Raw genomic sequence first — 46,727 nt, forward strand, 5'->3', positions numbered from 1 at the left:
ACTTCATACCATGAAAACGAAAGAAGAAATTGTTCGGAACTGGCTACCGCGCTATACCGGAACACCCATCGAAGTGTTTGGCGAGTATATTCTGCTGACGAATTTTATCAACTACGTCGAGCTGTTTGCCCAAAAATACGGTACGGAAATTTACGGGATGGGCCGGGCCATGCAAACCGCGACGGCCGACAACATCACGATTATCAACTTCGGAATGGGCAGCGCGATGGCGGCCACCGTCATGGATCTGCTGACCGCCGTGAATCCCAAGGCGGTTTTGTTTCTGGGCAAATGCGGAGGGCTGAAAAAGACGCTCGTCGGGGATCTGGTTTTGCCGATTGCGGCCATTCGGGGCGACGGAACGAGCAACGATTACATGCGGCCCGAGATCCCGGCCCTGCCGTCGTTCCGATTACAGCGGGCGGTTTCGTCCATGATCAAAAAACACGAGCTGGATTACTGGACCGGCACGGTTTATACGACCAACCGGCGCATCTGGGAACACGACGAAACCTTCAAGGACTATCTGCGCGAAATCCGGGCGCTGGCCATCGATATGGAAACCGCCACCATTTTTATCGTCGGATTTGCCAACGCCATTCCGCACGGCGCGTTGTTGCTGGTGTCTGACAATCCGATGGTTCCGGAAGGTGTCAAAACGGAAGAAAGCGACAAACGCGTCACCGGCACTTTCGTCGAAAAACACCTCCAGATCGGCATCGACTCCCTCCGCGAACTCGCCACCTCCGGCGAATCCGTTAAACACTTACGGTTTGAATAAAAGAATGAATAATTAACAATGAACAATGAAAACGTGCGTCAGTCTCTTCATTGTTAATTGTTCATTTCATTAATTGTTCATTATTTTATCAATTACAATAATCACTAATCGCCTTATACGCAGGTGTGTAGCCTAGTTCACCGGATTTGCTGAGGTCGAGGCAGCCGCCGTTTTCGTCGCCCAGGCTGTGGCGGATGATGCCGCGCACGTAGTAAACTTCGGAATATTTCGGATTGAGCTGGAGGGCGCTGTTGCAGTCGAGGATGGCGCCTTTCTGATCGCCCTGCTGCGAGCGGATCAGACCCCGGGTGAAATACGCTTCGGAATACGTCGGATTCAATTCAATGGCTTTGTTCAAATCGAGTGTCGCACCTCTGATGTCCGTTATTTTGCTGCGGCTGACGGCCCGGTTAAAGTACGCTTCGGCGCGGTCGGTCGACAGGGCGTCGATGACATTTTTCTGTTGCACCGCATTCCGCAAACCGTCCAGCACCGCCCGGGAAATTTTGCCGGCGTAAACCAGTTTTGTTTCGACCACATTGTCATTGTTGGTTTCAATGGCCGTGTTAAAGTCCTGAATGGCTCCGCGCTGGTCACCTAATTTACCCCGGCTAAAACCCCGTCCGTAAAAAGCGCGGTAATTGGCGGCTTCAATGGCGATGGCGCGGTCGAAGTCACCCATCGACCCTTTGTAGTCTTCCAGCTTGCTTTTGGCAAAGCCCCGGTTGTAGAACGATTCGCCGTCTTCAGGAGCCAGTTCAACGGCTTTGTTCAGATCGTCGATGGCTTTTTGGTACTGACCCAGGTGGATCAGCGAAGCGCCCCGACCCGCATACGCCTGAGCCCGTTTGGGATTCAGCTCAATTACTTTGGAAAAATCGGCCAGACTGCCCGAAAAATCGTCCAGTTTCTGTTTGGTAATGCCCCGGGCGTAGAGCGAAGGGACATTATTCGGATCTAACTCAATGGTTTTGGAAAAATCCTGCAAAGCGCCCCGGTATTGCTCCAGACGGGTCCGGCTAACGCCCCGGTTGTAATACGCCTGCGGATCATCGGGGGCCAGTTCGATGGCCCGGCTAAAATCCATCAAGGCTGCCCTGTGGTCGTCCTGCTTGCTCTTGCTCACGCCACGGCTGAGGTAAGCGAGTGCATCTTTCCCGTTCAGTTCAATGGCGCGGTCGTAGTCCAGAATGGCTCCGCGGTGATCTTTCAAATTGGCTTTGGCGAGGCCCCGGTTGTAATAACTGGGGGCATTTTCGGGGTTGGCGCCGATGGCCATGCTGAATGCCTGCAAAGCGCCCATGTAATCGCCCGATTTACTCTTCGAAATTCCAGCGTCAAAAAAATTGGCCGCGACCTGCTGCGTCTGTGCCTGTGTGAGGGAGATATTCAGTAAAACGCAAAGGAAGAAGAACAGAGGACGGTAAAATTTGAACATAAGTAAAATTACGGTTGAGAGGAAGGTTCAGAGGCCTAAAAATAAGACTTGATTGTCGATGCATCAACATTCAGTTACATTAAATTTTCCCACCTACTTACTCCAAAAGGCAAGACTTACCTTTTCGTTTCCGTAAATTCTGTAATTGAAAAGAACGTAAAGCCTGTGTCGGCCTGCTAATACCGCTTGAGCAGCTCGGGTCTCGTCAGCTTTAAACGACAGAGAATTTGAAAATCATTCTGCCAATATTTCTGCTTATAAAGACAAAATGTCATAAAAACTGAGAAAAAAGAGAATTTTTATGACAAAATGGCGGTAAATTTAAGTTTTTTTCGATTGGTACACAAGTTGAATAAGAGGAGATGTAGTTAAGAAATTAAAAAATAACCAACATAAAAGTCATGAGAACCTTAGTGCATTACAACCAATTTCCTTCTTTCTTTAACAATTTGGTAACCAACGAATTTAGCCGTCATTTCAACACGCCGGGTGGCAAAACCGCTCATACGGTCGTTCCTGCCGTGAATGTGAAAGAAGATGAAACCGCTTATCACATTGAATTAGCCGCTCCCGGTTTGAAGAAAGAAGATTTCGCGATTAACCTGACTAACAATCAGTTGACTATCTCGGCTAAACTGGAACAATCGGAAGAAGACAAAACGGAAAACTATACCCGCAAGGAGTTCAGTTACAGTTCCTTCGAACGGAGTTTCCGGTTACCGAAAAACGTAAACAACGAACAAATCCAGGCCGCTTATACGGATGGTATTTTGAAAATTGATCTGCCGAAAGTTGAAAAACCGGTGATCGAACCCAAACAAATTGCAATCGCGTAAGTTGAGTCGACGCATAGAAAGAAACCCCGATCAAATTGGTCGGGGTTTTTATTTTTAAAGACTATGGATGTTGGCGAAAAACCGCTCCAGTTTTTCGGGATCCAGCTTTCCGTTCGTCCGAACACCGTTGCAGATATCGAGTCCGAACGGTTGCACGGTGTCGATGGCCTGTCGGACATTCTCCGGATTGAGGCCGCCCGCCAGAAAAACCGGCACCCGGCTTTGTTCCACAATCCGGCGACTCAGCGTCCAGTCGTGTCGGCGGCCCGTTCCGCCGAGTTCTTTCACCGCCAGTTTTGGATTCCCCGAATCGAGCAGTAACGCATCCGCTTCTTCGGCCGACGCCAGCGCTTCGTCGATGCTGAGTTCGTCGAGCACGTGGATCACCTGCACCAGTTTGATACCCGGTAAAGCCGCCCGTAAAAGCCGGTAACTTCCTGAAGGTAAGCCGTCAACAAGCTGAATCGTATTGGTGAAAACCCGCCGGTGGTGGTCGATAACCGCTTCGGCACCTGGCTCACTCGTCAGGAGGAAAGTAGCAATGGGGGGCGGTACGGTTTGCGCAATGGTTCGGATCAGCTCATCGCCGATGACACCCGGTCCGCTGGGCATTTTCCCCACCAAACCCACCGCCGACGCACCGGCACCTACCGCCATCCGGGCTTCTTCCACGCTGCTGATGCAGCAGATTTTAACGTGCATGTCGAAGGTAATTTTCGGGTTGAACGATAAAAATTGCAAAATAATGAACAAAGAATTTATAGTTTGCCTTACTAATCAAGAGAGTTCTGGTTCAACAGTTATTTTTGCGGTATGAATACAACGAATGATCCATACGCGGCCCTTCGTTACCCTGAGTTTCGCTTTTTTGCCGCCAATAGTTTCCTGATTACGGCCACGCTTTTGATTCAGGAAGTTATTCTGGGGTATGAATTATACAAAATGACGCACGATCCGCTGGCGCTGGGTCTGGTTGGGCTGGCCGAAGCGCTGCCGTTCATCTCCTTATCGCTTTTTGGTGGTCACGTGGCCGACCGGCGTGAAAAACGGTCAATTCTGCAAATCAGTTTATCGGTCATCATCTTCGGTTCCATCATTCTGTACCTCGTATTTCAGCCGTCGGTGGTGGCGCATCTGTCGAAAACCGCGCAACTGGTTGTGATTTACGGCGTTTTTGTGCTGATCGGAACGGCGAAGGGATTTTATTCGCCCACCAGTTCGTCGCTGAAACCGTTTCTGGTGCCGCGCGAGTTATACGCCAATTCCTCGACCTGGAGCGGTTCGTTCTGGCAGGCTGGTGCCATTGCCGGGCCGGGCATTGCCGGTTTTCTCTACGTCTGGCTGGGCCTGGACAATTCGCTGCTGGTGGTGATCGGACTGTTACTCATCTGTCTGGTATTGCTGTCGTTCATCAAGAAAAAACCGGTTCCGGTTATGGAAGGCCCGCAGGACAGTCTGTGGAACAGTCTGCGCGAAGGCATCCGGTTTGTGTTCAAAACCAAGATCATTCTCTATTCTATTTCGCTGGATTTGTTTTCGGTTTTGTTCGGTGGCGTGGTGGCTATGTTGCCCATCTTTGCTGAAGACATTCTGAAAGTCGGTGCGCAGGGCCTGGGCGTTCTGCGGGCTGCTCCGGCCATTGGTGCCATCGGGACGATGATCCTCCTGACCCGGTTTCCACCCACGCACAACGCCTGGCGCAACATGCTGATTGCGGTATTGGGCTTCGGCATTTTCACGCTGGTTTTCGCTTTCTCGACCAACTTTTTGCTGTCGGTTTTTGCCCTGTTTGTGACGGGTGCGTTCGACAGCGTCAGCGTAGTGATCCGGAACACGGTTTTACAAATTTTTCCGCCCGACCACATGCGGGGGCGGGTGGCGTCGGTCAACGGTATTTTTGTCAGTTCGTCGAACGAAATTGGCGCTTTTGAATCCGGCGTGGCCGCCCGGCTGCTGGGCGTGGTGCCATCGGTGGCGCTGGGCGGAGTTGTTACGCTGATTGTGGTGGCGTATGTGTATTACAATTCCAAGGAATTGTTCGCGGTTCGTTTGAGTTAAAACCTATTGCCTGTCAAACCGGTTAAGCCGTTGGAATAACGGCAGCGGTGTCGTTACTTACTACGTAAAACCGTAAATTCATCTGCTATCGAATCATGCGTCTACTAAACCTGCTTTTAGGCGGCAGTTTGCTGCTGTTCATCACTTTGTCGGCGTTTGAATCGCCCAAAAAAGAAAAGAAATTAGTAAAAGTCTGGGAAACCGATTCCACCTTGCGGACGCCCGAATCCGTGCTGTACGACCCGAAAGGGGATGTTTTATACGTTGCCAATATCTCCGGCAAATCCGATTCGCTGGATGGCGACGGTTTTATTTCGAAAGTATCGCTCGACGGCAAAATTGAAAGCATCAAGTGGACCACCGGCCTGAATGCGCCCAAAGGCATGGGAATCCACAAAAACCGCCTGTATGTAACGGATGTTTACCGGCTGGTAGCTATTAACCTGAGCAATGGGCAGGCCGAGCAAACCTGGGATGCGATTGATAAAAAGGCGTTTTTGAACGACGTAACGATCGACAAAGACGGGACGGTTTATGTGTCGGACAACCGCAACAACAAGATTTACCGCCTGAAAGACAGCAAGTGGGACGTTTGGGTCGATGGCGGGGAAATTAATAATCCGAACGGTTTACTGGCGGTTGGCACGAAAAAACTGATGGTGGGCAGCACCAAAATCGGCGCATTGCAGGCGATGGACGTCGAAACCAAAGCCCTGACGAAACTGGCCGACGGCATGGCCAACACCGACGGTATTGTGGCGGTTAAAAAAGATTTCATCGTCTCCGACTGGAATGGCCGCCTTTTCTACATCACGGCCGATGGCCAGCAGCAGTTGTTACTCGACACCCGGAAAGAAAAAGTAAATGCCGCCGATATCACCTACGTTCCCGGCAAAAAACTACTGGTCGTACCGACGTTTTTAAAGAATAAACTGGTAGCGTATCGGCTTGAATAAGCGATTATAAAAAGGAGGTTCTAATACGAAATAGAATTTTTAAAGTCCCAGCGGGACGTACTATTTGTAGAAAATCGGTGGCTTTTGACCTATCAGCGTGCCGGAAGTACGTTCGGTTACGTACCTCCGGCACGCTGGCAATTTTGGGCAGTTTTTTTGCTACAAAGATTTCATCCCTACGGGATTTTATTGACTGATAATCAGCAGCATAATCTTGCAGTTTACGCTGGTTTAATACAGAATTCCTTCTTCTTCCAATAATTTTTTGACATTCAGAACACAGCCTTCCAGAATTGGAACATCGTTGCTCCAGTCAGTAAAAATCCAGTCCTGATTGGGAACGGCGACAAACACCCGGCGCGGTTTGCTCAATACCCAAAACACTTTTTCAACGCCAAAATCAAATAACCGCTGCGTTTTCTCGGCGATGTATTCCATTTCAGCGCCGGGCCGTTCGCTTACGTCGGCTTTAATGTCCACTTCGATGACGACTTTGGGAGGAGTGTTGAAATATTGGGTCGTTAGTTGAAACGTGCCTTTCTCGTAAATAGCAATGTCGGCTGCCAGATTATCGTTATTTCCAATGTGAAGACCCGCTTCATTAGTGAAAGGAACATATCGTTCTTTATCCCGATTGTTGAGGATAAAACCATAAATGAACGATACCAAAAACGATTGAAGCGAACTACTTCCCATAATAGCATTTCGATCAATTTTACCCGCGAGTACATCGCGGTAGCCCCGATAATAAACCGGTTGACCATTCAGGACTTCGTAAATCAAATACGAAGGCACCTGTGGTGTTTCCGGTTTTGGTTGTACGGTTTCTTCAGTTACTACCATAATCGTTAAGCAGAATTGATAAACAATGTAAGCATTTTTTCAAAGAAATTAATGCGTTGCAGACAAGAGCTGCTTAATGGCAATCTCTACACTCTCCGCACCAAATCCCTGCATATTTAAATCCATATGCTTCACAATCTGATCGTTACCCAGATTCCCGATGCTGCCTTCGTGGGTGTGGTGTAATTCGCGGGAAGCTTGATAGGTTCCGGTTTCCACTTCAGTTTTCACCACCAGATAGGCTTCCCGGAACGGAACGCCCTGCAACACCAGTTCGTTGACGCGCTCGACGCTGAACATCAGGTCGTATTTCGGATCGTCCATCAGGTTGGGCTTCACCTGAATATTTTCCAGCATAAAATCCGTGATTTCCAGGCAGTCCAGGATTTCGTCAAAAGCGGGCATCAGAATTTCCTTCAAAATCTGCATATCGCGGTGGTAGCCCGACGGCAGGTTGCTCATGACCAGCGTCACCTCCATCGGCAGGGCTTTCAGGCGGTTGGTTTTGGCCCGGAGCAGTTCGGCCACATCGGGGTTTTTCTTGTGCGGCATGATGCTCGAACCGGTCGTCAGAGCGTCGGGTAGCGTCAGAAAACCGAAATTCTGGCTATTATACAGGCAGATGTCCATCGCCATCCGCGAGAGTGTGGCGGCCACGGCCGCCAATGCCGTCAGGGCGGTTTGTTCGGTTTTCCCGCGACTCATCTGCGCGTACACTACATTGACATGCATGCCTTCAAAACCCAGCAATTCGGTGGTCAGCGTCCGGTTGAGCGGAAACGATGAGCCATAACCTGCGCCCGAACCGAGCGGATTGCGATTGGCAAACCGGTAGGCAGTCTGGAGCAGCAGCATATCGTCGGCCAGGGCTTCGGCATACGCGCCAAACCACAACCCGAACGACGACGGCATGGCGATTTGCAGGTGCGTATAGCCCGGCAATAAATCGGCTTTGTGCTGTTCCGAACGGGCAATCAGCCGGTCAAAAACCCGCCGAACGGCTTCGGTTACTTTCCAGAGCCGGTCGCGGGTAAACAGTTTCAGATCAACCAGCACCTGATCGTTCCGCGACCGCCCGCTGTGAATTTTCTTGCCAATATCGCCCAGCTTTCGGGTGAGCATCAACTCTACCTGCGAATGAACGTCTTCCACGCCCTCCTCAATCACAAAATCGCCCGCTTCAATTTGCTGATAAATACGTTTTAATTCATCCTTCAACATTCCTAATTCATCATTCGAAATGAGGCCGATGGTTTCGAGCATCGTTGCGTGGGCGAGGTTGCCCAAAACGTCGAAAGGAGCGAGGTATAAATCCATTTCGCGGTCACGCCCAACCGTAAACCGTTCAATTTTAGCGGCCGCCGTGGACTCGGCCGCCGAGGATTCGCTGCCGGTATTTTCTTTTTGCCAGAGTTTCAAGATCAGAAGGAAATAAGTGGAAAGCCGCAAAATTAAGCGGTTTTTAGTAGATTTTTTAAAAACAGGCGCGTTATGGAAGCGGGCTTCACAAAACGCTGCCGACCAGGGCGGTTTTCTTTACCTGCCGGGCGATCCACCAGAACAGGCTGGCCGAAACCAGACAAAGACCCATGACCACTACCCAAAGCATCGGAAAACCGGCCCAGGCCACCACCTGCGAGCCAATGGCCGGGGCCGTAATCTGGGCAACGGCGTAGGCCATTGAATACAAGGCCAAATATTGCCCCCGGTTTTGTGCAGTAGCCCGTTCCACCGTGAACGACTGCATAAAAGGCATCGACAGCATCTCGCCGAAAGTGTTGATAAACACCGAGATAACCGCCAGAAACGGCCAGATTCCGGCATTCAGCAGCAGGTATGACAAGCCAACGAGCAGGGCACCAAAGCCAATAATGGTCCCTTTTTGGCGGGCATATCGTTTTTCGACGGCAAACACCAGCGCCATTTCGGTAAACACAATCATCAGGCCGTTCATGGTCATCAGCAACCCGATTTCGGTTTCTTTCAGGTGCAAAATCTGTTTGAAATACAGCGGAGCCATGCTGAATAATTGCCAGAATCCAATGGCAAACAAAACCGTAGCGCCCACAAAAATCAGGAACAACGAATCCCGGTACGCCGACGAGCTTCCTTCGGTGGGCAGCCCGGTTTCGGGAGTGGCCGCCACGGATCGGTCAGGAACCGGTAAATAGGCCCGCAAAACGCCCGCAGCCAGGATGCAAGTCAGGCCATCGACCCAGAACAAAAGCCGGTAGTCGATGCTCGCCAGGTAGCCGCCCAAACCGCCCCCGAGCGACCAGCCGAGGTTGATCGCCAGTCGATTGAGCGAATAAGCCCGGGTGCGGTTTTCGGGAACGCTGTAATACGCGATGGCCGACGAAACCGCCGGACGAAACGCGTCGCCCAGCAGCGTGTAGACGAACACCACCCCGCACATGGTGTAGAAATGGTGCGCGAACTGTAAGAAAATCAGGAAGAAACCAGAAATCAGCAGGCTAAAAAACTGAACCGGATAGAAACCGAACTGATCGGAAAGACGGCCACCGAGGAACGTACCGAACAGCGCCCCCGCGCCGTAAACTGTCATCACCAGACCGGCTTCCGTGACGCTGTAATGCAGATGCTGCGTCAGGTAGAGCGTCAGATACGGCAACACCATCGTGCCGGAGCGGTTGATGAGCATGACTCCGCCCAGCAACCACACCGGCACGGGTAATCCCCGGTACGCATCCCGATACAAACGTAGACTACGGCCAATCATGACCGCAAAGGTCAAGGGTTGGCGGGGAATAAAAAAGAAGGATTGCGTATCCGGCCGCGATAATTATTTCTTCGCCAGCTCCTGCAGGCGGATGTTGCGCCAGCGCACCTCCATCGGCCGCTGCACTTTGGTGCCGTGTACCTGGAGGGCAATAAAACCGCTCGTGGCCAGCGTGTCGGTGTAGTCGGTGGTCTGGACGCCGTTCAGGAAGATTTTGACTTTTTTACCCAACGCTTCGATCCGGTATTTGTTCCAGTCAAACTTTTTGAAGGCTTTTTGCCCCGTCGGATTGTTTTTCAGATCGACCAGCCAGCCGCGCCGGGCTTCGTCGTATAAACCGCCACTCCAGGCGCGGGCCGCCGGGTCGATCTCGGCCTGATACCCGTGAACGCGGCCGTTTTTGAAATCCGGGCGACTTTCACTCCGGAACTGAATCCCGGAATTCATCCCCGTGTCGACTTTTACTTCCAGTTCCAGAATGAAATCGTCGTAGTTTTTATCGGTACAGAGGAAGGTATTCTGAGATCCGGGTTTTGAAATGCCGACCACTTCGCCGTTCTCGACGCGGTAGTCGTTTTTGACCTGCTCCCCGCGAATCGTCCAGCCGGTGAAGTCTTTCCCGTTGAAGAGCCTGACCCATTTTTCTTTCTGAAAGGAGCAGAAAACGAGCGTAATCGAGAGCGCGACGAGGAGTTTTTTCATGAGTTTTAAAAAGGATTGTTTCTCCGCTAAACTCTGCGAAACAACTTTTTTACTCACTCCGGATTCACAAAAATCTTCGGATCGGAGATTAATGCGCGGTGTTCTTCCAGAAACTGCTTGAAAAGCCTGATCTCTTCGAGCTGTTTTTCAATGGGATGCGTCAGTGAATAGCTCTCGACGTACACCTCCTTAAAATCCGTGATTAAATATTCCATCAACCGGATACCGCGTTTTTTCAGCGCGTGGAGGTATAGGTTCTGGTGGTTAAACGCAAACCGGGGGTGTTGGTACGAAGCGGTGGTTTTGATATCGACGGCTTTGAATTTCCCGATCAGATCGACGTAGCCATAGAACAGCACGTCGTCGATCTCGTATTGGCAGTACACCTGGGTTTCAACGATGGGCCGGGGCAGGTGACGGCGGAATTTTTCGAGAATGTCCGGGCTAAACCGCTCCTCTTCCTCCCCTTTGATAACGGCATCTTCAAACCGCACCCCGCGTTCCTGCGCCACCGTGGCCGGTGCCGGAACCCGGTTGATGGTATCGAGCAATTGTTGCATCGTGAAGTTGCCCCCGGACAAGTAGCGGGAAAAAGTGTTCAGCAGGGTCGGATAAAAGCGGTATTTGATCATGGTAACCAGGGAACACGGTTTGCCACCGGAATTGTTCACGGGCGGCTAATTCTTCACCACCAGCACCACACCCAGAATGATCAGCAGAACGCCCATCAGTCGCCAGATGGTCAGGCCGTGTTCCTTAAAACCGAGCAAACCGTAATGATCAAGAATAACAGCCGCCAGCAACTGACCCGCGACGCTCAGGCTGAGGAGGTTACCCGCCCCGATGCGCGGTACGGTAATGATCACCGTCGTGACGTAAATCGCTCCCAGCAAACCGCCGGTCCATTTCCACCAGCTGATATCGCGCACGGCGTCGTAGGTGGGAACGGGCGCTCGGAGGGCCAGACTCATCACTGTCAGGACCACAAAACCGGAGCCGAATGAGATGAGTGCCGCCTGAATGGGATGGGCCAGCGCCTGCCGCAATTGGGAGTTAACGCCCGATTGTACGCTCGTCGCAATTCCAACCAGAAAGGCAAAAATGAAGTAAAGAATATTCATAAATGAAATGATGAATGATGAACGATGAATTATGAACGGGCTGGCGCAAGTAATCCATCATTCATAATCCATCATTCATAATTTTTAAGGCACATAAGATTCCAGGACCGTCATGTCGCCGTCGGGGAGGAGCGTGACTTGTTTGGCTGTGGCCGGGAGTAACGCACACTGGCCCATTTTCAGCGGAATCCGGTGGCCGTCACCGGTTTCGATCGTGAGTGAACCGCCTACGCAAACCAGGATGACAAACGAGTCCAGGTGGCTGTAATCGTGCAGCACTTCCTGATCGAAATTCAGGACGTTAGTGACAAAATAATCACTCGTGACGGCGTTGACGCTCGCATTCGGCTGCGGATCGTACTGCGTTTTGTAGTGATCGTAATGCTGGTAATTGATGGCGTCGACGGCCAGTTCGGTATGAAGTTCGCGTTTCTGTCCTTTGTCGTCGGTGCGGTCAAAGTCGTAAATCCGGTACGTAATGTCGGACGTTTGCTGGATTTCGGCCAGCAAAATGCCTTTGCCAATGTAGTGAACCCGTCCGGCGGGCAAAAAGAACACGTCTCCAGCGCTGACCGGTTCGATGTTCAGCAACTCCATTAAAGTATTATCGGCAACGGCTTTTACGTACTCGTTTTTCGTTACTTCCCGATTGAAGCCGGAGTTCAGCGTGGCACCTTCATCGGCTTCGATGATGTACCACATTTCGGTTTTGCCGAAACTATTGTGTCGCTTTTTCGCCAGCTCGTCGTTCGGATGCACCTGGATCGAGAGGTCGTCGTTGGCGTCGATGAATTTCACCAGGAGCGGAAATTCGTTGCCAAACCGCTCGTAAACGTGTTTGCCGACCAGCTCTTCTTTGTATTTTTCCAGCAGTTCCTGCAAGGATTGGCCTTTCAACGGGCCTTCGGCTACAACCGAAATATTGCCCGCAACGCCCGAAATCTCCCACGTTTCTCCGCAGTTGGGCAGGGGTGCAAAGTCTTTGCCCAGTACGGTTTTTATTTTCTGACCGCCCCAGATTTTATCTTTGAAAATGGTTTCAAACGTAAGTGGATAAAGCATGGTTTACAGGATTTGTTCCAACATTCGAATATATAACTCAATTCCCTGCTCAATTTCCCGCAAATAAATAAATTCATCGGCGGTGTGCGATCGTTCGGAGTGGCCGGGGCCGCATTTCAATGACGGGCAATCCAGCAGTGCCTGATCGGAAGTCGTCGGCGAACCGTACGTTTCGCGTTTCAGGGCAATTCCGGCCAGCACAATCGGATGGTCGAGCGGAATGCTGGACGGTTTCAGCCGAATCGAGCGCGGCTGCACCGTCGAGCGGATGTTTTTCCGAATCGTTTCGATGATTTCTTCCAGCGTATACTGCTCCGTTGCCCGTACATCGACCGTAAAGGTGCAGGTGTCGGGCACGACGTTGTGCTGCGAACCGGCGTTGATGATGGTGACCGACAGTTTGACCGGCCCGAGCGTCGGCGACACTTTCGGGAACGGATTGCTTGTCAGCCATTCAATGTCTTTGATGGCGTAGTAAATCGCGTTATCCCCTTCGTCGCGGGCGGCATGACCGGATTTGCCTTTGGCCGTACAGTCGAGTACCAGCAGCCCTTTCTCAGCTACGGCGAGGTGCATTTGGGTGGGTTCGCCCACGATGGCAAAGTCGATGGGCGGCAGTTCCGGCAGGATCAGTTCCAGCCCTTCGCGCCCGGATATTTCTTCTTCGGCCGTAGCCGCCATGACGATGTTATACGCTAGGTCTTTTTTGTCGTAAAAATGGCAAAACGTGCCGATCAGCGACACCAGACAGCCTCCGGCGTCATTGCTGCCCAAACCGTAGAGCTTTCCTTCACGCTCGATGGGCTGAAAGGGATCGAGCGTCCACGACGCATTGGGCTTGACGGTATCGTGGTGCGAGTTGAGGAGCAGAGTCGGTTTGGCGGGGTCAAAAAACCGGTTGTGGGTCCAGACGTTATTTTTCGTCCGTTTATAGGGAATGCTCCGCTGGCGGAAAAACTGCTCGATGATCTGGGCGGTACGGTCTTCTTCCCGGCTGAGCGAAGGCGTTGCGATCAGCCGCTTCAGCAGGTCGATGGCCGACTCGGTTTGGGTTTCCAGGGAGTACGCCGTCAGTTGTTTCGACTTGGCACCTCCCGACCTGGGGACGTTATTCTTCATAATATTTTATTCTCAAATCTCGCAGGAACTTCTTGATAATGTCAACGTGAACACACTGCCCAACGTTCAGAAAGGGGTAGTTCGATACGCGGGTCTGGCGGCCGTTGACAATTACGTTGTGGTCTTCGATGTCGAAACCGAGGTGCAGATGGCGGGTTGAGCTTTGCATGCCGTAAATGACGCCGTTGGTATCGAAAAGCGGTCCGCCACTTTGTCCCCGCAAACCGGGCGTACTCATCTCAACGCCAACAATTTCGCCGTTCTCGGCCCGCAGGCGCGTCACGATGCCATCGATGGGAAAGCGGGGCGTGTTGCTGCGTCCTTCGGTGGTCCACTCGATGTCGTCGGTTTCGGGGTTAAAGCGGTAATTGGTGAATTCCGGGAACGGATACCCTAACCGGCATAAACTACGGCCCTGCTTAATTTTGCTGCTGTCGCGCAGAAAAACCGCATACGAGTTGTACTTAACCTGGTTATATCCCTTGAACTGAATCACGGCCAGATCCTGCGTGGCGTGAAAATGGTACGTTATTTCCGTGAACTGATCGACCGAATTGACAAACTGGTTTTTAACCCGAATGATACTTTCCTGACGCAGATTGTACTTTTTTTCCAGCTCTTCCAATCGCCGGGTCTGGTTTTTATCACGAGGTATCGAACGGCGTTCCCCCTGAAACTTGACATAGTTTTGGTGGATGTTGTCAGAATTGATCAATTGTTCGGCAACGTGTTTGCAGGTGATGGCGCAAGCCAGTTCGTTCACGAAAAACATGGTTGAACAGGCCGGAATAACTTCGCTGCTACCATACCGCCGGACAATCGATACTATAGGACGCACAAAAGGGTCGACCCGCTCAATGGCTTCAACAAACATAATCTCGGTGGTAAAACAAGCACGCAAGATAACAAATCCAATGATTGATCGGACGGGCGATGCGAATTCCGGACCTCAGCAGCCCAACAATTGCGTGTTTTTACCGGAATCGCATGGCATGAACGCCGACGCACGCCGGGTCGATCGGTGGCGTTTATAACAGTTCCGATTTTTTGTCCAGTAACGTCAGAAAACCTTCAAATTTTTCCCGATAAGAGGCACCGAGCGGAATTTTTGTTGAGCCAACAAATATATTCCGATAATTGTAACTATTGATTTTTGATAAATTAATCAGGTAAGACTTATGAATTCGGAGGAATTTCTGGGCGGGTAACAGGTTTTCAAGGTGTGAAATGATTTCGTTGACCACAACGACTTTCTGGTTGATAAATACTTTGCAATACGTACCAAAGGCCTGTATATAATCAATGGCGTCGAAATCGAACCGTTGCATGGAATGGCCCACCTTCAGAAAAGCGAACTGTTCCGCGGTCAGACTGTTTTGGGCAACCTGAATGTCCAGGGCCCGGTTAATCGCCCGGGTTAACCGACTGAAAGAGTACGGTTTGAGCAAGTAATCCACCACGTTGAGATCGAAACTTTCAACCGCGTATTCCGAGTGCGCACTGGTGACGATAACTGCCAGCGGTTTGGGAAAGGAACGTAACAGATCGAGTCCGGTTTGGTCGGGGAGGTTAATATCCAGAAAGATAAGGTCGAAATGCTGCTGCTGCAAGGCGGTCATGGCCTCTCCGGCGGTGCCACAAATTTGGGGAGGCATAAAGAACGGCAGCCGGGAAAGGTACTCCACCAGAATGGATACGGCAGCATCGGAATCGTCTACAATCAGACATTGACGATATTTCATAAGGACGTAGTAAAGGTGAATCCGACAGAGAGAAAAATGTTACTCAGAACTGATACGATGGTAAATATAAATAAACATGTTGTTTGCTCAAAGAACATGCTAGTTATCGTAGCTTATTTTACTCTTAAACGTGTTTGTGGAACATTCATGCACTGCTGAGTCTGGTTCGGAATATAATTATTGATTTTCAGGCCACTTAATTTATTCGGCCCCTCTTCTTATTAGTTAATGAGTGAAAAAGCAGGTATTTATACTCTGTTTAATCCAGTTTATACCGTTATTCTAATCATTGATATGATTATCATATATCAACACGCTATCTGGCGGGAAAATTGTATTTAACAATCATGTAAAACTGGTAACATCGCAGTTTATTCCGGTCTGGCAAATCCGCTAAAAGCATCCAGCGTATAGCATGACCGTTGTCCGGCCAGGATTAGCCTGTTCTACCAGATCGACTTAACCAGAAATCACATTAGTTAAACCTTCTCTGCCTGATGAAACGTGTACTAAAAGATGAAGAATTGATCGGCTCTTACCTAAACTCTCGTCGCGGGGATTGTTTGGAGGCTTTATACAAGCGCTACGTGCATAAAGTGTACGGCAGTTGCCTGACGTTTACGCGCGACCCAATTAAGGCGGAAGACTACACGCATGACATTTTTCTACAGGTTTTTATCAAAATTGACCAGTTTCAGGGGCGATCCGCTTTTTCGACCTGGCTATTTTCCATTTCGCAGAACTATTGCCGTCAGAAAATTCGGGTCGCCAACCGGATGGATGTCATTGCGATGGATGAGGTGGATATCGACAACCTGCCCGATCAGGATGGCAGCGATACCGGGCATGTGATGCTGAACCAACTGGCGATGGTAATGGAAACTATTTCGCCGGATCGGGCGGCTTTGCTTCAACTCAAGTACGTGGAAAACATTGATGTAACGGATATTGCGCGGCAGTATAACATCAATAACAGCGCGGTGAAAATGCGTTTAAAACGGACGCGCGATCAGGTCGTTGACACCTACAAAAAGCAGTTTATGGCGGACTGATTTACTGTATTATTACTCATCAGTCTCGTTATTTTTACCAAAAATTAACCAAATATCTTCATAAATTTTTACGGAGGGTTCCTGACCGGGTCGAAAACCGGGGGTAGGAGCCCTCTGTGCCATTTATAGTGCCGGAATTGCCGGTTAGGGCAGTGCTTTTTCAAACCGCTCATACACCTGCCGGTAACGCCGGTGGCACTCGGCATCGGGTTCGAAGGTCCGGCCAAAACCAACGTGGCGCGTTGCTTCAACCAGCGACGAAACCTGCCCAGCCGCTTTCATAGCTAATAGAATGGCACCGATCGCTCCGCTTTCGTTGCTCTCGTTGAGCCGGACCGGAACACCAAAAATGTCGGCCATCATCTGCACCCAAAACTCGGATTGGGCAAAACCGCCGTTGGCGTGAATAACCTTCGTCGGGCCGGTATGCCGCGATAAAATGCGTTCGATGCGGAGTAAATTGAACAGGACGCCTTCCAGGGCGGCCCGGACAAAATGCGCCCGGCCGTGTTGCCAGTCAACGTTCAGGTACGACCCGCGAACGCTGGCATCCCAGAGGGGCGCCCGCTCGCCCTGCAAATACGGCAAAAACAGCAGATCGTCGGAACCGGGAGCGACGGTAGCGGCTTCGGCGAGCACGGCGGAAGTTTCGGATTGCGTTAGTTTTTCCGACACCCACTGCAGGACGTTGGCGCCGTTGTTGGTGGGTCCGCCCACGACGTAATAATTTTTATCGGTCGGATCACTTACGTTCAGAATGTAGCTGAATAAACGACCTTTTTCGTCCCGCAGAGGCCGTTGCGATGTTCGGCGAATGGCCCCGCTCGTTCCGATCGTGATCGTTGTAATGCCCGCTTCGATGGCTCCGGCGCCCAGATTGGCCAGACAACCATCCGACGCGCCAATGTAGAGTTTGGCATTCGCCAGCCCGTTGGTGATTGCATCGGGTAAATCCGGATTGCTTAACGTTCCGGCGTACGTAGTTGGAACCGGTTCCGACAATTGTTCGATCCGTACACCGGCAAATTCGAGCGCGGGCGCATACCATTTCTTTCCCGAACTGTCGAAAAGACCGGTGGCGGTGGCAATCGAATAATCGATCTGATACTTTCCGGTCAGCTTGTGCCAGATGTATTCTTTGATCGAAATCCAGCCGGTGGCCCGGCGCAGAAACCGCAGGTTCGTTTCCCGAAACCAGGCGAGTTTGCAGAGCGGAATCATCGGGTGCAGGGGCGTACCGGTTTTTTGGTAAATGTCCTTGCCCAGATCGGCCTGGTCGCTTCGCAGCGATGCCGCCTGTTGTTCGGCCCGGTTATCCGACCACAAAATGGCGTTGGTGAGCGGTTTCCCGGTCGTGTCGACCGCCAGAATGCTGTGCATGGCCGAGCTGATGCCAACGGCCTCAATCTGCCCGTTTTCCTGAGCAACTTCCCGGCAAACCTCTTCCAGGACATTGACTAAATGCATCCAGACATCGTCCGGGGCCTGTTCGGCGTATCCCGGTTGGGGATGAAGGGTTGTCAAGGGAGCCGACGCCTGAGCGACAATCTGCCCGGTTTCCGGTTGAAAGGCGAGAACTTTAACGTTGGTTGTGCCGATATCGACGCCGAGAATGCAATTCATGGGAATAAGGTACAGCTAGTGCCGTGCAAAGAAAGAGGAAAAAGTGATATTGCGTCTGTAAAAGCTCGAACGGACTGACCTCGATTTTTGAAAAACAGGCGGTTTTGTGATAAATTTGTTGTGCCTTTTATTATAATATGTCTTTTAATAGATCAATTTCAGCGGTCGTTTTTTTCTTTTTTGTCGGCTTTTTACTGGCCTGCCAGCAGAAGTCCGCAACCCCAACGGAACCGTCCGGCCTGAGCGGTCAGGAACTTGCCCAAACCTATTGCAAAACGTGCCACGCTTTTCCTGCACCGGATTTGTTGGAAAAACGCATCTGGAAACAGAAGGTTTTGCCGCAAATGGCGCTGCGAATGGGCTTTTCGGCCGATTCGCTCTCGCCTTTCCGGCAAATGAGCAATCCGGACGAAATTCAGCGGGTTTTGGCCTCCGGCACTTTTTTGAATACGCCGATGCTGCATCCCGATGACTGGGAAAAAATCTCGGATTATTACCTCAAAAATGCTCCGGATAAACCGTTGCCTCAAGCGCCCAAGCCGCCGGTTTCGTACGATTTACCGCTTTTTCGCGTCCGTAAACCGGCCCAGGCGGTCGATAATCTGGTGACTTTCCTGAAGTACGAGCCGGTGAGTCGGCGAATTGCGGCAGGCAGCCGGCGCGGTCAGTTGTTTTTTCTGAACAACGAACTGCAAAAAGTGGATTCGGTGGTGACCTTCAGTGCGCCTTCGAGTCTGCGAACCCGAAAAGACGGCAGCCTTGACGTGCTGACGATGGGGACGATGGATCCGAACGATCTGGCAAACGGCGAACTGCTGCATATTGACCGGAATCCGGCGACGAAAAAGATTGAACGCTCCGCCTTGCTGAAACGGCTGCAGCGTCCGGTCGAAGCGACGTATGCCGACCTGAATGGCGACGGAAAAGAGGATATTCTGGTGTGTCAGTTTGGGTTTTACGCCGGGCAGTTGACCTGGTTTGAAAACGCGGGCTCAACCTACATCGAACACATTCTGGAACCCGTGCCGGGGGCCATTCATACCGTGGTGACCGATATGAACGGCGATGGCCGGGTCGACATTGTGGTCTTATTGTCGCAAAGCGACGAGCAGGTGGCCATTTTCAACAACGAAGCCGGGGGGCGTTTCTGGAAAAAAACCGTCCTGCGGTTTCCACCGGTTTTCGGCTCCAGCTACCTGGATGTCGTTGATTTTGACAAAGATGGCGATATGGATCTGCTCTACACCAACGGCGACAATGCCGATTACTCCAACTCCCTGAAGAAGTACCACGGCATCCGGCTTTTCCGGAATGACGGTAATTTCAGGTTCCGGCAGCAGTGGTTTTATCCCATGCACGGCGCAACGAAAGCGCTGGCCCGCGACTTCGACGGCGACGGCGATCTGGACGTAGCGGGCATTGCCTTCTATCCGGATTTTTCCAGCAAACGGGCCGAGAATTTTGTGTATCTGGAAAACCGCGGCAACAATCGGTTCCGCCCTAAATCATTTCCGGAAGCAGATCTGGGGGCCTGGCTGACCATGGATGCCGCCGATGTGGATCAGGACGGGGACGAGGATATTCTGCTGGGTTCGTTCGTATTCCGGGTAACGCCCACGCCGAAGGAACTGATCGAGCGCTGGCGAAAGTCGAAAGCGGGCATCATTTTGCTGGAAAACCGGACGAAAACCGCTAAGCCCTGAGTCGGCCTTCTTCGCGACTAATCACCAACTAAAAAGGGATTTCACGCGCGTGAAATCCCTTCCGAAAACCGGTTCGTTATCTGCTTACCACGAAATTGCCTTGAGTCGTACGCCCTGCGGATTTTCCGCGTCCGATAATTTGACAGCGGTTTTTCCACTTTCCACCTGGTAGTTCATGGTTTCCTGCTTGAGTTCATCCTTGCGGGCATCGCGGTTGATGTTACTCTTGGGCGCACAGGAATAGAAACCGCGGTAATTTCCGCTGGTGGGCGTAATCACAAACGAATGGTTGGCTTCGTTTACCTTCACGGTTCCTTTGAAAAACGTGTAGGCTTCCGTCCGGCAATTGTAGCTGGTGGTCGAATTAATCACGTATTCTTCGTAGGTGCCGTTGGCGTGAAATTCGAAGACCAGCGCCTGTTCATAAGCATTGCCGGTGTATTTGCCGGTATAATCCCAGAAATTTGTTGGCGAAAAAATACCGTAGGACCACTTCCCGACTAATTCGGCCGGGATGGTAGCTCCGGGCTTCGGATTGGGAGCGGACCCGTCGCCCGATGAATTTTCCGTGAGATCGACGTTTTCCGTTCCCCCTTTTTTGCAGGCCGCCGAAAGCAGCGCCAGCCCCAGCAGCGCCATAAAAACCATTCTCATCTTGTTCAATCGTTTTTGTTGTTGTTATTCTGATGTTCAGAACGGATGCAAAGCAAGGCAAGGGCACGGCGACAGCCTAAAGCCGTTCGTACCAAAAGGCAAAACCGGTACCTGAATTGCTGAAAACCGGAACTGAGCTGTTGAGCGGCAGTAAGTAACTTTGGGGCGTTTGTTTCTTTGTTTAAACAGCTTTGAAAAAATAGGAGCTGTTTCGCAGAGTTGAGCGGAGCAAAAGGAGTTAAGCGAAGTTATTTTTTCTCTGCTTAACTCCTTTTGCTCCGCTCAACTCTGCGAAACAGAAATTTACAGACACATGCGATATCTCCTTCTCACACTCAACCTCGTTCTTTTCACTTCCGCCATTGCCCAGCAACAGGTTGATGTCTGCGTCTACGGCGGAACATCCGGTGGGGTTATTGCGGCTTATACGGCCCGGAAAGCGGGTAAAACCGTCCTTCTGATCGAACCCGGCAAACACCTGGGCGGCATGACTTCCGGCGGCCTGGGCCTGACCGACATTGGCAATAAATACGCGATTACGGGCATTTCCCGCGCTTATTACCGGCGAATTGGGCAGCATTACGGCAAGTTTGAACAGTGGATTTTTGAGCCGCACGTTGCTGAAAAGTTGTTCAGGGAGTACGTCCGGCGCGGCAAGGTCGACGTACTGTTTTCGCACCGGCTGGTCAGCGTGAAGAAAACCGGCGGCACGATTCAGGAAATCGGGCTGGAAGATGCCGAAAAACCGTCGTCCAAACGCACGGTCCGGGCGAAGATGTTCATTGATTGTTCGTACGAAGGCGATCTGATGGCAAAAGCCGGTGTGTCCTACACGGTTGGGCGGGAGGATAATTCGAAATACAACGAAACCATCAGCGGAGTGCAATTGATGACCGGCCACCAACTTCCTGACGGCATCGATCCGTATAAAACGCCCGGGAACCCCGAATCTGGCTTGCTCTGGGGCGTCAGCCCGGCAAAACTGGAACCCAACGGAACGGGTGATACCAAAGTACAGGCGTATAATTACCGCATTTGTCTGTCGTCCGACCCGGCCAATCAGGTGCCGATTACGCGCCCGGCGGGTTACGATTCCACCAACTACGAACTGCTCGTCCGGCTGATCAATGCGCAACCGCAGAAACGCACGCTCAACGACTATTTCATCTGGAGCGGCATGCCCAACAAAAAAACCGACATTAACAACCGGAACGGTTTTTCGACCGATATGATCGGCATGAATTACGAATATCCCGATGGAAGCTACGACAAGCGGGCGCAGATCATTCGCCAGCACGAGCTCTATACCAAGGGCTTACTCTATTTCTTCGGTCACGACGCACGGGTGCCGCAGGAGCTTCGCGACCAAATGCTGAAGTGGGGTTACCCCAAAGACGAGTACACGGATACCGGCAACTGGTCACCGCAACTCTACATTCGGGAAGCGCGCCGGATGGTTGGGGCGTATGTAATGACGCAGGCCAATTGCCAGGGCAGGGAAGTGGTGACAGACGGCGTCGGGATGGCGGCTTACACGATGGATTCGCATAATATTCAGCGGATTGTGATTGAAAAAGACGGAAAGAAAATGGCGAAAAACGAAGGCAATGTGGAGGTCGGCGGTTTTGGGCCATATCCGATTTCGTACCGCGCCCTGATTCCCAAAGAAACCGAATGTCAGAACCTGCTGGTGCCGGTTTGCCTGTCGGCTACCCACATCGCTTACGGTTCGATTCGGATGGAACCGGTTTTTATGGTGCTGGGCCAATCGACCGCCCTGGCGGCCGTGATGGCGATTGATGCCAAAACCAGTGTGCAAAAAATAGACGTGACCAGACTCCAGCGCGAACTCAAAACCAATCCGCTGGGCGACGGCAGTACGCCCGAAATTCTGGTCGATAACGACGACAAATTGCGGGTGACTACCACCGGTTCGTGGCGGCTGGAGGACAAAAGCAAAGGCGGTTACGGGCCGTCGTATCTGGTCAATGAAGGCCAGGGCGGAGAAGCCGCGTCGGTGCGGTTTACGCCCGACGTTGCCAAAGCCGGGAAATACCGGATTTACACGTATTTTCCGCGTCTAGCCAAAAGCGCTTCCGAACTGGGCATTACGGTTTCAAACGGAACTGCAAAAAAAGTAATTCCGATTAAACCCGCTGATATTGTGGTCGTTGGGCAAACGTCGGGCGAATGGGTTGCGCTGGGTGAATACGATTTGCCCAAAGGCAAAACCGCTTCCGTCGAGATCGCGGTCAGGCAAACCGACGGGCCGGTCGTAGCCGATGCGGTTTTGTTCGTTCCTGCATTTTAACCGTTTTGCCTAACGCCAGTTTCTACCGATTCAACTGGCTGGGCAGCACGCCGTATTTTTTCTTGAAAGCCGCCGTGAAATGGTGCGGATTCTGGTAGCCAATGGCATCAGCGACTTCACCCACGGCTTTTTTGCCCTCGCACAGCAACCGCCGGGCTTCCGCCATGCGCAGGTCGTGCCAGTAACCAAACAGCGTGGTACCGTACACTTCCTTGAAACCGCGTTTGAGTTTGTAATCGTTCAGACCTACTTGGTGGGCAATCGAAAGGAGGGAACCGGGGGCCTGCAAATCGCCTTCCAGCAGGGCTTTGGCGGCTTCCAGCCGTTCGTGATCGCCCGTTTTCAGGCAGGTATCCCGCTCCGTGGGAACGTCGGTATTGAACTGCTCGAGTTGGAGCATGAACAATTCCAGCACTTTGGCTTCCAGAAAAAGCCGCTTCATCAGCCCGGTTTTCCGGCAGTCCATGATGTCCCGAATCAGAGCGTTCATCGCGGGCGTAATTGGCCGGTTATGCCGACTCAGCAGCGCGATTTCCCGCCGGGCCATCTGTTCGGCCATTCCCCGCATTAATTTCTCGTTACCGGCAATGAAACGATTAACATACGATTCGGAGAAATTAACTTCAAATAGTTGATTTTCAGTAGAGTCGATCTCGAACCGTCCTTCAAAACCGGGCGTATAAATCAGGTTGTGCTGTTGGTGGTTGTAGGTATGACCGCCCACCGAAGAACCCGTCAGTTGGGATCGGAAACTCCCGTGAAGACTAAAATGCATTTCCAGAACCGGCGTATCCATTTCCACCCTGATCCGCACCGGCTGATTCAGCGCAACCATTCCGTACGATAAATGAATGCCATCAAACCAGATTTGCGTTCGGCTGAAATTACCAAGCCGGTGATCCAGCTGAACATGACTCTCGCCGATGCCATTTTCGGCCGCAAATTCGGGGGGTAAATGCAATTCCAAAAGCACTTCCTGCACGTCGTCATCAGTCAGCCGCATCTGCATAAAAAAATCCGTTTACCGTTGATTGTCCTCCGCCTATCGTTGACGCGTTCGGTCAATCAGGGCGGATATTTGTGTGAAGATATACTTTATTTATAATAGTTCTAAATATGTGTCGTCTCCCAGGTCGGTATGAGCCCCAGTGCTCCGACAATTGAACCGAACGGGTCACTGCTTAAATCTTCGTTTTTATGCCAAAAATACCCAAAATGGTAGCGGATGCGATGGAATCCGTTTTCAAAAGCCTGATTCATTCCGTTGAAGTTCAGGAAATTGACTATATCCATCCTAAATTCAAGAAAATCGTTTTTGCCGGTGATAATCTGAAGGGATTGAAATACCGGCCGGGCTGGGAGATCGAAATCCGGGTCAGCGACACTGACTTCCGGCATTACACACCGTCGTTTTTCGACTCCGCCGAAGGAATCTGTGCGGTTTTGATTTACCTCCATGGCCTCGGCCCCGGCAGTGATTGGGCCGACAGCCTGCAACCGGGAAACCGGGTGAAGATGATCGGTCCGGGCCGGAAAATCGAGCTGGACACTTCCCACCAGAACTACGTATTTCTGGGTGACGAAACCACGATCGGACTGTTTCTGGAACTACAGCGCGGGCTGGCCCCGCACCAGAAAATGAACGGCGTTATTGAGGTCGATGCCTGTCTGGGGGAACTCCCGCGCATGGCCGGTCTGCGGCTGGATGCGGCCCAGCGAACGAAAAAACCGGGGGAAGCCCTGCTGGAATGGCTTGATATTAAGATCGATAACCTGCGCCAGTCGTTTTTTTATGTGTCGGGGCACGCCCAGACCATTCAGCAAGTCCGCCGGTATTTGAAAGAGCAGGGCGTTTCGTCCCGGCAAATCATCACGCGTCCGTACTGGGCCGATGGCAAAAGGGGACTGTAATTTCAAAAAAAGCGCACGGCAAGGGCTGTGCGCTTTTTCGGCTATAAACACTACACGAACAATAAATCAGATTCCGTTGGGTTGCCCCGGTTTTCCGCTGCCCCGTTTCGTTATTCCGGCGTCAGGAAAAATTTGCCGCTGATGGAAACCTTGTGGCTGGGACAATCCTGTTCCGGATCGTCTTTCATGAGCGTACCGGAAAAAGTCCCCCGGGCTATTTTGCCCTTCACATATTCGTCAACCACCACCGAGCCGTCCATAATCTGAATGCCCCGGTCAAGATCGGCCACGCAGGCAAAGTGGGTTCGGTACGCGTAATTTCCCTGATTGTAGTAACCGGAACTGATGCCCGACTCGGTTTTCAGCGCGTTGCCGAAGGGGAATTTTCCGGCTGCATTCCCGAAAACCGCCAGGCTCAGGTAATCGTCTTCGCGATCTCCGGCTTCGATGTACCAGACCTGATTATTCGACGAAACGAGGTTCACCCGGCTGTAGACGCGGGTCGGATTGCCGTCAAAGTTGACTTCCACGTAATTATTTCCAACGTAAATCGGATGAACGAGAATGAGTTTCTTCGGACTTTTCCGGAATGTGATTTCGGCACTGATCGTCACCCGGATGCGGTCTTTACCGGTTTTTGGAGCGACGTAGAAAATGCCCTTGGCGGATTGCGATTTTTTGATTTCACCCGCCCCAGCCAGCGACCATTTGACGTCTTTAATGTCGCCGAATTTTTCGTCGGCCACCTTCTGAACGGCGTCATCAATAATCAGGTCTTCGTAAATTCCCAGGCTGATCGTTTCTCCGTATTGAACAAATTCGGTCTGCGTTCGCCCGCCGGAATAGACGACGAAGCTTTCCAGGTAGGCAATTTCGTAGGCGCTCCAGTCACTGAAATGAGCCATTGGCGCGCTGATTCGCTTCGTTTGGGTGTCTACGCTGACGCCCGCTACATTTTGCCAGACCTTGTTCTCGCCCTGAAACGCCACTTTAAGCATATCGACGTCGTTCGCCGTGACCATCTCATCGGTATAGGCAAAGGTCAGCGTGGCCGGTTTGGCGAACTGCAAACCGTCGGGCGAAAACCGGAAAGCGGGTCCGATGCCGTTGGGCGCCGTATTGGTAATGGGCTGAATCGTGATGTTCGTGGCTTTGCTGAGCGCTCCGGCGGGCAAAACGAGCTGCACTTTCCCGTCGGCCGTGGTGATGGTGCCGCCTTCGGGGCCGATGGTTTTGCTAACCAGACTACCCAGCGGCTGGCCAATTTCGGTCGTTGTTCCCGTACCGGTTTCCTGTTCCGGCAAACCCGGTTTTTCGGGCGTAACCTCCGGTTTGGGGTCGCAGGCCAGCAGCGAACTGATCACGGCGAGACCGGCTATGATATATTGTGTAAGTTTCATGGTTGTCACGCACCCACGGCCGGACGACCGTGAGTGCATTGGTTAGTTGAGCGATTGAAAGAATTGATAGAGCGAAGCGAGTTCCTTGTCGGTATACTGGGCCGTCATTTTCCAGGGCATGTTCTCGTTGTCGATCTGGCGACCGTCGGGCCGTTTGCCGGTGCGAAGCGTGGCAATGAACTGATCTTTCGTCCATTTTCCGGGATTTCCGGTGCGGGTCAGGTCGGGAACGGGCGGCAAACCGGGTGCGAGGGGTTCGCCCCCTTTGAAAGTCGGCCGGTGGCAGCCGCTGCACGAAATCGCGAGGTATTTGCCTTGCGCAATGCCTTCGGTCGAGTCGGCTCTGGCAACCATCGGGCGGTTGTGGTCAATTTTTTCGACCGACAGGAGCGGCATTTTATCAAAATACGTCATCAGTTTGACCACCGGCCCGAGGTCGCTGGCGGGCAGTTCGTGGTCGACTGCCGGAACCTGCTGACAATACGCAATGATGGCGGCCATGTCCTGCTCCGAGAGCAGCGTTGTTTCGTGCGAAGGCATGAAGAGCAGCGGTTTTCCCGCCCGATCGACCCCGTGACGCATGGCCATCAGCCAGTCGGCGGTCGTGTAATCGGTGGGCAAACCGCCTTTCCCTTTTGTCAGGTTGGCCGATACCAGCCGACCGAGCGCGGCATCTTCCATCATGATTTTTCCGGCCAGATTTTCGCCGTGGCAATCCGCGCAGCCTTTGATGGCCACCAGGTGCTGACCACGTTTCAAGGTTGTGCGGTCGGTCGGAATGGTCAGCTTTTCGGCTGCAAACCGGTACGGTTTTTCAACCCGGTTGCCGATGTTGGTCGAGATAAAAAGATAGCCCGTCAGGAGCAGGGTGATTAATGAACCCAGCCCGATGCCGGTTCCTTTCAAGATTTTGCGTAGCATGTTTCGTGTATTTGTTGTTGTTTATTGTCGGTAGCGGTTTTTCGTTACCGTTGTGCAAATGTCAGCAACTTCAGGAAGTTCGGGCCTACGCAGAACGGATGAAAAGCTACGCGAAACGGATTATAAAGTTTACCGGATGGTGACTGCCTGACAGTAGAGCAGGGCGTTTTTTTAACTTTACACCCCAGAAAGTTCTCATTACATTCATTCCATGATTCTTGATCTATTTTCCCTTCAGGGCAAAACGGCGCTTGTAACCGGTGCCAAACGCGGTATTGGTAAAGCAATGGCGATTGCGCTGGCCGAAGCCGGAGCCGATATCATTGGCGTTTCGGCGACGCTCGAACCGGGCAGCGAAGTGGAGGCCGCCGTTACGGCTTTGGGCCGCAAGTTTTATCCGTTTCCCGTTGATTTTACGGAACGGTCCGCCTTGTATACTTTTCTGGAAACCGTCCGCGACGAATGTCCGCCGATCGATATTCTGGTCAACAACGCGGGCAACATTCGCCGGAAACCGGCTGCCGAACACCCGGACGAATACTGGGACGAAATCATCGATATCAACCTCAACGCCCAGTTCATCATCAGCCGGGAAATCGGTCGGGATATGCTGACGCGGGAGGTGGACTACAACCGGAAAATCATTTTTACGGCCTCCCTGCTCACGTTTCAGGGCGGTTTGACGGTGCCGGGCTATGCCGCCAGCAAAGGCGCTATTGGCTCACTGACCAAGGCACTGGCGAATGAATGGGCGTCGAAAGGCATCAATGTAAACGCCATTGCGCCGGGCTACATTGCCACCGACAACACGGCCGCGCTCCGGGCCGATGCCGAGCGTAATCCGGCCATTCTGGCGCGGATTCCGGCCGGACGCTGGGGTGAAGCCGAGGACCTGCAGGGCGCCGTCGTTTACCTGGCTTCACAGGCGTCCAACTACGTCCAGGGCACGATTTTGACCGTCGACGGCGGCTGGATGGGTAGGTAGATAAAACATATCCGCCGTTTCGTAGTTTATGTAGGGAAACAACCCTCACCATCATGGACACGAACGAAGTAAACGATGTAGAAATCACGGACAATACGAATAATAAAGAAACATTTGACCCGCAGGCGCGGGATGATTCCTATTATTCCAAAGACCCCTACCAACACGGTACGTCGGACTACGGCAAACCGAGCGAAGGCGTAGGAACTGGCGAAATGGTAGTTTCGTCGGCTGAGCGGGGCGATGTTGCCTATGACATCAGCTCCGATCGGGAAGAAAACCGGGGTAGCCACCAGCAGGAAGTTCGGCCGGATAGCCACGGATCAACGCAGGAATGGGAGGTGAATCCCGAAGTGATCGCTGAAAACCGCCGGGATGCGGCCAATGCACCGGATAGCGTCGCCAGCGGTTTGCCGAGCAGCGTCGAAGGTTTGCCGGACAACCCGTCGGACGAAGCGTTGTTTGTCCGTCAGGGAGCTACGTATCTGGAGGAAGGCGATAAACCGTCGGAGAGCTACGACCCGCACCACATGGGTTACGGAAACGGCGACGATGAGAAAAAAGATAAGTCGTAATGTAAAGTTGAATCCTTGTAAAAACCGCCCGTTGGTCTTAACGAGCGGTTTTTTTTATGAAGTAGACATCCGGACAAAAGAGAAAAGAAGTGAGATGAAATGGCTAACCTTGAGGTAATTAGTCGTTTATCTATTTCTTCTTTTACTATAGTTCAGAGGGCAGGCGCTGCGTCAACTGGCGGGTGTCTTTCAGGAAGTGAGAAAAATCGGTATACCCGGCGTCTTCAAACGGATACCGGCTGCCGTGCCGCCTGTAAAGCTGAAGCGCGTTCTTAAACCGGATCAGCTTCTGGCAATATTTTGGTGAATACCCCAGCGCTTCGGTAAAATACCGGTGTAAAGAAGGGTAAGAAACGCCCAACTCACGGCAAATCCACGCCAGATTTGGCGGCCGGTTGATGTGCTGTTTTCCAAAATAATCGAATGTTTTCTGCACGATCTGAAACCGATAATCCAACTCTACGGCCTGCGTTCGCCGGAGCAACATCATCTCTACGAGCTTGACCCGGGCGTCGAACGAGGGAGCGGTTTGCAAACGGTCTTCCCAGTTGTCGGATCGGATAAAAGCCGCCAAATCCGCGTTCGCGTTTTCGAGCTCGACGTTTCGGAAACGCAGCAACTTTCCCAACGTGCCCGGTTTGAATTTGACGTAGAATTCGTGGACGCCCGCGGGGTAAATCGAGGTGTGCAGATTGGTCAGATTACCGAAAAACCGGGAGCCTTTTACTGCCTTCACCGCCCCGCTTTGCTGGTTGATGGTCAGCCAGGGCTGTGCCGTCAGACTGATGCAAATTAAGTTGGAAAGGTTCGGTAAACCGTTTAAATACAGCGGATTTGCTAACGTAGCCGGTTGATTTACTTCGAAATAATACTCGACAAAAGCCGCCAGCGCCGGTCTGGGATACGCCAGCCGGAAATGCGGTTCCGCTTCGTCTTCGTAAATCACCCGTCCTTTCGTCATGTCAGTAAGCGAAACAGCCACTCGATCCCCAGTCCGGTGATCAGAAACCGTTCCTTTTTATTTTGCAACAATTGCTGCGTCCAGTCGACAAAACCGCCATCGGCAATCTCGTGGTCCTGCCCGCGAAGCGTAATGATGGCCTTGAATTGCAGGCCTTTATAGTATTGATTTTCCCGGCTGGGATCGGTTTCCGGTATAATGGTCCAATCGTTCCGCAGCGACAGCAGGTGTTTTTTAACCTGCTCCAGCATGCGTCCGCTTTCGGTGCCACCCCGTTGAATCAATTTGAATCGCAAATTACTGATTTGCAAGGCATCTCGCAAAACCGCCGTCAAGACCGCCAGGTGCTCGGCCAGGCTTTCGCACTCGAACTGAAAACCGCCGGTATCGCGCCCGGACGACACCAGACAGCCGATTTTGAAGTGTTGCGTATGGCCCGCAACAGCCACCTGCGGGGTGCGAACGTGCCGGTGAATGGCACTGAACCGGAGCTGATCGGTGGGCAAAACCGCCTGCCACCGACCGGTTTTTTTGAGGTCGGCTGCGTGCAAGGCCAGCGCATTGGTGGCGTCGGCCAGCACTTCGGTACCGCGCAAAGCCGACAGTATTTTCTTCTGATCCGCCGTTGCCACTACCGAACACGATCCCAGCGGAGCAACCGGCGACAACTCGACGGCCCGAAACTGGAAGGTCTCGAAAATGCGCAGGAGCCTGATTTCCAGTTCGTGTAAATCCCTGACGTTCAGATCGGCGGGTCTTACAAACCGGTTTTTCTGGTACTGCTTCAGCAATTCGGCCGGCGAAATTCGATTTGTTTGCCGATCGAAAACGTCCAGTAACAGCGAATTCAGTTCCGAAGGCGTCAGTTCGTCCGACAAAATCCGGACCAGATCGGGCCGGTTGATGCGTTGCAGAATCTTCTCGACGATGCTCATGATGGCAGCCTGGCTAGTTTCGCTTCGTCGATCAGGCTGTAGCGGTATTCATCCACGATTTTCCCGTTCTTATAGACGGCGGCCCGCTGAATGATGTCCAGCACAAAACCGTTCTTTTCCAGCACGCGCATCGACGCTTTGTTATACGCAAAAATGCCCGCAAACAGCCGGATCAGCTCCGTGTTGGCAAAGGTGTACTGAATCAACTGCCGAATGGCTGCGGTAGCAATTCCCCGACCCCAATACGGTTCGCCCAGCCAGTAGCCGATTTCGCCCGAAAGCCGGTGGATGTCGGTTTGAAACACAACACCGGCCACACCTACGAATTTTCCATCTGCATAAATTCCGAAAACCAGCCCTGAATCGCCTTTCAGTGCGGTTTCGATAAATCCGACCGCGTCAGCCAGTGTATAGGGTTGCGGCATGCGGTCGCGCAGATTCAGCCAGAGCGCCCGGTTATTGGCTAACTGGGCGATAGCTTCGGCATCCGCGGTTTTCAGGGTTTCCAGGGTAATGCCGTGGCCGCAATTGAGTTCGATTCGCGTGTTCATAGCTCGTAAAGTTGCTGGTAAAATCAGTGGATTCAGGTGTAAAATTCTATCAATCTTGTAAAAAACGTATTTTGTGGAAGCTTTTTACAAAAAAAGTTGCCGCAACCGTCCCGGTTTTCTAATATTGTTCTGCTGTAATTATGCAGCACAAATTGAACTCAAATCTACTTCCTATGAAAATTTCGTTCAGCATACTGACCCGCGTGGTCTTGTTGGGTCTGATCATCAACGTTATGAATGTAATTGACAGTCAGGCAACTGGTCCCAAAAAAGGCAAGTGGGTCAAGCTCTTCGATGGCAAGACGTTGACCGGCTGGCACACCTACCTGAAACCGGGGCAGCCTGCTTCTGATAAATGGCAGGTGGAAGACGGAGCCATTACGCTGGCCAGCCGGGGTGGGGGCGACCTCGTGACCGACAAGGAATTTACCAACTACGAACTGGAGCTGGAGTGGAAAATTTCGGAAAAAGGCAACAGCGGCATTATCTACCGGGTTCACGAAGATCCGAAATACAAGGCTTCGTATCAAACCGGTCCGGAAATGCAGGTGCTTGACAATGAGCGCCATCCGGATGCCAAAGCGGGTAAAAACGGAAACCGTACGTCGGGCTCCCTTTATGATTTGCTGCCGCCGTCGGACTTCTCGGCCCAGAAAGTAGCCGGTGAGTGGAACAAAGTGAAACTGGTGGTCAACAACGGCACCGTGGAGCATTACCTGAACGGCAAAAAAGTGGTTGAATACAAAACCAGCGGCCCGGAATGGGACAAAATGGTGAGCGAAAGCAAGTTCAAAGGCTGGGAAGGTTTCAATAAATTCAACACCGGCCACATTGCCCTGCAAGACCACGGCGACAAAGTATGGTACAGGAATATCCGGATCAAAGAACTTTAATTGTGATTGAGTGAATGAGCGATTGAGTGAAGGATTAAAAATCACGCTTTTTCACTCAATCGCTCATTTACTCAATCACTCAATCAAACCTCCATGAAAACTCCTTCCCGCCGTTCAGCCATCAAAACCCTGGCCGGAACCGCTCTGACCTTTTCTGTTATCGACTCTTTAGCTGCTGACATGGAAGCTACAAAAACCGCCTTCCCGGCGTTGAAAGGCCGGATCAACCACTCGGCCTGCAAGTGGTGCTACAGCAAAATTCCACTGGAGGATTTCGCCAAAGCGGCCAAGGAAATTGGCCTGACCGGGATCGACCTGCTCGGCCCCGCCGAGTGGCCGGTTGTGCAGAAATACGGTCTGACCTGTTCCATGGCGCAGGGGGCCGGAAAAGGCATCAACGACGGTTTTAACGACCCGCGTCTGCACGACGAGCTGGTGGCCAGCTACGAAGCCATTTTCCCGAAACTAAAAGAAGCCGGTTTGAAGAATGTGATCTGCTTTTCGGGAAACCGGCACGGCATGGACGACCAGAAAGGGCTGGAAAACTGCGCCGTCGGTTTGAAGCGATTGATGAGCAGCGCCGAAAAACACGGCGTGGTGATGGTGATGGAACTGCTGAACAGCAAGGTCAATCACAAGGATTACATGTGCGACAAGTCGGCCTGGGGGGTTGAGTTGTGCAAACGCGTGGGTTCCGAAAATTTCAAGCTGCTGTATGATATTTACCACATGCAGATTATGGAAGGCGACATCATCCGGACGATCCAGCAAGATCACCAGTATTTTGCCCATTACCATACCGGCGGAAATCCGGGCCGCAACGAGATCGATAATTCGCAGGAACTCTATTATCCGGCGATTATGCAAGCCATCGTCGACACCGGTTTTAAGGGTTTTGTCGCGCAGGAGTTCATTCCGAAACGCGATCCGCTGACGTCATTGCGGGAAAGCATCGCGATCTGTGACGTGTAGTACCTGGGCTCAAGTCCGTGAGTTCGTAAAAGGCTTTTCCGTGACCGGGGAAGCCTTTTTCCGTCTATGTAAGATTAGGGAATTGAAAACCACCTCCCCAAATCCACGGACTTTATGAACACCGATACCCCCGACCAGTATAGCACGCTCCTGAGCGACATCAGCCGCCAGATTTTACAAAGCCGTTACCGGGCTGCCAAGCTCGTCAATCGCGAATTATTGCTGCTTTACTACGCAGTTGGAAAGCGATTGTCAGAGAAGATTGCCGCTGAGAAGTGGGGAGCTAAGGTTTTAGAGCAACTTGCAGATGACTTGCAGAAACAGTTGCCGGGACTGCGGGGATTTTCGCATAGAAACATGAAAAATATGCGTCAGTTTGCAGCAGAGTATGGGGAGCTAATTGGGCAGTTAACAACTGCCCAAATGGAAGATGTTAATAATCAGTTAGATAAAATTATGCAGTTGACATCTGCACAATTTGAAAGCTTCAACATCGACATTTTTTTTGGGGTAAGTTTTACACATCATATTTTATTACTGAACCGGTGTTCAAATTTAGATGAACGCTGGTTTTACATACAGAAATCCGTTGAAAACCAGTGGACGGTCGAAATGCTGGATTGGCAAATAAAAGCCAAAGCGTATGAAAAAAGGGATCAAAAACTGAGCAGCAATTTTGCGCAGACATTACCCGAAAATTTGCGGGATACGGCTTTGCAGGCCTTTAAAGATGAATACCTGCTCGATTTTATTAACGTTGAAACAGACGACGAGCGGGTCGTTGAAAAAGGTATTGTTCAGAATATCAAGGACTTTATTCTAAAAGCGGGGAAAGGTTTTGCGTTTATTGGAAACCAGCACCGGTTACTGGTCGATGACGAAGAATATTTTGTGGATCTGTTATTTTATAACCGCCCGTTGCGGTGTCTGGTCGCAGTGGAGCTAAAGAAAGGGAAGTTTAAGCCTGCCTACGCCGGTCAACTGAACTTTTATCTAAATGTCCTGAATGATCAGGAACGACTTCCCGACGAAAATCCGGCTGTTGGCATTGTGCTTTGCTCGGCAAAAACCGATAAAACCGTCGAGTACGCATTTCAGGCCCTGCACAATCCAATGGGCGTCTCAACCTACCAGCTCAGTTCCGATCTTCCCGAACACCTTCGGGCGGTATTGCCCGACCCGGAAGCGTTGAAAAAATTACTGGATTGATAAAACACAAAACCGTATAAAACAAAACCCGGCCTCCCCTTATGCGGGAAAGCCGGGGTTCTCATAGATAAGGCGCTGTTTACTGCGCGTAGGTAATAAACCGTTGTGCCTGAACCGCAGGCAGCGCACCGATCTCGACCTGACGGACAACGACCTGCTGCCCGTTGCTGATCTCAAAATAGTAGACCCCGGTTTGCATTCCTTCAAAATCGAATTTACGCCAGTGGCTGGCCGGGGTTTTGCTCAGGGCTTCCTGGTAAAGAACCGTGTTTTTGGCGTCTTTTAACCGGATGGTCACCTTCTTCGGCCGACGGACGGCCAGCATTAAATTGATTTTTTCCCGGGTTCCCAGAAACATGCTCACTTCAAAGGCGTTTTTGTCGGATGCGGGCTCACCGGCGGCAGTCACCTGGGCATGGGAAACCGGGACAATCAATCCGAAAAAAAGAATCATCAGTACTTGTTGTGCGATCGTTTTCATGATTTGCTGTTGTTGTCTGTGACAAAGGTGCGGCATTTTGAAATATTAGCAAAACGAATTATTTTTGTCAAAATCATGAATTTTATTCATCATGGAAATCCGGCACCTTCAGATGGTCAAAGAGGTCGCTTGCTGCGGTAATCTCACCAAAGCCGCCGACCGGCTTTACCTGACCCAATCGGCCCTGAGCCATCAGTTGAAAGAAATTGAAGGTTTTTTTAACACGCAGCTGTTCATTCGCGACAAAAAACAGATGCGATTGACGGATGCCGGAACCGTAGTGCTGGAAGCGGCCGAGAAGATATTGCAGGAAGTGGCCGAAACGAAAGCCAAAGTCAAGTGTCTGACGGACAAGGATTCTGGGGCTGTTCGCTTGTGTACGGAATGCTATACTTCCTACCACTGGCTGTCGGGATTTCTGCGGGCCTACCGGGATATCTATCCAAAAGTGGATGTGAAAATCGACATCGAAGCCACGCATTTTGCCGAACAACACCTGCTCGAAAACAAGATCGACGTCGCCATTCTGGAAGATTCTTCGAATCCGAAACTGGCATTCACTCCGCTTTTTCAGGATGAATTTATGGCCATTGTTGCGCCGGATCACGAATGGGCCTGTCGCGAGTGGGTCGAAATCGACGAATTTGCCGATCAGAATTACGTCATGTACAACATTCCGGAAGAGGAAAGCTCCAATTTCAAGATGCTTTATAAAAACAGCCGGCCTCAGCGACTCTATAAAATGACGCTGACGGAAGCCATTCTGGAAATGGTGAAAGCGGGCATGGGCGTGGCGGTTTTGCCCAACTGGATCGTCCGGCCGTACCTGAAATCCGGCGAGCTGGCTGCGGTTTCGCTCACCCGGCAACGGCTGCTTCGGACGTGGTATGCCGCTACCCTGAAGAATAAACAACACGCGCCTTACACCGACGCTTTCATCGAAAAACTGGCGTCGTATATGAAAGAACTGGATGGCTACGCCGTCCTGTGTTCCGCTTAAAACCGGGCTGTTTTTCCAATCCGGATTTATTTACCAGACAAGTGCTGTCTTAACTCAACCCAATTGTGTCTTCTTCTTCTGATTCTGCGCCCTTGCCCCGGCGACTGGGATTCTGGCAGGCTACGGCCCTGAATATGATCGATATGGTCGGCATCGGGCCGTTTGTGGTGTTGCCGCTGGTTATTCACATCATTGGAGGACCGCATTTTCTGTGGGCCTGGGTTCTGGGAGCGGTTATTTCGCTGATCGACGCGCTGGTCTGGTCGGAATTAGGAGCGGCTTACCCGCAGGCTGGCGGGAGCTATAATTTCCTCAAAATTGCCTACGGCGAAAAACGTTGGGGCAAGATGGTGTCGTTTCTCTATGTCTGGCAAACCATGATTCAGGCGCCGTTGGTGGTGGCATCGGGGGCCATCGGGTTTGCCCAATATGCCTCCTATCTGATCCCGCTCGAAGGCTGGGAACGGAAGGCAGTTTCCGGGGGTGTCGTCATCCTGATTACCCTGCTATTATACCGCAAAATTGAGTCCATTGGCCGAATCAGTATTCTGCTTTGGGTGTGTGTACTGGCTACGCTGGGCTGGATTATCTGGGGCGGTTTAACAAGCGGGACCCAGGCGGTTTCGCTGGCATTACCTGCGGGTGAATCGCTGTCCGGCCTGTTCGGTGCTGGTCTGGGAATTGCCTCCGTGAAAACCATTTATTGTTACCTGGGCTATTATAACGTTTGCCATTTGGGCGGAGAAATCCGCAACCCGTCGCGGAATATTCCGTTGAGTATGCTGATCTCCGTGCTCGGGATTGCCGCCTTGTATCTGGCGATGAACTGGAGCGTGGTTAGCGTAATTCCGTGGCAGGAAGCGCAGCACAGTGAGTTCATTATCAGTGCAGTGATCGAGCGGTTATACGGCCCCCGGGCGGGGGCTATTGCTACTTTTATGGTGCTGATTGTGGCGTTTTCGTCCCTGTTTGCGGTTTTACTCGGCTATTCGCGGGTTCCGTACGCGGCAGCCGCCGACGGGCAGTTTTTCCGCATCTTCGCCAAACTGCACCCCACGCGGCAATTTCCGTACGTTTCGCTGCTGTTTCTCGGCGGTTTGGGCTTCGGGTTCAGTTTGCTCTTCCGGTTATCAGACGTCATCACGGCCATTCTGGCGATGCGCATCGTTGTGCAATTTATCGGACAGGCGATTGGTCTCCTGCTGTTGCACCGGCGCAGGCAGGCGAGTGCGTTTCCGTTTAAAATGCCGCTCTATCCGTTGCCGGTTTTGCTGGCCATCGGCATCTGGACGTTCATTTTTATTTCGACCGGCTGGACGTTCATGCTGTCGGGCCTGACGGTCATCGTTCTGGGGATCGTCGTTTTCATCATCACCGCCCGCATTCGGGGGCAATGGCCGTTTGCGAATGTTGATCAACCCGTTACGCCCCTGGTGAACCCGAAGAAATTGTAAGCTGTTCGGCCAGTCGTCCCCGCCAGAATTCGCGGCTGTAGACCCGCTGGAACGGCCAGTTTTTCAATTGCAACGCAAACGGCGTGTAGGCGTGGGCGTCTTTCGGGCTGCTTTCGTAGTACAAATCATCGTCGGTGAGCAGTAAACCTTCGTAGCGGTCAGCGGTTTTTTGCGTCAGATCGGCGAAGGGCAATTCTTCAGCCAGGCCATTTTTGGGGTCTTTTAACGCATCTTTCAACAGACGTGCACCCGGAATGCGGTCGGTTTGGCGGGGTTGTGGAGCGTAGGCACCATCGGCGACCGACAAGGCGTATTCCAGGTATTGCTTCAGAATTTTAGGCCCGACGTTGGCGGTATTTTCAACGGAGAGCTGTTGCGGGTAGATGCTCGTGACTACGTAGACCCGTTCGCGGGCCCGGGTGACGGCCACATTCAGGCGGTTTTCACCTCCTTTGGCGTTCAGACTACCAAACTGCGCCGATAACCGTCCGCGCGGATCGGGGGCGTAACCGATGGAAAAAATGATCACATCGCGCTCGTCGCCCTGCACGTTTTCAATGTTTTTAACGAAAGTTGTTTCTGAAGGTACGGTTTCGGATGCGGTTTTTGGGGCCGCTTCCGTACCGGTTTCCGGTTTTTCGTCCAAAACCGCCAGCGCGTGTTCTTCCAGCAATTCCTGAATCAGTTGCTGCTGTTGAAAGTTGAACGTCACCACGCCGATAGAACGTCCCGGCAACTCGTCGGCCAACTGATCGATCAGCTCAACCACGGCACGGGCCTCGGTTTCGTTCGTGTTATGCTCCCAGGTTCCCTTGACGTTCAGATATCGGATCGCGGGTTCCCGACGGTTAAGTTGCTGAAAATCAGGGAGCAGGTGGAGGGAGTTTTTATAGAAAAGCCGGTTTGAAAAATCGATCAGATCAATCGAACGGCTACGGTAATGCCCACGCAACTGGGTTTGCGGAAAATAATGCGTCGCCAGATCGAGCAGCGATTCCACTTCCAGCTCAACCGGAATTTCTTCATTTGCCTCGGTTTCAAACCGGATGCGGTACAAATCGCTCGGCTGAAGTTGCTTGCTGTCGCCGGTAATCACCACCTGACTGGCGCGGTAAATCGCCGGAATGCCGTTTTCGGCAAAACACTGCGACGCTTCATCGAAAATCACCAGATCGAACAGCCCCGGTTTCATCGGAAAAATGGCCGACACCGATTCCGGCGACGCCATCCAGCAGGGAACCAGTTGAAACACCTCGTCCGCGTGTTGTTCCATCAGTTTCCGCACCGGCCAGATATTTCGTTTTTTGGTCACCTGATGATTCAATTCCCGGTACGTCACGAGGTTGTTCAGGCGATTGAACGCCAGATTCTGATAGGCTTGTTCGCGCAATTTGACCAGCAGAATCTGCCGGCTCAGGGCCTGTTTTTTGCGAACACTTTCCTGTAATGTATTTTCTAACTGATTGATTTTTAAAGATGAAACGCCACGAAGAATAGGGCTTTGCATTTCGAGATGTTCGATCCAGGCCAGATGCAGGCTATTCAAAAACCGCTCGACGGACAAAGGTTCGCCCAGCCGCTGAACAATCTCGCGTTCTGCCGAAGAAAAGTTTTCTTTCAACCGATCGGTTTCAATCAGCAAATCAACATCGCGTTCCAACGATCGAATGAGTGCCTCAGTTTGGGCGGGTTCTTGCCACAGCCGCTGGATTTGCGATTCGCTCAAAAAGGCCCGCCAGCGATCGAGTTGAGCCGCAACCTGCCGACCGGTTTCCAGCAATTGCCGGGCGGTTTTGGCAAAAGTCGGGACGGTTTCCAGCCGGGCTTCGGGCAAGCTGGCCAGCCACGAAACGGCGTTAAGGCGCACAACCGCTTCGAGCGCCTGGCGGGCCAGCCGGACGGTTGGAAGCGCGTTTTCGGGCGTAACATCCTGATTTACTTGCTGTCCGATTTGCTGACGAAGGAGTTCAAACCGAATGCGACGCTGAACTTTCTCCAGCAAAACCGGTAACGTTTCGTCGGAAAGCGCCAGGCCGTTGACGGCCGCGAGTTGCTGCAAACCGGTTTTATCCTTACTAAACAATCCCCAAACCGTTCGCCCGACAAACGACGAACGGCTTTCAATGGCTTCCTGCAACCGTTGCGCGGTGTTGGGCAAATCCGTTATGGACAGGCTTTTTTCAATACCATTTCCATCCAGACAGTCGTTCAATTCCTGTTCAAAGCGTTCTAGATCAACCGGTTCAAGGCTGAAAAGCGGATGATTAGGCTGCTGTTGCAAGCGCCGAATCCACTGCCAGCGTTGCGCCGACGGGTCGGCCTCCAGCAAGGTCAGCAAGGCCGTCGTTTCCCATTCATCTTCCTGCACCTTTTGCCAGTCATTCAGCGAAAACGGGCGATTGGTCAGGTTTTGGGTCTGTTCGGTTACGGTTTTTACAAAAACCGGTAAGTCGCTCAGCAACTTTTTGAGCGCCGGTAGTTGGCCGAATGAAAAAGCCGCGAAGGAAATCCGGTCGGCCCAGGGGTGATCGGGACCCAGCCGGTTCAGGTAAGCGCCGTATTCCCGCAGTTCCTCCACAAAGCCGGTGACGGAGTTGGGCCGAAACTGCGTGTATAAATCGTTGATCGGAATGGTTTCGGCGGTCGGATCGCAGCTCAGGTACAATTGTTTGACCGAAATACCGGCTTCGGTTTCGTCGAACAAAGCCTCTTTGAACGACTGCAACTCCGCCAGCGTCTGGTCGATCCGGCGGCTTTCCTGATCAAAATTGCGTTCCAGCAAAATGGCATCCAGACCGTAATTCTGTTTGCGGTATTCCTCGACGCGCTCAATCTGCCCGGCCAGCTGGTCATACAACGCCTTGCGGTCGTTCTTGAAGTCGTGGATCAGGGCCGAAAAGGGCTGCATGCCCACCTGCCGCAATCGTTCATAAACCACGTCCAGAGCTGCCCGTTTCTGGCAAACCAGCAAAACCCGTTTGCCCTGAGCCGCAAAATCGGCCATCAAGTTGCCGATCAACTGCGATTTACCGGTTCCCGGCGGCCCCTGCACCACCATCGACTCCCCGGCTTTGATCCGCCGAATCGCTTCCTCCTGCGACGCATCCAGGGCCAGGGGCGTGTGCAGTGTTTCCTCGCGGATAGGGGCAGGGGGCGTGGGGCTTGGGGCTTGGGGCAGAGGGCGAAGGGCGAGGGGTAAATTTTGTTCGGCGTTTTCATACAACTCATCTCCCTCAAACCCCAGACCCATAGCCCTCTGCCCTTCGCCCTCTGCCCCAAGCTCCATGCTCTCTGCCCCAAGCAAGGTCTCATAATCCGGGACCAGGTACGAACCGGCTTGCGGAAAAATGCCCAGCACCGCTTCGGGCTGGAGTTTCAGCTCGCCGTTTCGTTCCAGTTTATCGAGATCGGTTTTCTTGACCGCGTTGAACCACTGAAGCTGGTCGGTAAAAAGCTCCTGGTTGAAATTGATTTCCAACGGACTGTCTTTCAGCCATTCGTAGAGTTGCGTGCGAAAAACCGTCGCGTCTTTGTCGTACTCATCCAGCGTGTGTTCTAAAACCGCATCGGGCAGAATGTACTGATTATAATACGCGTAGGCCATCAGAAAACTGCGGTTGAGCGTGATGGATTCATCCGCCCGCCGGACCAGCATCCACTTGTTGCCCTGTTGCTGCAGGTGAACCGGGAAGAAAACCAGTGGCGCGTGGATCACCGTGCCGTCGGCCAGCTTTCCGCGTACGAACGGATAGCCCACGTACAAATCCTCCGAACCGCGTTCTTCTTCGATAAACCGGTCGGTACGGGCAATTTTCCGGAGTTTTTTACTGACCTCGTTGACCTTTTCCAACCGGCTGTCGAGCACGTCGCAGAGCGGAATGGCCGCTCGCCGGGCGATCAACTGGCGGATCAGTTCGAACGACGGTTTGTTATCCAGATAATCGATTTCGTGCAGATCCAGAAACTGCTCGACGGGCAGACTCGTCAGCAGCAGCGAACGGTTGCGGCTGCTGAGGTTGGTCAGGCGTTTCAGATAAGCTTTCAGAACGGGTTGGGGTAGTTGCATACGTACCCACGAACGATCAGTCCGTGTTTGGAAGAAATGAGCTGATACCGGATAGGTAACGAAAAGAAACCGGGAATGCATGCCCTGATCGCGCAAATGCCAAGCCCCTTTTCTCCATTACCTATGTACAAAACTACCCAAAAAGACGTAAAAAAATAGCTCAGGCAACAGACCGGAACGGAGCTGCAAAAAGTGGCTGTTTAGGGCTAAATCAGGCGTAAACCAGGCTGATAATGCCTTTTGTCCTGCCTTTAAGGTGGATTACAGTTGCCGGACCCGGTACAAATAACCTGTAATTGTCGGATGAGTGATTGTGGTAAAATCGTACATTGAATGGCTATAAATGTATATTAAAACAACAAAATATTATTATAATATTGCGATATAATTATATAAGTCGCAATTGTTATCATAGATACTGTACCTTTTAGCACGGCCGTAACTCCGTTTTTCATTCATGATCGCTCCCGGTAAATACCTACTTAGTGAAACGATCGAGGGTAGTCCAGCAATGGGTGAGGAGACTCATGGCTATTACCGGTCGGCATCACTTAAATTTTGCGAGTCGTTGATTAAGGATAAAGAAGCCGCCCAGCAGATCGTATGTGCGGTTTTCAACGATCTTAGCAATTCCCCATCAGGACTCCGGCTGACCGAGCCGAATTTCAAATCCCGCTTGTTTATCCTGCTACGTAACCAGGTTTTTAACTACCTGAAAACCGCTGCGAAAAGGGAATTGGTGAGCGTTCATTGATTCGCGTGTAGACGTCCGCACGCACATTGGAATATAAACGTCCAACGTCTGATAAGCGGTTTTGCCATACAGAAAAAGCGGGCCATGAGAGACAACCTCTTCATGGCCCGCTTTTTTATTTCGGAATCAGTGCCGTTAAACCTGCACTTCTTCGGGTTTCTTTTCTTTTTCCGGAATCAGCCAGGACGCCAGAATACTAACGGCCAGAATGCCCACAATGACATAGAGCGAATAAACCGTCTCGAAACCGTGTGCTTCCAGCCAGCTGTGGAAGATCATTTTCAGACCGATAAAGGTAAGCAAAGCCGCCAGACCGACTTTGAGAAAACGGAATTGGCTCATGATGCTCGACAGGAAGAAGAACATCGACCGCAGCCCCATGATGGCGAAAACGTTGGAGAAAAAGACGATGTACGGGTCTTTGGTGATCGAGAAAATGGCCGGAATCGAGTCGACGGCGAAGACCAAATCGGTGAATGCGACGACGATAACGACAATGAAAAGGGGCGTAACGAACAGTTTGCGGTCGGATTTCCGGCGGACAAAAAAGTGGTCGATCACGTTTCGGCGGTAGACGTTCAGGTATTTTGCCGTCAGTTTCACCACCGGGTGGTTTTTGGGTTCCATCTGCTGATCTTCCTCTTTTTCAAAGAACAGCTTCACACCGGTATACACCAGAAAGGCTCCGAAAATATAGATGATCCAGTCGAACCGTTGCAGCAGGGCCGACCCGACGAAAATGAAGATAAACCGCAGGATGATGGCGCCCAGAATCCCCCAGACCAGAATTTTTTTGTAAAACTTCGGACGCACGCCGAACGACGCAAAAATCATGATGAATACAAAGATGTTATCGGCGGATAAAGAGTATTCGACCAGATAACCGGTAATGTATTCCAGCGCCATGTTGTTCTGGAAAATGGCCAGACTTTGCTCGAAATTACCCGGAATCAGTTTGAGATGGTCGGCGTAGCGGCTCCGGATTTCTTCCAGGCGCGCCATGTCGGTGATGCCGTGAACGAGGTAGCCGTAGTTTTTAATGAAAAAATAAAAACCGATCGACAACGCTACCCAAATAGCACTCCAGGTTCCGGCCTCCTTGAAACTGACAATGTGGCTTTTTTGCTTCGTGAAGGCCCCCAAATCGAACGCCATTACCAACAAAACGAAGAGCGCAAAACAGACAAAAAATATGGTTTCGTAACTCATGAGTCAAAAAACGGTAAAAATTGGGATAGAATGAGCGTTGCATCACAACTGCCTGTGTCAACTTTGGCACAAAATTGGCCGGGAGATCAGTGAGTTGTAGAACCAAACAAATTGATTTGTGAAACTACCTGCAATATAGCTCTATTAAGTAACAGGTTATGATTTCGGTTGATTCCTTATTTTTGCAAATATGTATCATGATAAAAAAGTCGTAGTTGTATTACCGGCTTACCGGGCCGCATTGACGCTGGAGCGCACCTACCGGGAAATACCGTTTGATCTGGTCGACGAGGTTATTCTGGTCGATGATGCCAGTCCGGATAATACCGTCGATGAAGCAAACCGCCTGGGCATCCGGCATGTGATTCGTCACGAAAAAAATAAAGGCTACGGCGGCAATCAGAAATCGTGTTACCGTAAGGCCCTGGAACTCGATGCCGACATTGTGGTGATGTTACACCCTGATTATCAATATACTCCCAAACTCATTGTGGCCATGGTCAGCCTGATCGGGAACGATTTATACCCGGTGGTATTTGGCTCGCGGATTCTGGGAAAAGGCGCGTTGAAAGGCGGAATGCCGATGTATAAATACATTGCCAACCGGTTTCTGACGCTGACGCAGAACGTGCTGATGAACCAGAAATTGTCGGAATACCATACCGGCTACCGGGCGTTTTCGGGCGAAGTGCTTCGGAGTCTGAACTTTACGCATAACTCCGACGATTTTATTTTTGACAACGAAATGATTGCTCAGATTTTTCAGAAAGGCTTCGAAATTGCGGAAGTAACCTGCCCCACGAAATATTTCAAAGAAGCTTCCTCCATCAATTTCCGGCGCAGCAGCATCTACGGTCTGGGGGTTTTACGCGTGTCGCTGCTCTACCGACTCCACCGGTGGGGAATCCTGTCGTGGAAGGTGCTGTCCTGAACCCGGATTACGCAGATTAAAGGATTAACTAAGATGGCTGCCGCAATCTTATAGTTTAATCTTCTATATTCTCTTAATCCTTTAATCTGCGTAATCCGAGTTCAAAACCTCTTCCTTTAATCGTTTTACTTTTACCTCGGGATTGACAACTTCGAGGATCATCGATTCCAGCGTCAAACCCGGCCCGAAGGCGCAACTGAGAATATTGCCCGTTCCCGATTCGGAAAGCAGGTGGGTTTGAATTTCTTTCAGGACAAACAGAACCGTTGCCGACGACATGTTGCCGAACTTTCGCAGAACGTCGTAAGCAAAGCGGTTTTCAGCCGGATCGATGCCCAGTTGCTGCTCGATTACTTCCAGAATTTTGCGCCCGCCGGGGTGCATGGCGTAATACGTAATGTCTTCGATGGCAAGGCCACCGCGTTCCAGCAAACGGGACAGCGCTTTTCCAATGCCTTGCCGGATGACCGTCGGCACAACCGAGGTGAGCGTCATTTCAAAACCGTGGTCGTTGATGATCCAGCCCATATCGTCTTTCCCTTCCGTCAACAGGTCGCAAAAGAACGTCCGCATCCGGAAAGCGGGAGCCGGTTTTTCCCGATCCGGCCGGGATTGGACCAGCACAGCCGCAGCTCCATCGGCGAATAGTGCGTTGGAAAGGAGGTGATCCTCATCGGTTTTTTTCTGGAAATGAATGGTACATAATTCCAGACACACAATCAACACCCGCGCCGACGGATCGGCGCGGACGAAGGCATCGGCGGTTTTCAGCGCATTGAATGCCCCGTAACAGCCCATAAAGTTGATGGCCGTGCGCTGAATGCTGGTCGGCAGGTGCAGAGCTTGAATCAGGTCGATGTCCAGCCCCGGCGCATACATGCCCGTGCAGCTTACCGTGATCAGATGGGTCGGTTGGATGGGCGGTTTTTCGTCGCCATACAAATCCGCAACTGCGGCCAGCGCCAGCGGCAACGCTTCCCTACGATAGAGTTCCATCCGCGTTCCGACCGTTGGAAAAGGTTCGAGATCAGGGGTGTTCGGAAAAAATGTATATTCACCCGGCGATGCACCGTAGTCGGGCAGCACCGAATGCCGCCGATCGATTCGGGTCAGCCGGTAGAGCGCCTGTAATTTTCGTCGATTGTGCTCATCGAGTTGGAGAGCCTCCGCCATGAACGAAGCGATTTGCAATTGCGAGAAACCGTGTTGCGGTACGGCGGTACCGATGGCGGTAATGTAGCTATCCATGAAATCCAATTCATTGTTACCGGAGTGATCCGAATCCATTTCAATCCTTTTCTATAACGAACGCACTACGTTAATGTTAGGCTTCCGACCATGAAATCTCAACTGTAGTTATTCTAGCTTCCAACATGACCTTTCGTACTGTCTGGCTCCATTTACGGGTAGCGTTTTCGTTTTTTTTGTTACCGGTTTTTCTTTTCGCGTTAAGTCAGTCGGCTGCGCTTCGGCTGGGGGCGCTGGATTGGGGACGGGTGTTGGTAATCGGAACGGTTATTCACCTGTTGTTGTATCCGGCCAGTAACGCCTACAACAGCTATTTTGATAAGGACGAAGGCAGCATCGGCATTCTGGAAACACCTCCGCCGGTCGATAAAACCCTGTTTTACGTAGCCTGGACGCTCGACATTCTTGCGTTGGTAGCTGGCGTCTGGATTGGCTGGCCATTTGTGGTCTATTTACTCATTTACGGCCTGATTTCCAAGGCATATAGTCACCCGGCGATTCGGTTGAAGAAGTACCCGGTCATCAGCTGGCTCGTGATCGGGCTGTTTCAGGGCGGTTTTACGTACCTGATGACGTTGCAGGCCATCGATCAGTTGCCGGTTAGGGAACTGACTCATGCCCGGCCTTTGGTGGCCGCTTTGCTTTGCACGCTGAACCTGCTGGCTATTTACCCCATCACGCAGGTGTACCAGCACGAGGAAGACGGTCGTCGGGGCGACCTGACCATGAGCCGTTTACTGGGTATTCGTGGAACGTTCGTGAATACGGTGATCTGGTTTGCGTTGTCGCTGGGCGGTTTTTACTGGTATTTCGAAGGCGATGCGGTTTTCTGGCTATTGCCGCTCTGTTTTCTGCCGGGCGTCGTCTATTTTTTGTTCTGGGCGTTTCGGGTATTTCGGGATCCTCGGCAGGCTAATTTCCGTTCGGCGATGCGGATGACCTTGCTGGCGGGCACCGGCCTGAATATTTTCTTCGTTCTTTTGCTGATTTTAACCGATTCATAATCAGAACAAAAAGCCGGTATGAAGAAAATAAGATAGATTTTTTCAAAAAAGTACTTGCCAAACGGCGCAGACCCCTTATATTTGCATCCACAAAACGCCAACGTTTGGCACCAACGCGAAAGTAGCTCAGCTGGTAGAGCGCGACCTTGCCAAGGTCGAGGTCGCGGGTTCGAACCCCGTCTTTCGCTCAAAAGCACCCACAGCGGTGCTTTTTTTGTAAAATGTGGTACTGCCACGCCGGGATGGCGGAACAGGTAGACGCGCAGGACTTAAAATCCTGTGGGCAGTAATGTCCGTACGGGTTCGATTCCCGTTCCCGGTACTGATTATCTAGAGGTTATGCGATTTGTCGTGTAACCTCTTTTTCGTTGATACAACACAGGTACAATAATAGATCAGGGATCAAATCCAAAAGTTGTGGAGTGCGTAGGATTTTTCTAGGTTTGTGCTTTCATCAAACCGATTTGTTTTGGAGAGTTTCTTACCTATCATTCAGTTCCTGCTGCCTGAGTTCATTCTGGAAAAT

At 51.7% G+C, this 46,727-nt stretch carries 42 protein-coding genes and 2 tRNA genes; 20 read left to right on the plus strand and 24 right to left on the minus strand.

Annotation, left to right across the window (positions count from 1 at the left end):
• The first annotated feature begins 10 nt into the window (after nt 1–10).
• Complete coding sequence (locus GJJ30_RS06825) at nt 11–781, plus strand: AMP nucleosidase (protein ID WP_154174387.1); 771 nt, start codon at nt 11–13, stop codon at nt 779–781.
• A gap of 88 nt (nt 782–869) precedes the next feature.
• Here the strand turns inward: GJJ30_RS06825 and GJJ30_RS06830 are convergent, their stop codons facing one another.
• Entirely contained in the window at nt 870–2,219 is a 1,350-nt protein-coding gene (locus GJJ30_RS06830) for a tetratricopeptide repeat protein (RefSeq protein ID WP_154174388.1), read from the minus strand.
• 401 nt (nt 2,220–2,620) lie between these two features.
• Here GJJ30_RS06830 and GJJ30_RS06835 point away from each other — a divergent pair, with 401 nt between their 5' ends.
• The gene (locus GJJ30_RS06835; RefSeq protein WP_154174389.1) at nt 2,621–3,055 is read left to right on the plus strand and encodes an Hsp20/alpha crystallin family protein; all 435 of its coding nucleotides are present in this window, start codon (nt 2,621–2,623) and stop codon (nt 3,053–3,055) included.
• Between the two features lie 54 nt (nt 3,056–3,109).
• Here GJJ30_RS06835 and GJJ30_RS06840 read toward each other — a convergent pair whose 3' ends face one another.
• A complete protein-coding gene (locus tag GJJ30_RS06840) occupies nt 3,110–3,757 on the minus strand; it encodes a phosphoribosylanthranilate isomerase (RefSeq protein ID WP_154174390.1) in 648 nt (215 codons plus the stop codon).
• Nucleotides 3,758–3,868: 111 nt separating this feature from the next.
• On the opposite strand from GJJ30_RS06840, the gene GJJ30_RS06845 reads away from it, so the two are divergent.
• Both GJJ30_RS06845 and GJJ30_RS06850 read left to right on the plus strand, forming a co-directional pair.
• Entirely contained in the window at nt 3,869–5,113 is a 1,245-nt protein-coding gene (locus tag GJJ30_RS06845) for an MFS transporter (RefSeq protein ID WP_154174391.1), read from the plus strand.
• A gap of 95 nt (nt 5,114–5,208) precedes the next feature.
• Nucleotides 5,209–6,069 (plus strand): SMP-30/gluconolactonase/LRE family protein, encoded by an 861-nt coding sequence (locus GJJ30_RS06850; RefSeq protein WP_154174392.1) that lies wholly within the window; start codon nt 5,209–5,211, stop codon nt 6,067–6,069.
• Nucleotides 6,070–6,300: 231 nt separating this feature from the next.
• Here GJJ30_RS06850 and GJJ30_RS06855 read toward each other — a convergent pair whose 3' ends face one another.
• The 10 genes from GJJ30_RS06855 to GJJ30_RS06900 form a co-directional block, all read right to left on the minus strand.
• Nucleotides 6,301–6,912, minus strand: a complete 612-nt coding sequence (locus GJJ30_RS06855) for a Uma2 family endonuclease (RefSeq protein WP_154174393.1) — start codon at nt 6,910–6,912, stop codon at nt 6,301–6,303.
• Nucleotides 6,913–6,960: 48 nt separating this feature from the next.
• On the minus strand, nt 6,961–8,331 hold the full coding sequence (gene argH, locus GJJ30_RS06860) for an argininosuccinate lyase (protein ID WP_438821594.1): 1,371 nt from the start codon (nt 8,329–8,331) through the stop codon (nt 6,961–6,963).
• Nucleotides 8,332–8,416: 85 nt separating this feature from the next.
• A complete protein-coding gene (locus GJJ30_RS06865) occupies nt 8,417–9,652 on the minus strand; it encodes an MFS transporter (protein WP_154174394.1) in 1,236 nt (411 codons plus the stop codon).
• A 63-nt stretch (nt 9,653–9,715) separates the two neighbouring features.
• A complete protein-coding gene (locus GJJ30_RS06870; protein ID WP_154174395.1) occupies nt 9,716–10,354 on the minus strand; it encodes a 3-keto-disaccharide hydrolase in 639 nt (212 codons plus the stop codon).
• 53 nt (nt 10,355–10,407) lie between these two features.
• Nucleotides 10,408–10,986, minus strand: coding sequence for a PD-(D/E)XK nuclease family protein (locus tag GJJ30_RS06875; RefSeq protein WP_154174396.1), 579 nt, complete (start codon nt 10,984–10,986; stop codon nt 10,408–10,410).
• A 45-nt stretch (nt 10,987–11,031) separates the two neighbouring features.
• Nucleotides 11,032–11,475, minus strand: a complete 444-nt coding sequence (locus GJJ30_RS06880) for a DMT family transporter (RefSeq protein WP_154174397.1) — start codon at nt 11,473–11,475, stop codon at nt 11,032–11,034.
• Nucleotides 11,476–11,559: 84 nt separating this feature from the next.
• The gene (locus GJJ30_RS06885; protein ID WP_154174398.1) at nt 11,560–12,537 is read right to left on the minus strand and encodes a type I phosphomannose isomerase catalytic subunit; all 978 of its coding nucleotides are present in this window, start codon (nt 12,535–12,537) and stop codon (nt 11,560–11,562) included.
• A gap of 3 nt (nt 12,538–12,540) precedes the next feature.
• Nucleotides 12,541–13,656: a M20 family metallo-hydrolase gene (locus GJJ30_RS06890; protein WP_154174399.1), complete on the minus strand. Its 1,116-nt coding sequence runs from the start codon at nt 13,654–13,656 to the stop codon at nt 12,541–12,543.
• A complete protein-coding gene (locus GJJ30_RS06895; RefSeq protein ID WP_154174400.1) occupies nt 13,646–14,530 on the minus strand; it encodes a trypsin-like peptidase domain-containing protein in 885 nt (294 codons plus the stop codon). The genes GJJ30_RS06890 and GJJ30_RS06895 overlap by 11 nt, the downstream gene beginning before the upstream one ends.
• A 154-nt stretch (nt 14,531–14,684) precedes the next feature.
• On the minus strand, nt 14,685–15,398 hold the full coding sequence (locus GJJ30_RS06900; RefSeq protein ID WP_154174401.1) for a LytR/AlgR family response regulator transcription factor: 714 nt from the start codon (nt 15,396–15,398) through the stop codon (nt 14,685–14,687).
• A gap of 497 nt (nt 15,399–15,895) precedes the next feature.
• Between GJJ30_RS06900 and GJJ30_RS06905 the strand changes: the two genes are divergently transcribed.
• Nucleotides 15,896–16,450, plus strand: coding sequence for an RNA polymerase sigma factor (locus tag GJJ30_RS06905; protein WP_154174402.1), 555 nt, complete (start codon nt 15,896–15,898; stop codon nt 16,448–16,450).
• 144 nt (nt 16,451–16,594) lie between these two features.
• Here GJJ30_RS06905 and GJJ30_RS06910 read toward each other — a convergent pair whose 3' ends face one another.
• Nucleotides 16,595–18,073, minus strand: a complete 1,479-nt coding sequence (locus GJJ30_RS06910) for a gluconokinase (protein WP_154174403.1) — start codon at nt 18,071–18,073, stop codon at nt 16,595–16,597.
• A 137-nt stretch (nt 18,074–18,210) separates the two neighbouring features.
• Between GJJ30_RS06910 and GJJ30_RS06915 the strand changes: the two genes are divergently transcribed.
• Nucleotides 18,211–19,776 carry an FG-GAP repeat domain-containing protein gene (locus GJJ30_RS06915; protein WP_154174404.1) on the plus strand — a complete coding sequence of 522 codons (1,566 nt, stop codon included), beginning with the start codon at nt 18,211–18,213 and terminating at the stop codon, nt 19,774–19,776.
• An 84-nt stretch (nt 19,777–19,860) separates the two neighbouring features.
• Here GJJ30_RS06915 and GJJ30_RS06920 read toward each other — a convergent pair whose 3' ends face one another.
• On the minus strand, nt 19,861–20,439 hold the full coding sequence (locus tag GJJ30_RS06920; protein ID WP_154174405.1) for a hypothetical protein: 579 nt from the start codon (nt 20,437–20,439) through the stop codon (nt 19,861–19,863).
• Between the two features lie 304 nt (nt 20,440–20,743).
• On the opposite strand from GJJ30_RS06920, the gene GJJ30_RS06925 reads away from it, so the two are divergent.
• Entirely contained in the window at nt 20,744–22,741 is a 1,998-nt protein-coding gene (locus GJJ30_RS06925; protein ID WP_154174406.1) for an FAD-dependent oxidoreductase, read from the plus strand.
• Between the two features lie 22 nt (nt 22,742–22,763).
• On the opposite strand, the gene GJJ30_RS06930 is transcribed toward GJJ30_RS06925, so the two are convergent.
• Nucleotides 22,764–23,744, minus strand: a complete 981-nt coding sequence (locus GJJ30_RS06930; protein ID WP_170299145.1) for a helix-turn-helix transcriptional regulator — start codon at nt 23,742–23,744, stop codon at nt 22,764–22,766.
• Nucleotides 23,745–23,938: 194 nt separating this feature from the next.
• On the opposite strand from GJJ30_RS06930, the gene GJJ30_RS06935 reads away from it, so the two are divergent.
• Nucleotides 23,939–24,652, plus strand: a complete 714-nt coding sequence (locus tag GJJ30_RS06935) for a siderophore-interacting protein (protein WP_154174408.1) — start codon at nt 23,939–23,941, stop codon at nt 24,650–24,652.
• A 110-nt stretch (nt 24,653–24,762) separates the two neighbouring features.
• Here GJJ30_RS06935 and GJJ30_RS06940 read toward each other — a convergent pair whose 3' ends face one another.
• Both GJJ30_RS06940 and GJJ30_RS06945 read right to left on the minus strand, forming a co-directional pair.
• Nucleotides 24,763–26,052, minus strand: a complete 1,290-nt coding sequence (locus tag GJJ30_RS06940; RefSeq protein ID WP_170299146.1) for a hypothetical protein — start codon at nt 26,050–26,052, stop codon at nt 24,763–24,765.
• Between the two features lie 42 nt (nt 26,053–26,094).
• Complete coding sequence (locus GJJ30_RS06945) at nt 26,095–26,973, minus strand: cytochrome c (protein ID WP_154174410.1); 879 nt, start codon at nt 26,971–26,973, stop codon at nt 26,095–26,097.
• Between the two features lie 211 nt (nt 26,974–27,184).
• Here GJJ30_RS06945 and GJJ30_RS06950 point away from each other — a divergent pair, with 211 nt between their 5' ends.
• Nucleotides 27,185–27,958 (plus strand): SDR family oxidoreductase, encoded by a 774-nt coding sequence (locus GJJ30_RS06950; protein WP_154174411.1) that lies wholly within the window; start codon nt 27,185–27,187, stop codon nt 27,956–27,958.
• Between the two features lie 53 nt (nt 27,959–28,011).
• Entirely contained in the window at nt 28,012–28,533 is a 522-nt protein-coding gene (locus GJJ30_RS06955) for a hypothetical protein (RefSeq protein WP_205880538.1), read from the plus strand.
• Between the two features lie 145 nt (nt 28,534–28,678).
• On the opposite strand, the gene GJJ30_RS06960 is transcribed toward GJJ30_RS06955, so the two are convergent.
• The 3 genes from GJJ30_RS06960 to GJJ30_RS06970 are packed head-to-tail and all read right to left on the minus strand — an operon-like array spanning nt 28,679 to nt 30,980.
• Entirely contained in the window at nt 28,679–29,494 is an 816-nt protein-coding gene (locus tag GJJ30_RS06960) for a helix-turn-helix domain-containing protein (RefSeq protein WP_154174412.1), read from the minus strand.
• Entirely contained in the window at nt 29,491–30,429 is a 939-nt protein-coding gene (locus GJJ30_RS06965) for a hypothetical protein (RefSeq protein WP_154174413.1), read from the minus strand. The genes GJJ30_RS06960 and GJJ30_RS06965 overlap by 4 nt, the downstream gene beginning before the upstream one ends.
• Nucleotides 30,426–30,980, minus strand: coding sequence for a GNAT family N-acetyltransferase (locus GJJ30_RS06970; RefSeq protein WP_154174414.1), 555 nt, complete (start codon nt 30,978–30,980; stop codon nt 30,426–30,428). The genes GJJ30_RS06965 and GJJ30_RS06970 overlap by 4 nt, the downstream gene beginning before the upstream one ends.
• Nucleotides 30,981–31,213: 233 nt before the next feature.
• Between GJJ30_RS06970 and GJJ30_RS06975 the strand changes: the two genes are divergently transcribed.
• The 3 genes from GJJ30_RS06975 (at nt 31,214) to GJJ30_RS06985 (ending at nt 34,054) form a co-directional block, all read left to right on the plus strand.
• Nucleotides 31,214–31,873 (plus strand): 3-keto-disaccharide hydrolase, encoded by a 660-nt coding sequence (locus GJJ30_RS06975; protein ID WP_229313014.1) that lies wholly within the window; start codon nt 31,214–31,216, stop codon nt 31,871–31,873.
• 93 nt (nt 31,874–31,966) lie between these two features.
• Complete coding sequence (locus GJJ30_RS06980) at nt 31,967–32,845, plus strand: hydroxypyruvate isomerase family protein (protein WP_154174416.1); 879 nt, start codon at nt 31,967–31,969, stop codon at nt 32,843–32,845.
• A gap of 114 nt (nt 32,846–32,959) precedes the next feature.
• Complete coding sequence (locus GJJ30_RS06985) at nt 32,960–34,054, plus strand: PDDEXK nuclease domain-containing protein (RefSeq protein ID WP_154174417.1); 1,095 nt, start codon at nt 32,960–32,962, stop codon at nt 34,052–34,054.
• Between the two features lie 79 nt (nt 34,055–34,133).
• Here the strand turns inward: GJJ30_RS06985 and GJJ30_RS06990 are convergent, their stop codons facing one another.
• The gene (locus tag GJJ30_RS06990; RefSeq protein WP_154174418.1) at nt 34,134–34,535 is read right to left on the minus strand and encodes a T9SS type A sorting domain-containing protein; all 402 of its coding nucleotides are present in this window, start codon (nt 34,533–34,535) and stop codon (nt 34,134–34,136) included.
• A gap of 91 nt (nt 34,536–34,626) precedes the next feature.
• On the opposite strand from GJJ30_RS06990, the gene GJJ30_RS06995 reads away from it, so the two are divergent.
• Together GJJ30_RS06995 and GJJ30_RS07000 are read left to right on the plus strand one after the other, a co-directional pair.
• Nucleotides 34,627–35,535 (plus strand): LysR family transcriptional regulator, encoded by a 909-nt coding sequence (locus GJJ30_RS06995; protein ID WP_154174419.1) that lies wholly within the window; start codon nt 34,627–34,629, stop codon nt 35,533–35,535.
• Between the two features lie 65 nt (nt 35,536–35,600).
• On the plus strand, nt 35,601–36,989 hold the full coding sequence (locus tag GJJ30_RS07000) for an APC family permease (protein WP_310588202.1): 1,389 nt from the start codon (nt 35,601–35,603) through the stop codon (nt 36,987–36,989).
• On the opposite strand, the gene GJJ30_RS07005 is transcribed toward GJJ30_RS07000, so the two are convergent.
• Nucleotides 36,958–41,055, minus strand: coding sequence for an AAA domain-containing protein (locus GJJ30_RS07005; RefSeq protein ID WP_154174420.1), 4,098 nt, complete (start codon nt 41,053–41,055; stop codon nt 36,958–36,960). The genes GJJ30_RS07000 and GJJ30_RS07005 overlap by 32 nt on opposite strands.
• A gap of 511 nt (nt 41,056–41,566) precedes the next feature.
• On the opposite strand from GJJ30_RS07005, the gene GJJ30_RS07010 reads away from it, so the two are divergent.
• A complete protein-coding gene (locus tag GJJ30_RS07010) occupies nt 41,567–41,809 on the plus strand; it encodes a hypothetical protein (protein ID WP_154174421.1) in 243 nt (80 codons plus the stop codon).
• Between the two features lie 135 nt (nt 41,810–41,944).
• Here the strand turns inward: GJJ30_RS07010 and GJJ30_RS07015 are convergent, their stop codons facing one another.
• Nucleotides 41,945–43,018: a TerC/Alx family metal homeostasis membrane protein gene (locus GJJ30_RS07015; RefSeq protein WP_154174422.1), complete on the minus strand. Its 1,074-nt coding sequence runs from the start codon at nt 43,016–43,018 to the stop codon at nt 41,945–41,947.
• Nucleotides 43,019–43,208: 190 nt separating this feature from the next.
• Between GJJ30_RS07015 and GJJ30_RS07020 the strand changes: the two genes are divergently transcribed.
• A complete protein-coding gene (locus GJJ30_RS07020; RefSeq protein ID WP_154174423.1) occupies nt 43,209–43,949 on the plus strand; it encodes a glycosyltransferase family 2 protein in 741 nt (246 codons plus the stop codon).
• An 81-nt stretch (nt 43,950–44,030) separates the two neighbouring features.
• On the opposite strand, the gene GJJ30_RS07025 is transcribed toward GJJ30_RS07020, so the two are convergent.
• Nucleotides 44,031–45,197, minus strand: coding sequence for a type III polyketide synthase (locus GJJ30_RS07025; protein ID WP_154174462.1), 1,167 nt, complete (start codon nt 45,195–45,197; stop codon nt 44,031–44,033).
• Between the two features lie 125 nt (nt 45,198–45,322).
• Here GJJ30_RS07025 and GJJ30_RS07030 point away from each other — a divergent pair, with 125 nt between their 5' ends.
• The 3 genes from GJJ30_RS07030 to GJJ30_RS07040 all read left to right on the plus strand — a co-directional run bounded on the left by GJJ30_RS07030 (nt 45,323) and on the right by GJJ30_RS07040 (nt 46,523).
• Nucleotides 45,323–46,201: a UbiA family prenyltransferase gene (locus tag GJJ30_RS07030; protein ID WP_154174424.1), complete on the plus strand. Its 879-nt coding sequence runs from the start codon at nt 45,323–45,325 to the stop codon at nt 46,199–46,201.
• Nucleotides 46,202–46,316: 115 nt separating this feature from the next.
• Nucleotides 46,317–46,389 (plus strand) — tRNA-Gly (locus tag GJJ30_RS07035).
• A 48-nt stretch (nt 46,390–46,437) separates the two neighbouring features.
• Nucleotides 46,438–46,523: transfer RNA gene (locus GJJ30_RS07040), tRNA-Leu, on the plus strand.
• Nucleotides 46,524–46,727 lie beyond the last annotated feature (204 nt).

It is taken from the genome of Larkinella terrae (assembly GCF_009668025.1).
GTDB classification, from domain to species: domain Bacteria; phylum Bacteroidota; class Bacteroidia; order Cytophagales; family Spirosomataceae; genus Larkinella; species Larkinella terrae.

Coding starts and splice junctions, on each gene's coding strand:
- GJJ30_RS06915 (WP_154174404.1), top strand. CDS start 18,211: ATGTCTTTTAATAGATCAATTTCAGCGGTCGTTTTTTTCTTTTTTGTC.
- GJJ30_RS06870 (WP_154174395.1), bottom strand. CDS start 10,354: ATGAAAAAACTCCTCGTCGCGCTCTCGATTACGCTCGTTTTCTGCTCC.
- GJJ30_RS06925 (WP_154174406.1), top strand. CDS start 20,744: ATGCGATATCTCCTTCTCACACTCAACCTCGTTCTTTTCACTTCCGCC.
- GJJ30_RS06835 (WP_154174389.1), top strand. CDS start 2,621: ATGAGAACCTTAGTGCATTACAACCAATTTCCTTCTTTCTTTAACAAT.
- GJJ30_RS06990 (WP_154174418.1), bottom strand. CDS start 34,535: ATGAAAACGATCGCACAACAAGTACTGATGATTCTTTTTTTCGGATTG.
- GJJ30_RS06955 (WP_205880538.1), top strand. CDS start 28,012: ATGGACACGAACGAAGTAAACGATGTAGAAATCACGGACAATACGAAT.
- GJJ30_RS06980 (WP_154174416.1), top strand. CDS start 31,967: ATGAAAACTCCTTCCCGCCGTTCAGCCATCAAAACCCTGGCCGGAACC.
- GJJ30_RS06975 (WP_229313014.1), top strand. CDS start 31,214: ATGAATGTAATTGACAGTCAGGCAACTGGTCCCAAAAAAGGCAAGTGG.
- GJJ30_RS06890 (WP_154174399.1), bottom strand. CDS start 13,656: ATGAAGAATAACGTCCCCAGGTCGGGAGGTGCCAAGTCGAAACAACTG.
- GJJ30_RS06940 (WP_170299146.1), bottom strand. CDS start 26,052: ATGAAACTTACACAATATATCATAGCCGGTCTCGCCGTGATCAGTTCG.
- GJJ30_RS07020 (WP_154174423.1), top strand. CDS start 43,209: ATGTATCATGATAAAAAAGTCGTAGTTGTATTACCGGCTTACCGGGCC.
- GJJ30_RS06950 (WP_154174411.1), top strand. CDS start 27,185: ATGATTCTTGATCTATTTTCCCTTCAGGGCAAAACGGCGCTTGTAACC.
- GJJ30_RS06910 (WP_154174403.1), bottom strand. CDS start 18,073: ATGAATTGCATTCTCGGCGTCGATATCGGCACAACCAACGTTAAAGTT.
- GJJ30_RS06850 (WP_154174392.1), top strand. CDS start 5,209: ATGCGTCTACTAAACCTGCTTTTAGGCGGCAGTTTGCTGCTGTTCATC.
- GJJ30_RS07005 (WP_154174420.1), bottom strand. CDS start 41,055: ATGCAACTACCCCAACCCGTTCTGAAAGCTTATCTGAAACGCCTGACC.
- GJJ30_RS06960 (WP_154174412.1), bottom strand. CDS start 29,494: ATGACGAAAGGACGGGTGATTTACGAAGACGAAGCGGAACCGCATTTC.
- GJJ30_RS06930 (WP_170299145.1), bottom strand. CDS start 23,744: ATGCGGCTGACTGATGACGACGTGCAGGAAGTGCTTTTGGAATTGCAT.
- GJJ30_RS06880 (WP_154174397.1), bottom strand. CDS start 11,475: ATGAATATTCTTTACTTCATTTTTGCCTTTCTGGTTGGAATTGCGACG.
- GJJ30_RS06855 (WP_154174393.1), bottom strand. CDS start 6,912: ATGGTAGTAACTGAAGAAACCGTACAACCAAAACCGGAAACACCACAG.
- GJJ30_RS06845 (WP_154174391.1), top strand. CDS start 3,869: ATGAATACAACGAATGATCCATACGCGGCCCTTCGTTACCCTGAGTTT.
- GJJ30_RS06840 (WP_154174390.1), bottom strand. CDS start 3,757: ATGCACGTTAAAATCTGCTGCATCAGCAGCGTGGAAGAAGCCCGGATG.
- GJJ30_RS07010 (WP_154174421.1), top strand. CDS start 41,567: ATGGGTGAGGAGACTCATGGCTATTACCGGTCGGCATCACTTAAATTT.
- GJJ30_RS06965 (WP_154174413.1), bottom strand. CDS start 30,429: ATGAGCATCGTCGAGAAGATTCTGCAACGCATCAACCGGCCCGATCTG.
- GJJ30_RS06885 (WP_154174398.1), bottom strand. CDS start 12,537: ATGCTTTATCCACTTACGTTTGAAACCATTTTCAAAGATAAAATCTGG.
- GJJ30_RS06865 (WP_154174394.1), bottom strand. CDS start 9,652: ATGATTGGCCGTAGTCTACGTTTGTATCGGGATGCGTACCGGGGATTA.
- GJJ30_RS06970 (WP_154174414.1), bottom strand. CDS start 30,980: ATGAACACGCGAATCGAACTCAATTGCGGCCACGGCATTACCCTGGAA.
- GJJ30_RS06895 (WP_154174400.1), bottom strand. CDS start 14,530: ATGTTTGTTGAAGCCATTGAGCGGGTCGACCCTTTTGTGCGTCCTATA.
- GJJ30_RS07015 (WP_154174422.1), bottom strand. CDS start 43,018: ATGAGTTACGAAACCATATTTTTTGTCTGTTTTGCGCTCTTCGTTTTG.
- GJJ30_RS07030 (WP_154174424.1), top strand. CDS start 45,323: ATGACCTTTCGTACTGTCTGGCTCCATTTACGGGTAGCGTTTTCGTTT.
- GJJ30_RS06875 (WP_154174396.1), bottom strand. CDS start 10,986: ATGATCAAATACCGCTTTTATCCGACCCTGCTGAACACTTTTTCCCGC.
- GJJ30_RS06905 (WP_154174402.1), top strand. CDS start 15,896: ATGAAACGTGTACTAAAAGATGAAGAATTGATCGGCTCTTACCTAAAC.
- GJJ30_RS06945 (WP_154174410.1), bottom strand. CDS start 26,973: ATGCTACGCAAAATCTTGAAAGGAACCGGCATCGGGCTGGGTTCATTA.
- GJJ30_RS06825 (WP_154174387.1), top strand. CDS start 11: ATGAAAACGAAAGAAGAAATTGTTCGGAACTGGCTACCGCGCTATACC.
- GJJ30_RS06985 (WP_154174417.1), top strand. CDS start 32,960: ATGAACACCGATACCCCCGACCAGTATAGCACGCTCCTGAGCGACATC.
- GJJ30_RS06900 (WP_154174401.1), bottom strand. CDS start 15,398: ATGAAATATCGTCAATGTCTGATTGTAGACGATTCCGATGCTGCCGTA.
- GJJ30_RS06995 (WP_154174419.1), top strand. CDS start 34,627: ATGGAAATCCGGCACCTTCAGATGGTCAAAGAGGTCGCTTGCTGCGGT.
- GJJ30_RS06935 (WP_154174408.1), top strand. CDS start 23,939: ATGCCAAAAATACCCAAAATGGTAGCGGATGCGATGGAATCCGTTTTC.
- GJJ30_RS06830 (WP_154174388.1), bottom strand. CDS start 2,219: ATGTTCAAATTTTACCGTCCTCTGTTCTTCTTCCTTTGCGTTTTACTG.
- GJJ30_RS07025 (WP_154174462.1), bottom strand. CDS start 45,197: ATGGATAGCTACATTACCGCCATCGGTACCGCCGTACCGCAACACGGT.